This window comes from Synechococcus sp. O70.2, from assembly GCF_047462135.1.
Lineage (GTDB): Bacteria > Cyanobacteriota > Cyanobacteriia > Thermostichales > Thermostichaceae > Thermostichus.
On the sequence record NZ_JANSIS010000001.1, the window covers coordinates 1 to 57,216 of the forward strand.

Sequence of the window (57,216 nt, forward strand, 5' to 3'; positions counted from 1 at the left end):
GGCAGACACCCTGATATTCCGAATGTCCCCAATGACAACGGTCTGGACGCCCCTTGCATACAGCGTCGAGACAAGTCTTGTAGTTTGCTTGTGCAGAATATCTTGGATTTGCCTATTCAACCTGGCCAACTGCTTCCGTTTGGAACGAAGCAACTGCCGATGTCGCCGAGAACCACGCTTCTTTCTATCAATCAGTCTCGATAACTTGGCCTTCAGCTTGTTCTGGTAGCGGCGCTTGGAACGAAGCAGCCTGCCATTGGCGATGTAGGTATTCTCCCCATCATGGGCAACGGCCAGGTGAACCTCGCCCAGATCCACACCGGCAACACCGCCTTTTTCCCTCTCTTCTTTGGGCCGCGCATCACTCAATTTGTAGCAAGCCCGCAACTCATACTGCTTGCCGTCCCAGCCGATTTCTACCCAGACAGGCGTATCCCAAGCCCAAGGAACGACCAACGGCTTGTTGCCTTTTCCGTTGGACAACCGAAGCTTTCCGCTCTCAACTGTGATGGCTGAGGACTTCCACTGCACCTTGTAGTAGTACCGACGGCGTCGAGGTGGGCGAGCGTTGGGATCCGTTTTGCGGCGTTCTCGCCACGACTTTAGGGAGGCAAAGAAACTTTGGACAACAGCATCCGCACTGTGGGCATGAAGTCTGTTTTCAGGATCACTGGGAAACCAACGCATGAGTGTGGCAGGTTTCAACCAAAGACCTTTCTTGCGGACGACCCGCCAAAAACTGACGAGTGTCTGGGAGTACAGCTTGCCTGCGGCTCTGCTCAAAAGTTGCAGTTGGTCTGAAACTCCCAGCTTGAGCTTGCGGACAAAGTACATGCAAAGTTGTCCTTCTGCTATCTAGGGCATCATACAAAAAGCCGCCCTCAAGGGCAGGGCTTGAAACCCAGTTTTCTTGGTCAACGCCGTAGCCAAAAGGCCCGTGGCCGCAAGAGTCAGAGCAGCGCGCTGCATCTTTTCGTCTCCCTACAAAGCCTTTGCAGAAACCTGCTGAACCCCTTGCCCCCTCCCTGCAGCCAGCTTGCCTTTGGACTACCCTTTTCCCGTCCCAGCCATAGAGAGTCTTTGCGCTAAAGCAGCAGCAAGCGCCGCAGGAGCAGGGCTATGACGGCAGCGAAGCTAACCACGATAAGCTGTCCTGGCAGGGTATAGCCGGAGTAGAGCCGAAGCAACTTCAGCAACTCTCCATTCCAGGGCTGGGTAGCCAAGAGATAGATGATCCCGGTCAGGTGAACCAGGGCCAGGGCCACCAAACTGGCGGCGGCCAAATCCTGTAGACGCACCGGCGCAGAGATGCTGGGCAGCAGGTAGGGGTTGCGGCGAGGGAGAAGGGAAGTAGGCAGCAGGTGGGGATCCCTTTGTCGAAAGGCCATCGTCCCGCAGGCCCAGGCCGCAGGCAAAAACCCGAGCAAATAGCCAAAGGCGGGCTGGTACAGGTACTGCCACCCCCCTCCCTGGGCAAACACCTGCAGCCCTGCCAATCCCAAGCCTAGATAGACAAGCTGGGCGCACACTGCCGCCACCGGTCCCGCCAGACAGGCCGTTAGCAGCATGCCGCCGATTTGCAGGGAAAAGCTATATCCTCCCACCCCTGGCCACTGAGGCGGCAAGCTCACCTGGGTTAGGGTGCCCAAAATGGTCAAGATCACTCCAATTGCGGTCCAGAGCCATTCCAGAGGGGTTAACAGTCGGCCAGCACGCATAGCCGAGGGAAAATCTTTCCCTATGCTAGGAGAGAACACCGACGAGGTAGGCAAGAGAGTGGTTAAGCCAGAGTGGATTGCCTTGGCCCAGGCTCTAGCCGACGCAGCCGGAGCGGTGATCCGGCCCCTGTTTCGCGGGGAGCTGCAGGCCGAGTACAAAGAGGCTAGATCCCCTATCGTAACGATAGCCGACCGGGAAGCAGAACGGGCAATGCGGGCGTTGCTGGCCGCCCACGTGCCGGAGCACAACGTCCTTGGCGAGGAGTTTGGCTTCCACCAGACCGGATCCCCTTATACCTGGGTTTTGGATCCCTTGGATGGCACCATCGCCTTTTCCACTGGCAAGCCCACCTTCGCCACCTTGATCGCCCTTTTAGAAGAAGATCGTCCCATCTTGGGCATCATCGATCAGCCGGTGTTGCGCGAGCGCTGGGTGGGGGTGCAGGGACAACCAACCCACTGGATAACCCCTTCCACCCAACAGCTTAGTCGCAGCAAAGCCACCACCGACCTCAGCCGCGCCTCTTTGAGCTGTACCACTCCTGATTTGTTTGCTCAGCCAGACCAGCAGCAGCGCTTTCAGCAGCTCAGCCGTTTGGTTCACATCACCTCCTACGGCGGCGACGGCTACCAGTACGGCCTCTTGGCCAGCGGCTACATCGATCTGGTGATGGAGTGCGGCCTCGCCCTCTACGACTTTGCTGCTCTTGTGCCCGTGATCGAGGGATCCGGCGGCGTGATTACCGATTGGTCGGGGGATCCCTTAACCCGCACTTCTAGAGGAGAAGTGTTGGCGGCGGCCAACCCGACGCTCCATCGACAGGCCTTGGCTGCTATTCAAGAGAGAGGCAAACCTCACCCCTCCCTTAGCTAAGCCCTCAGTCAGGCCTCCCCAACCTAGGGGCTAGGTTGCAGCCTGGATCTCTAAAAGATCTTGAGTACAAGCGGGCGAACGGAATCGAACCGTCAACAGCAGTTTGGAAGACTGCGGTTTTACCATTAAACTACGCCCGCACAGGTGTTTGCTTCTGCCCAACAATAATAGCACCTGGCGAGGGTACCCCCTCAAGAGGCTTCCCTTCAAAGACAAGAGGTGTCTCATCGGCGCTGGAGCTGCTTTTGGCGTTTTTTCTGCCACTGCCGAAACTCTTTTTCGTAGCGTTCCCCTTCCGTCTGGTAGGTGCTCCAGCCCTTGAGGGCAACAGCCAGGCCCCAGCCCATCAGTATAAACAGCGACCAAGACAGCCCTCCGCCGGAGAGCCAATCCAAGCCTACTAGGAAGCTGTTGACAATGGCATACCGCCCCAGCAATTGGTAAAACTGCCGCTGGCGGTAGCGTTGAAACTCACGCCGTTGGTTGGTTAGTTGCTGCCAGGCTCTCCATTCCCGCTCGGCCTCCTCCAGCTCTTGGGGGGAGATCCCCAGCTCGGCGGCCATCTCCTCCAGTTGCGAGCGGGTAAACTCACCAAGGCGCGGCTGGCGAGCGATGGCCCGCTGCAGGATCTGCTGCACGTCCTCTTGGCTGTAGCGGGATCTGGACATTTGACGAGAGGAAACCTGACGACTCTTAGTTTAGGACAGGCAGACTTGGCAGCTCCCCAATCCCAGCCAAGGGTAACTAGGGAGAAGATCCCCCTAGACTTAGGCAGCGCTCCCGAATGGCCTGCAGGTTGAGGGCGAGATCGCGGCGGATGCGCCGTTCTACTAGGCCAACCGGCATGCGGCGCGGCGGTTGCACCTGCAGGTGGTAGGTGAGCAGGGTCTGCTGCTCTAGCCAGTCGGCTAGCTCCCAAAACCCCTCGAAGATGAGGAAATCCCCTTCTACTTCTTGAAAGCGCAGTTGGTGGGGAAACACTTCCTCGATAGCCAGCACCACCGCTGCAGAAAACCGGGCAAACAGAACTTGCTGGGATCCCACTTGACGCACCAGTTTGCGGCCATTCTGGCTGCCAAGGAGGCGACTTTCCACCAAGTTAGGAATAAACTCCGCCAGATGGTCGTAATCGGTTAAAACCTGCCAGACCTGCCGACGCTCTACCGGGATCAAGATGCGGCCTTGCACTTGGCGGCGGCGCTCCCCCAAGTCTTCTACCTCTACCTGGATGTCTGAGAACTCCCTCCCGCTAAGGAGAGCAAGAGCTTCTAAGTGACCTTGTGGATCCTGGTCAAAAGGCATGGCAAGGAAAGGGTTGAAAGCCAAGGCAGAAGCTGCCAGCCCCTCAACAGGCTGAGCTCCCCTGGAGCCTTGTATAAGGGATAACGATCCTAGGAGAGAAGAGCCCGGAACCAACTCAGGATTACCTGCCAAACTTGGTCGAGGAGGGCAAAGGGATCTCGCAGCTCCTGGAGCACCTGCTGCGGGCCGATTCTAAAGACCACGTACAAAACGGCTAGGAGGATCACGATCCCCACCGCTGTCCAGATGGCCTCTCGAACTACCCGCACCCAGAAGACCAGCATAAAAATGGCGATGGCTACAGCGGCAACCAGCGGCAGTGTCTCCAGTACCATCGTGCTTTCCCCCCCTAGCTTAGTTTTGGCCTCTGAGGATCAGCCGAGCCGTCCTTGTTTTCCCAATCAAGAGTACAATCGAGCCATGCAGCGCCTGCAAGCAGCCTGAGTGAGCTGGGGAGAAGAAAGAGTTGGGAGCGTTGCTCCAGTTGCTGGCTAGTTGGAGATGAGTGTGTTGGCTTCAGCAGGATCCCCTCCCGACTTCGCAAGTGTGCCGCACCGCTCACGGCAGCGGATTCACCCCACTGCGGTGATCCATCCCAAGGCTGAGTTGCACGAGACGGTGCAGGTGGGCCCCTATGCCGTTATTGGCGAACATGTGCGCATTGGTGCCAACACCGTGGTGGGGGCCCATGTGGTGATCGAGGGCTGGACCGAGATTGGTGAGGACAACCAGATTTTTCCAGGAGCGGTGCTGGGCACAGAGCCACAAGACCTAAAGTACAACGGCGCACCCTCGCAGCTGGTCATTGGCAGGGGCAATCTCATTCGGGAGTTTGTCACCATTAACCGAGCCACCAACGAGGGGGAGGCGACGATAATTGGCGACTACAACCTATTGATGGCCTATGTCCATGTCGCCCACAACTGCGTCATCGAAAACCAAGTGGTGATCACCAACGCGGTTTCCCTGGCTGGCCACATTCACATCGAGTCCCAGGCGCGCATCGGCGGCATGGTCGGGATCCACCAGTTTACCCGGGTAGGGCGCCTGGCTATGGTGGGGGCGATGAGTCGGGTGGATCGCGATGTTCCACCCTACCTGCTGGTGGAGGGGCATCCAGCCCGCATCCGTGGCCTCAACTTGGTGGGACTGCGGCGGGCCAAGGGGATGGAGGGATCCCTGCCGGCCTTGCGCCAAGCCTACCGGCTGCTCTACCGCTCCGGATTGCCCTTGGAAAAGGCGCTGCAAACGCTGCGGGAGAGCCTGCGAACCGAGAACGGGCAGAGCATCCTCTCCCTAGAGGGGAAAGAGCTGGTGGACGAGACGGGATCCCTGCTACACCTGCTGCAATTTTTGGAAGATTCCCTTTCCCAGCCGCAACGGCGTGGTCCTCTGCCTGCCTTGCGTCGCAGCAAAGAGGATGCCGAGGACGGGGACGACCTGTGAGCCATCTGTTTGTCTGCACCGGCGAAGTCTCCGGGGATCTGCAGGCTGGCCATCTCATCCGCGAGCTGCTGCGCCAGCGTCCGCACCTGCGCATCACGGCAGTTGGGGGAGAGGAGATGGTTGCTGCTGGAGCCCGGCTGCTGCACCGCACAACTGAAATTGGCTCCATCGGTATTCTGGAGGCCCTTCCCTTCGTCCTCCCTGCGCTGTGGGCGGAGTGGAAGATCCGCCGCTTCCTAGAGCAAGATCCACCAGATCTAGCCATCCTGGTAGACTACATCGGCGTCAACAGCCGCGTGGCTTCCCTGTTGCAGCGGCGGCGCATCCCTGCCGTCTACTACATTGCCCCCCAGGAATGGGTGTGGTCGCCCAGCAGCCGCCTCACCTACCGCCTAGCCCAGCAAATGCGACTGATGGTGGCCATTTTCCCCGAAGAGGCCCGCTACTACGCCGCAGCAGGTGCCCGGGTTTGCTATGTCGGCCACCCCCTGCTGGATATTTTGGCGAGTGTCCCCGGTCGTGCGCAGGCCAGGGCGGAGTTGGGGATCCCGGAGGAGGCAACGGTGGTGGCGCTGCTGCCCGCCTCCCGCCGTCAGGAGCTGCGCTCAGTTTTGCCTGTCCTGCTTCAGGCAGCGCGGCTGCTGCGGGCTCGTCTGCCCCAGGTGCAGTTTTGGGCGCCGCTGGCCTCGCCCCATTTTGCTGCCCCAATTGCCCGAGCCGCCCGCCGCTATGGGCTGGAGGATCTCACCCTTTTCCTGCCTCGCCCTTCCCCTCCAAAGGCCCATCACCTGCTTTTGGCGGCTGCTGACCTGGTGTTGGCCAAGTCGGGCACCGTCAACCTGGAGGCAGCCATCTTGGGGATCCCGCAAGTGGTGGTCTACCGCCTCAACCCGCTCACCTTTTGGCTAGCCCGCCATTGGCTAAAGGTGTCGGTGCCCTTTATGGCTCCCCCCAATTTGGTGCTTATGCGTCCCATTGTGCCGGAGCTGCTCCAGGAGGAGGCCCAGCCGGAACGGATTGCCCAACTGGCGCTGGAGCTGCTGACCCGGCCCGAGCGCCGCGCCCAACTGCAGGCTGACTACGCCGCCATGCGGGCAGCTCTGGGGGAGCCGGGAGTTCTGGCCCGTGCGGCCAAGGCTATTTTGGAGGTGCTCGACAGCGAGACCAGCTCCAAGGAAGCTCAGGCTCCGAGCGCTCTAGGCTAGCCTGCCGAGAGAATGGCGTCCAACAAAGGATCGGCCCCAAAGCGCACCACATCGGTACAGGGCCGGCCCGTCTCTGCTTCCACCTGGCGGATCTGGGCCAGGGCCGCTTCCTCTTCCCAACCGAAGGTATTGAGGGCTACCCCCACCACCGGTGCAGGGGCAAAGGCGCCAGCAGCTGCAGCCACTTGTTCGTACAGCTCGATCACCTTAGGCAAGGGAGGAATGGGCACATCGTTCATCCCTTTGATGTGGGTCTGCCCAGCTCGATGCACCAAGATGAGATGGGTGGGCTGGGATCCCCTTAGCAAAGGCAGGGTGGCGGTGGAAGCGGGGTTGAGCAGGGATCCCTGACCTTCAATGTGCAGAATGTCGTGGTCAAAGCCATAGCGCAGCACCAGTTGCTCCACAGCGCCGCTGGCATAGTCCACCCGCACTGCATCCAGAGGCACTCCGTCGCCGCTGATGAGGATCCCCGTCTGGCCGGTGGCCAAGAAACGAGAACGCAGGCCGCGTTTCAGGCTGGCCCGGTGCAGTTCCAGGCTGGTGGACATTTTGCCGACGGCCATGTCGGTGCCCACCGTCAGTACCCGCCGACAGGGGAGAGAGCGAGCTAGGCCCCTCCCTACTCCCAGACCAGGAGGTTCGCGGCGAATGTCCCAGATCCAGGCTCCCGGCTGCAGCCACTGCCGCAACTGGGCATCTTCCGCTAGGGGGGTGTGCAGCCCGTTCACCAAAGACAAGCCGGCTTGCAGGGCTTGGCAGAGCTCCTCCCGCCACTCCGGGGGCAACTGGCCGCCGGAAGGAGCGATCCCAATCACCAACACCTCGGGGCCGTAAACCAGCGCCTCTTGCACCGAGGCTACGATGGGAATGTCTTTGGCAATGCCCGTGAGTTGGGCCAGGGATCTCCCCGCCTGCTCCCGATCGATGACGGCCACCACTGGAAAAGGCCCATAGCGCAATAGCCCCAGCCCTGTTTTGCCGTGCTCCCCCAACAGGCCGCCGTGGAGCAGGATGGCCACCCGAGTTTGACTGGAGAGCATGGTCCTACTCCCGCAACTCCACCCCTAGGCCGGGTCGGTCGGTGGGGATGAGACAGCCCTCCTGCACCGAAGCCCCGGAGAAGGGATCGTCGACGAGATTGAGGTGGCTGTCTAAGTCCACGTAGTCCGCTAGCGGCGCCAAGTGGGCCGCTGCCGTGTTGCCCAAAGCGGTGTTGCTGTAGCAGCCCAGCATCACCTGTAGCCCATGGGCTCTGGCTGTGTGGATCATGCGCCAGGCTTCGCTAAGGCCGCCACACTTCATTAGCTTAATGTTGATGCCATGAACCCGATCCGCTAGGGCAGGAATGTCGCGGCTGTCAAAACAACTCTCATCCACAAAGATGGGCAGCTTCGACTCGTGCCACAGGGTGATTAGCTTCGCCTCCTGGCCCCTCTCCAGGGGCTGCTCCAAGTAGCTCACCCCCTGCCCCGCCAGCCAATTGCTCATGCTCAGGCTTTGCTCCAGTGTCCAAGCCCCATTGGCATCCACCGTAATCAGGGATCCCAGCGGGATCACCTCCTGCACGGCAATGAGCTGGTTTTGATCGGCCATTAGGCCCAGTTCGCTGCCCAGCTTGATCTTAAAGGCCCGCGCCTGTTGGATCTGTTCCATCCAAGCCAGAGCCCGCTGGCGCGCCTCCTGAGGGGTGGAGAGGCCGATGGTTAGGGTCGTGGGCGGAATGCGGGAGCGATCTAGGCCCCACAGCTGCCAGAGGGGCCTCCCCAATCGCTTGCCCATCCAGTCGTGCAGGGCTATGTCCACTGCCGCCCGCACTGCCGAGGGGATCCCGGCCTGCAGCAGTTCCGCCTCAACAGCCTGCCGCTCCCAGGGAGAGTGGCGGCGTAGGATCCCTTTAGCCACCTCCAAACCCGCCAAGATGTCCTCCAAAGACTGGTAGCAGTCCTCGCTCACCGAGAAGGGGCAAGCCTCTCCCCAGCCCTCGATCCCCTCCTCTTCAACGCGCACCCAGGCCAAAGTGGCCTCTGTATAGGTGCCGCGGCTAAGGGCGAGGGCATAGCGCTTGTGAACCGTGAAGGGCTCAACGTAAAGCCGCATGAGCAGTCTAAAGGTGGGTCGACTTTCTCCCTTCTAGATTTCCATCAGGTTGCAGAGTCGGGCCAGTGAGGTCTCCTACCCCTACCGTTGACCTGGGGGGTCAACTACAGTCAATATGGACACATCGTGCGTGCCCCAGCCACTGCTTATGAGCGATCTTCCTCCCCCCTTGACCTCCCGTCGCGGCAGCGTGAGCAAAGCCTTAGCGATTGCCAATGCCAGCATCACCCCCTTTGGACGCAAGCTAAAAGAGCTGGGCTTTGCCGACGATAAGCAAATCCAAGACATTCAAAATGCCCTCAAAGCGGATCGAGAGGGCGGCAGCAAAGTTTTGGCCCTGGCGGTCAAGAACATTGTGGGCAAGGAGCTCACACCTGACCTGGAGCGGGCCTACAAGCGACAGCAGCTTTTTGAGCTCAAAGTTATCTACGGGATCCCCTCTCTCGACACCGACCTGGAGCCGGTGGATCTCGCGGAGATGAGCGAGCTCATTGAGTCGCTCTTGCCCCTTGATATCTGCAACCGCTATAAGTTCTTGCCCATTCGCCGCCAAGACAGCCAGGTCGTGGTGGCAATGGTCAAGCCGGACAACCTGCAGGCGCTAGACGACATTCAGCGGCGCTTCCGCATCCAAGGGCTAAAGCTGCAGCGGCGGGTCTTCACCCAGCAGGACTTCGAGACCCTGATCAACCGCTACATGGATGCACAGGCGGAACTGCTGGCTGTCAAGGGGATCAACGACACAGATGTCGCCAGCCAAGTTGCCCCCCAAGAGGAAGAAGAGGTGGTGGTCAACACTGCCGAGATTGATCTAGACAGCATCGAGGATGTCGCTGTTGATGAGGCCGGCGAGACCTCTCTGGAGCAGCAACTCAAATCGGCAGACGATGCCCCGATCATCAAATTGGCCAACCAAATCCTGGTCAAGGCCCTGCAGGAACGGGCATCTGACATCCACATCGAGCCGCAAGAAGAAAACCTGCGCATTCGCTTCCGCAAGGACGGGGTGCTGCGGCAGGCTTTTGAGAACTTCCCCAAAAAGATCATTCCTGCTCTTACCGCTCGATTCAAGATCATGGCCAACCTGAACATTGCCGAGCGGCGCTTGCCTCAGGACGGGCGCATTCGGCGGATGTTCAAAGGGCGCAAGGTGGACTTTCGCGTTAGCACCCTGCCCTCCCGCTACGGGGAAAAGATTGTCCTGCGCATCCTGGATAACTCCGCCACGCAACTGGGCTTGGATACGCTGATCACCGACCCAGAGACCCTTGCCAGCTTCAAGGACGTTGTGAGGAGACCCTTTGGTCTAATCCTGGTAACCGGGCCCACTGGATCCGGGAAAACCACCACCCTCTACTCGGCCCTGGCGGAGCTAAACGATCCAGGCATCAACATCAGCACCGCCGAGGATCCCATCGAGTACTCTCTGCCGGGGATCACCCAGGTACAGGTTCTCCGGGAGAAGGGCATGGACTTTGCCATGATCCTGCGCGCTTTTCTGCGGCAAGACCCGGATGTCATCCTGGTGGGGGAAACCCGCGACCACGAGACAGCCAAAACCGCCATCGAAGCCTCCCTCACCGGTCACCTGGTGTTGACTACCCTGCACACCAACGATGCCCCCAGTGCCATCGCCCGCCTGACGGAGATGGGGATCGAGCCGTTTATGATCTCCAGTTCCCTACTGGGGGTGCTGGCCCAGCGCCTGCTGCGGCGGGTATGTCCTGAGTGTCGGATCCCGTACCACCCTACCCCCGAGGAACTGGCCCGCTATGGCCTTAGCCTCAGCGGCGACAACGAACAGCTGACCTTCTACAAAGCCAACAAGCTCTCCCCCAAAGAGATAGAACAGCGCAAGGCCACCGGCAAACCCATCTGTGAGAACTGCGGGGGCGTGGGCTACAAAGGCCGGGTGGGGGTGTACGAGTTCATGCGCATGAACGACCGCTTGGCTGAGTTGATCAACAAGGGGGCTCCCACCGAGGTGCTCAGGGAGGCGGCAGTTGAAAGCGGCATGAAGACCCTATTGGCCTACAGTCTGATGCTGGTGAAGCAGGGGCTAACCACGCTGGAGGAGGTGGATCGAGTCATCCTCACCGACAAAGGCTTGGAGACCGAGCTGAAGGCTCGTGCCAAGGCCCTTAGCACCTGCCGCAACTGCGGTGCTGCCCTGCGAGTGGAGTGGATGGATTGTCCGTACTGCTTGACGCCGAAGTTTTAGTTTGACTCTTGTCAGCTTCAACAGAGCAACTCACGCCATTGATTGGAGAGGGAAGTCCTATGAAACAACTGATGATCGAAGACCTGATGGAAGAAATCATCCGGAGGGGCGGTTCCGATATCCACATCTCAGCCGGCTTGCCTCCCTACTTCCGCATCAATGGCGAACTCCAGCCAACAGAGTATGATCCCCTCACGCCTGAGGAGGTGCAGCGGCTCATTTTCAGCATGTTGAACAACACCCAGCGAAAACAATTGGAGCAGAACTGGGAGCTGGACTGCTCTTACGGCGTGCGCGGGATCGGGCGCTTCCGGGTCAACGTCTATCGCGAACGCGGCGCCTATGCCTGCGCCATGCGAGCTCTGGCCTCGGAAATCCCCAGCATTGAAAAGCTGGGCCTGCCCGACATCTGCAAGGAAGTTGCGCGACTGCCGCGGGGCCTGGTGCTGGTAACGGGACCAACGGGATCCGGCAAATCCACCACTTTGGCCGCTATCATCGACTTCATCAACCGCGAGCGAGCTGAGCACATCCTCACCATTGAAGATCCCATTGAGTATATCTACACCCCCATCCGCAGCATCATCCACCAGCGGCAGTTGGGCGAAGACACCAAGAGCTTTGCCAATGCCCTGCGGGCGGCGATGCGGGAAGATCCGGATGTGATTTTGATCGGGGAGATGCGGGATCTGGAGACCATCCAGTTAGCCATCACCGCCGCCGAAACCGGCCACCTCTGCTTTGCCACGGTGCACACCAGCTCGGCTGCCCAGACGGTGGATCGCCTGGTGGACGTGTTCCCGCCGGAGCAACAGCAGCAGATTCGCGTGCAGCTTTCTAACTCTCTCAAGGCCGTCTTCTCGCAAACTTTGGCCCGCCGCCTCAACCCCAAGCCAGGGGAGCCAGGCCGGGTGCTGGTGCAGGAGATCATGGTGGTCACCCCAGCCATCGCCAACCTCATTCGGGAGGGCAAGACGGCCCAGATCTACTCGGCCATCCAGACGGGCGGCAAGCAGGGCATGAAAACCCTGGAGCAGGATCTGGCCAACCTCTACCTGCAGGGCAAGATTGACTTCGAGACGGCCATGTCCAAGACCTCTCGTCCTGAGGAGTTGCAGCGGCTTTTGGGCAACGTTGCCGGGCCTTCCCCAGCCGCGGCAGTTCAACAGCAGCGGCCAGCAGCGGCTGCTGTCCGTCGCTAGAGATCCCTGCCTGGAAGTTCCTCGCCAGCCTTTGGCCGCCGGTCTCATCTGTAGCTAAGCTCTAGCTGGGGGAGAGTGGCGGTTTGGCTGAGGTTGCAAAACTAAGCCAAGGGATCCCACTCCGGAGTTTTAGCAAGCATCCAAGCAGGGGTAAGCCATGCCGCGCTACAAGGTTCGGGGGTTAAAGGCCGGTCAGCCGGTACGCCTGACGGTGGTGGCCAACAACTTGACCGAGGCTCGCGCACGGCTGCGCCGCGAGGGGATTTTCGCCAAACCGGAGGACATTCAGGAGGAGAAGCCCTTTTTCTCCCTGGATACGTCTTTCGATTTCTCAATGCTGCGATCCATCGACATTCGGGACAAGGCGGTGTTCTCCCGGCAATTTGCTGCTCTCATCAACGCCGGCGTGTCGATGGTTCGCTCTCTCACCATCATGGAGGAGCAGACTGGCAACCCCAAGCTCAAAAAATACCTGAGGGCCATCCGTGCGGAGGTGGAGGCGGGGAAAAACCTCTCCGACTCCATCCGCCCCTATCCAGATGCTTTCGACAGCCTCTACTGCAGCATGGTGCAGGCAGGGGAAGTGGGCGGCGTGCTCGATGAGGTGCTCAACCGCCTGGCCAAGCTGCTGGAGGACATGGATCGCCTGCAGAAGCAGATCAAGTCGGCCATGACCTACCCAGTGGTGGTGACGATCTTGGCTGTCTTGATCTTCTTGGGCATGGTGCTCTTCATCTTGCCCACTTTTGAGAGCATCTACAACGACTTGGGGGGGGAGCTGCCTGGCCTTACTCAGTTTTTCATCAACGTCAGCAAGTTCCTACGCACACCCCAGTACAGCTTGGGTCTGGTGGGCTTTCTGGTAATGGTCTTTTTTGCCTTTCGCCGCTTCTACCGCACCCCGGCTGGCAAGGAGACCATCGACGCGCTGGCCCTCAAGCTCCCTCTCTTCGGGGATCTGATCCAGAAATCGGCGGTGGCCCGATTCTGCCGCACCTTTGGCGCTCTCACCCGCTCTGGCGTGCCGGTGCTGACTGCCTTGGAAATTGTGCGGGACACCTCAGGCAACCAGGTGGTGGCCAACGCCATCGACGCCGCTCGCCAATCCATCTCGGAGGGGGGGCAGATCGCCCCTGCCCTAGCTAAGGCCAAGGTGTTTCCCCTGATGGCCATTCAGATGATCAGCGTCGGCGAGGAGACGGGGGAGCTGGATGCCATGCTGATGAAGACAGCCGACTTCTACGAGCTGGAAGTGGAGGAGGCAGTGCGCGCCCTGACCAGCTTGCTTGAGCCTTTGATGATTGTGATCTTGGGTGGTATGGTGGGCTGCATCATTGTGGCCATGTACCTGCCCATGTTCAACGTCTTCGAGCTAGTGAAGTAGCAGGTTCAGGTACCGCTCTGGCCAAGTTCTGCCTCGAGGAACGGGATAGTTTCGCCAGCCTAGGGTATGAGCGTCCGCACGGTCACCACTGCCCCCTTCCCTGACCAAAGACCTGGCACTTCCGGCCTGCGCAAGCCGGTACAGGTGTTCCAGCAGCCCCACTACCTGGAGAACTTTGTCCAATCCATCTTTGACGTCCTCGAGGGATCTGCCGGCCAAACCTTGGTGGTTGGGGGAGATGGCCGCTACTACAACCGAGAGGCTATCCAGATCCTGCTCAAGATGGCGGCAGCCAACGGGATTGGGCGGGTGTTGGTAGGTCAAGGGGGGATCCTCTCCACGCCAGCGGTCTCCTGCCTCATCCGCAAATACGGAGCTTACGGCGGCATCATCCTCTCAGCCAGCCACAACCCCGGCGGTCCGCAAGGAGACTTTGGCATCAAGTACAACATCGGCAACGGCGGCCCCGCCCCGGAGAAGGTGACCGAGGCCATCTACGCCCGCACCCAGCGGATCCGCGAGTACCGCATCCTAGAGGCCCCGGACGTAGATCTGGATCGCCTAGGGGAGCAACGGCTGGGATCCCTGACGGTCTGCGTTATCGACCCTGTGGCCGACTACCTGGATCTAATGCAGTGCCTATTCGATTTTGACGCCATCCGCGACTACCTGGCCTCTGGGGTTCGCATCGCCTTCGACGCCATGCACGCCGTCACTGGCCCCTATGCCCACGCCATCCTGGAGAAAGCTCTAGGAGCGCCCCAGGGCAGTGTCCTCAACGGCCAGCCGCTGCCGGATTTTGGCGGCCTCCACCCAGATCCCAACCTGGTGCATGCCCGCGCCCTGGTGGAGCTGCTGTTTCGGGAGGATGGGCCGGATTTCGGCGCCGCCTCCGACGGGGATGGGGATCGCAACATGATCCTGGGCCGCCAGTTCTACGTAACTCCTAGCGATAGCCTGGCAGTGTTGGCTGCCAACGCCCACTGGGTGCCCGGCTACCGGGAGGGGCTGGCCGGGATCGCCCGCTCCATGCCCACCAGCCAGGCGGCAGACCGAGTGGCGGCCAAGCTGGGGATCCCTTGCTACGAAACCCCTACGGGCTGGAAATTTTTCGGCAACCTCCTGGATGCCGGCAAAGTCACCCTCTGCGGCGAGGAGAGCTTCGGCACCGGCTCCAACCACATCCGCGAAAAAGATGGCCTCTGGGCTGTTCTCTTTTGGCTCAACATCCTCGCCGTGCGGCGGCAGTCGGTGCGGCAGATTGTGGAAGAGCACTGGCGCACCTACGGACGCAACTTCTACTCCCGCCACGACTACGAGGGGCTGCCGGTGGAGGTGGCCGAGGAGCTGATGGAGCACTTGCGGCGCTCCGTGTCCGGCTGGGTGGGACAGCGCTTTGGCGCGCAGACGGTGGCCTATGCCGATGACTTCAGCTACACCGATCCCGTAGACGGCAGCACCAGCCGCCACCAAGGGATCCGCATCGGCTTTGAGGATGGCTCGCGCATCGTCTATCGCCTCTCTGGCACCGGCACCCACGGCGCCACCCTGCGGGTGTACTTGGAGCGGTTTGAGCCAGATCCCAGGCGGCAGGGTTTGGATCCCCAGGCGGCCCTGGCCGACCTGATCCAACTAGCGGATCACTTCGCCCAGATTCGCGCCCGCACTGGTCGGCAGCAGCCGGACGTCGTCACCTAGCTCTCCCCAAGGGCTGTGCTTCTTTTGCTCCCCCAGCCCTTCCTGCGACAGGGAGCACATTTGCCACACCTAGCCTTTCTCGGAGGTTTGGGTAGCTCTTTTGCCCAGGCCCAGCCACCTGCGCACCTTGTCCATCCAAAGCTGAAAGGGCGAAGGCTGGGGTCGGACTGCCACCTGAATAGGTTCGTCCTGAAACTCTTTGTCTTTGAGGCGAAAGCCAAATTCCAGCTCGTCTTTAACTTTGCCAAGACGGGGAAAGAGGCGGACGGCTGCTTTTTTAAGCTCTTCCTCGTTTTGGAAGATGGCCTGGTGGATGGCGCTGGAGCGACTGACCGCCAGGGATCCCACAGGCAGCCAAGGGTTGGGTTTGCCGGGCTCAGCCTGGCGGCGCCGGGCAAAAATGGCAAACTCCGGCATTCCTTTGGCTTTCAGCTCGTCGTAGCGTTTGGCTGCTTCCTTGCGCTTGGCGGCTTTGGTCTTTGCTGCCTGTTTTTCGGGCTGCGAGGGGCTAAAACCCTTGGGCTGAGGCATACCTCGCCTACGGAAAGGTGGGCTCTTGCAGCTTAGCGCAGATTGGCTCAGCGAGGATCGTGCTTGGCTAGTCAGCGTGCTAGAATTGTTGCGCTGTAACTTGGATCACGGGATGTAGCGCAGCTTGGTAGCGCACTTCGTTCGGGACGAAGGGGTCGCAGGTTCGAATCCTGTCATCCCGATGGGGGCTGGGCTAGCCCTCGGTAGCGGCCGGGGGCGGTAGCTGCTGTAGCCAGGCACCGACATTAATGCGAAGCTGTTGTCCCAGCTGAAGCAAGCGGCGTAGGGTTTCGGCAGGGATCCGGCCACGGGCGCGCTCTAGGGCGCTGCGGAGCAGTCCTGATTGCTGGCGCTCTAACCCTAGTAAGTAAAGCTCTTGGAGGCGATCCAAGCGGATGGGCAGGCCCAGATCGGCAGCCAGTTGCAGCCACTCTTCCAAGTTGTGGAGCTGCTCGCTGAGGGTTTCCGGGTCGGCTGCCTGGGCCAGCTGCCACATCCCCCGCTGCAAGAGCCGATCCAAGACCCGGGCTGCCTCTTCCTGCCGCAACTGACACCCCAACTGCTCTGCCTCGCGGGCAATTGCTCGCAACTCCAGCAGGTGATCCCGCTTGCCCTCTTCTATTTCCATGGCCCGTAAGCTGCTCAATAGGCGCTGGTTGAGGGTAATCTGGGCGGCGGCCAACAGCTCTTCCGGGATCGGCAGGCCATCGGCCCGAAAAGCCATCAAAACCCCGTAATTCTCCAGGTAGGTTTGGCGATAGAGCTGGGCCAAGCGCTCCAACGTGTCCTGGGTAAGCCAGCGCAGCATCTGCTGCCGGTCTTCCTCCGTTAGGGCGTTGAGGTCGAAGGTTTCCGGTCCCAGCAGCTCTTGCAGGGTTAGGACGAGCTGGATGCGGCTGCGGGAGCTAGACAGCAGACTGGCTTTCAACTGCTCGTAGCCGCGCTGCCCTGGAAACGGCTTGACGCCACATTGAAAGTCCCAGCCGCCCAGGTGGAGTAGAGCGTAGGTGAGGTCGTGCTCTTCAGAGGTGGTGGGAAAAGAGAGCTTCACCCTCCCCACCAGCAGCGTGGATCCTCCTATAGCTAGGCGCTCCTGATCCACCGGCTCCAGCACATACCCAGAGGAGCGAGGTACGCCGTTGACCAGGGAAAGCATGGCGTGCTGGGCCACGAGCCGCTGCGGGCTAACCCGGCGGGGGCGCACCAAAGCTTGGTAAACTCCTCGGCCGTCTTTGTAGAGTTCGAGGTTGCTGGGGGCCTTGCTTAGGCGAAGCAGAAACTCCTCCTCCAGATCCACCTTGGTGGCAGCCGCTGCCAACTCAATGGCCCGCGCCGCATAGCGCAGGATTTGCACCCCCTCAGGGCGAGCGAGTTCTTCAAAGAACCAGCCGCAACTGGTGAACATCAGTTGGCTGTAGCGCTGCATCTCCAACAGGCGCAGCACCTGCACCCGGTCTTCGGCAGTGAGGCGGTGGCTTTGGTGCTCCTGCAAAAATGCCTCCCTGCGCTCCCGATCCAAGATCACCTCGATGTAGCGATCCCGAGCCAGCCAGGGATCCCGCAGGTAGGCCTTAGCCTCCGTCTCGTAGATCTCGGCCAACTGATCCCGCAGCCAGTTGAGGGCCTCCCGCAGCGGTTGCCGCCAGCGTTGGTGCCAGCCAGGCACTGCCCCACAGCCACAGTCCTGTGACCACCGCCCCACCCCATGGGCACAGCTCCAGGCAGTAACTGGCTTTAGTTGCACCTCCCAGGTGGGAGGGTGGTGGCTGAGGAAATGGGCGTAGTTGCCCACTTGCCAGCCTCGGCGGGGAAACTCCTCGCAGAAGGCATAGGCCAGGGTACGCTCGGTTCCGCGTTTGTGGTGGCCAAAGGTCTCGCCATCCGTGGCACAGTTGATGAGTTGGACTTCTCGGTCAGGGCGAATGGCCAACTGGAGCCGCTCCGCCAGCGCCTGGGTGCTGTAGGCAATATCGCCAAAGCCAAGGTCGCGGGAGATGGGGCCGTCAAAGAAAAAAACGTCTAGGTAGCCGCCTCGGTCGGGGGTAAAGCAGCGATAGGGCCGGCTGGGATCGATCTGGCCCTGGCTGACATCGATCCATTCCGTTTGCCCCAAAGGGCGAATGCGCTGCGCCTGGCTGGGGGCTAGGATGACAAAGCGGATCCCGCAGTCGACCAAGGCCTTAACCGTTGCTGCATCGATAGCAGTTTCCGCCAGCCACATGCCTTCGGGGAAGCGGCCAAAGCGATGCTGGAAATCGGCGATTCCCCAGCGGATCTGCGTGTACTTGTCCCGCTCATTGGCTAGGGGCAGGATGACGTGGTTGTAGACCTGGGCAATGGCATTGCCCTTTCCCTCCAGCCGCTCGGCGCTGAGACGGTCGGCAGCCAGGATGCGCTGGTAGACCTCAACGTCGTGCTCCTCCAGCCAGGCAAGGAGGGTGGGGCCGAAGTTAAAACTCATGAACTCATAGTTATTGACAATGCGCACCACCTGCCCTTGCTCATCAAGGATGCGGGCAAAGGCGTTGGGCCGATAGCACTCCGCCAGAATGCGCTCGTTCCAGTCGTGGAAGGGGTGGGCGCTGGGCTGGCGCTCAATGCGGTTCAGCCAGGGATCCTCGCGCGGTGGCTGGTAGAAATGGCCATGCAACACCACGTAGGGAGCTGTGGTCCGCGGGCCTGGGGACTCAACTTCTTGCCCAGACTGGGCCGCTGGCTGGGCGGGGTTTTTGGAGCCACTCGGCAGCATGAGACCGCACTCTTTGCTTGCCCTTGGAGCCTCTAGGCTCCTATCCCCACGTTACCGCGATCCCCAGCAGCGACTATGTATGATTTGGACAGAAACTCAGCGCCTAGGGGGTTAAGGGCGGTTTTGCCTTCCTGCCCTCCTCCCTCAAGGGGCTGCAAGTTTGGCTTGAGCTGTATGGTTGAACTCATCTTGCCCCGTCGTCGCTTGCTGGAGCAATTGCTAGCTCGCCTAGGGTTCAAAGATCCCACCTGGCTGGAGCAATTGCGCTGGGACTTACTGGATCAGGCTTTGATTCACCCTTCCCGGGATGGCCAGCGCAACAACGACCGGCTAGAGTTTCTGGGGGATTCCGTCCTACGGATTTTGGCCACTGAGTTCTTGTTCCAGTCCTATCCTCACCTGTCAGTAGGAGAACTAACAGCAATTCGCTCCGATCTCATCAGCGATGCTCACCTAGCGGAACTGGCGGATCTGCATGGCCTGGAGCGTTACCTCGAGCTGGGATCTAGCTGCCAAAACGACTTGGCGGGTCGGGCACGACGCCTGGCGGATGCTTTTGAGGCCCTGCTGGGATCCCTGTACCTCAGCTGGGGCATCCACACCCTGTCCCGGCTGCACCCCTGGCTGGATCCCTACTTTCGCCAACGGGTAGAGCAGTGGTTCCAGGATCCCACTCGTCGCAACCCCAAGGCTGCGCTGCAGGAGCTAACCCAGCGCTGGTGGGGCATTTTGCCAGAGTATCGCCTCGTGGCTGCCCAGGAGCACCCGCCCCGTTTCACCATGGAAGTTTGGGGCCAAGGCCAATGCTGGGGCCGCGGCGAGGGGCGCTCCAAAAAGGCGGCGGAAATGGCCGCTGCCGCCCAAGCCTACCAATACCTGCAGGAGCAAAAATTGGCAGATACGCCTCCCCAAGGCTGCTAGAACAAGCGTAGTGCTCCCCTAGGGGCTAGCTGGATACGACGGTATGGATCCCAAACTGGAAGAACGCGCCCGTGAGCTGCGCGCCCTGCTGCAAAAAGCCAGCATCGCCTACTACGTCCACAATGCCCCCATCCTGGAAGACAGCGTTTACGACCGCCTCTACCGCGAGCTGCAGGAGCTAGAGCAGGCCCATCCCGAGCTGATTACCCCCGACAGCCCCACCCAGCGGGTAGGGGAAAAACCCGCCGAGCAGTTTCCTACGGTTTCCCACCGCGTTCCCCTCTACAGCTTGGAAAATGCCTTCAACCTGGAAGAGCTTAAAGGATGGCAGGAGCGCCTGCTGCGGCTGCTGGGGCGGACTCCTGAAGAAGGGGAGCTGGAGTACGTGTGCGAGCTGAAAATCGATGGCGCGGCCCTGGCGCTGACCTACGTGGATGGGCTGCTCCAGCGGGGGGCCACCCGCGGCGATGGCCAAGTGGGCGAAGACATCACCCCCAATGTCCGTGCCATCCCTTCCATTCCCCTGCGCTTGGCAACCGCCAATCCCCCGCCAGTCCTGGAGGTGCGAGGAGAGGCCTATCTTCCCCTTGCCGAGTTCGAGCGCATCAACCGCGAGCGCTGCTCCGCTGGGGATCCTCCCTTTGCCAACCCGCGCAACTGCGCCGCCGGCACCTTGCGCCAATTGGATAGCCGCGTGGTTGCCGCCCGCAAGCTTAGCTTCTTTGCCTACGCTCTCCACTGGCCGGAGGGGTGGCCCGCCGGGGATCCTCCCCAAACCCAGTGGGAGTGTCTGCAGCGGCTGAAAGAACTGGGATTGCCTGTCAATCCTCTTTCCCAGGTCTGTCGGAACCTCCAAGAGGTGGCCCAGTTCTACGAGCGGTGGCGGCAGGCCCAGCTTCCCTATGCCTGCGATGGGGTGGTGGTTAAACTCAACTCCCTGCGGCTGCAAGAGGAGGCCGGCTTTACGCAAAAATTCCCCCGCTGGGCCATTGCCCTCAAATACCCTGCCCAGGAAGTCCCCACCCGCATCCGCGCCATCGTGGCCAGCGTGGGCCGCACCGGAGCCGTCACGCCGGTGGCGGAGCTGGAGCCGGTGCTGCTAGCCGGCACCACCGTCAGCCGTGCCAGCCTGCACAACGCCGATCGCCTCGAGGAGCTGGATGTCCACATTGGCGACACCGCCATCGTGCGCAAGGCAGGCGAGATCATCCCTGAGGTGGTGGGGATCCTCAAGGAGCTGCGCCCCCCCGATGCCGTTCGCTATCGCCTGCCCAGCCACTGTCCCGAGTGCGGCACCCCTTTGGTTCGCCCTGCTGGCGAGGCGATAACCCGCTGCCCTAATCCCGACTGTCCCGCCCAGATCAGGGGTCAACTACAGCACTGGGCTAGCCGCGACGCTCTGGATATCGAAGGCTTAGGGGAAAAGCGAGTAGCCCAGTTGGTGGAAAAGCTAGGAGTGCGCACCGTAAGCGATCTCTACCGCCTCACCCCGGAACAGTTGGAAAGCTTGGAGGGAATGGGATCCCGCTCCAGCCAGAAGCTGGTACAAGCCATCCAGCGCTCCCGCCAACAGCCCTGGGAGCGTGTGCTCTACGGCTTGGGGATCCCCCATGTGGGAGTGGTCACTGCCCAAACTTTGGCCCAGCACTTCCCCACCCCTGAACTCTTGGCCCAGGCCAGCATCGAGGACATCGCCCAAATCTACGGGATAGGAAGAGAAATTGCCGAGGCAGTGGTGTCCTGGTTTGCCGATCCAGCCCACCAGCAGCTCCTGCAGGAGCTGCGCGAGTTAGGGATCCCTGCCCTGCCTCCGCAAAAGTCCCCTATAGCTGCTCAGGTGCTGGCTGGGAAGAAGTTTGTGATTACCGGCACCCTGCCTACCCTGTCTCGCCAGGAGGCCAAGGCTTGGATTGAAAGCCGCGGCGGCAAGGTAACCGCCAGTGTTAGCCGCCAAACAGACTACGTGGTGGTGGGTTCAGACCCTGGCTCCAAGCTCAAAAAGGCTCAAGAATTGGGGATCCCCCTGCTGAGCGAAGCGGAGCTGTTGGCTTTGGATCCTGGCAATCCCCATTCTTAAGTGGAGCCTCAGGGAAAAATTTAGGCGGCCCAGCTTGTCCTGGCCTTGGAGATGGTTTATATTCAACTCTGTGAGGAGTGAACGCCGGAAGGGGAAGCGGACGAAACAAGGAAAGTCCCTTCCCCTTTTGGATGCAATAGACACGTGTCAAGACCTGCCTTGGCCTTGCTCAGGAACAGTGCAGAGCCCTCTTCTTCCCCGCCAGTCCCCTTGGCAGCAGCCGGCGATATTCTCCTATCATAGAAGTAGCGGAGACGCATGTTTCCGTTCACTCCTCACACCATCCGCCGCTCGGCGTTAAGTCGAGCGGTTTTCCTATGGGCTTTTCCCCCTCTAAGGTAAGCTCAAGCCAGGCAGCGCTAGGAGGGATCCCTGGCAATGGAAGTGTTAGACTAGGAATACTTGGCTCACCAGGTTATTTGCCTTTCTAGCCAATTCATCTCACCCTGCGGCGAGGGAAGGCAAGCCGCTTTTTCGGGTACCTACTTCAACAGCCAACAGCGACGAGGATCCCATGGCCAAGCATGACTCCCAATTGCGGTGTTCCTTCTGCAACAAGTCTCAGGATCAGGTACGCAAGCTGATTGCAGGGCCAGGGGTCTACATCTGCGACGAATGTGTGGAGCTGTGCAACGAAATTCTGGAGGAGGAGCTCTACAACGGCAACAGCTCGCCAGCCTCAGCTCCTGCTGCCAGACGGCGGGAAGCTCCTAAAAAGCCCCCGCGCGGCTTGCCTTCTTTGGCTCAGTTGCCTAAGCCGCGGGAGATTGTGCGCTATCTCGACCAGTACGTGATTGGCCAGGAAAAGGCCAAGAAGATCTTATCGGTAGCAGTCTACAACCACTACAAGCGGCTAGCTGCCAAAGCCAATCCTGGCAGCGCTGGGTTGGCAGAGCTGGAGGAGGTGGAGCTGCAAAAGTCCAATATCCTTCTCATTGGTCCTACTGGATCTGGCAAGACCCTCTTGGCTGAGACCCTGGCCCGCCTGCTGGATGTGCCTTTTGCCGTTGCCGATGCCACAACCCTCACAGAAGCTGGCTATGTGGGGGAGGATGTGGAAAACATCCTACTGCGCCTGCTGCAGGTGGCCGACATGGATGTGGAGCAAGCCCAGCGCGGCATTGTCTACATCGATGAAATCGACAAGATTGCCCGCAAGAGCGAAAACCCCTCCATTACTCGCGACGTTTCCGGGGAAGGCGTCCAGCAGGCCCTGCTGAAGATGCTTGAGGGGACTATTGCCAACGTGCCTCCGCAGGGAGGTCGCAAGCACCCCTACCAAGATTGCATTCAAGTGGATACCTCCAACATTCTCTTCATCTGTGGAGGGGCTTTTGTCGGCCTAGAGAAGATCATCGAGCAGCGCATTGGCAAAAGATCGGTGGGGTTCATCAAGCCAGGGGATCAACCAGCGGTTACTCGCGAGCAACGCCTAGCCGATGCTCTCAAGGCGCTGGAGCCGGAGGATTTGATCAAGTACGGCATGATCCCAGAGTTCATCGGGCGGCTGCCAGTGGTGGCTACGCTGGATCCCCTGGACGAGAAGGCCCTCGAGGCCATCTTGACGCAGCCTAAAAATGCCATCCTCAAGCAGGCCCAGAAGCTGTTGCGCATGGACGGAGTGGAGCTGGAGTTTGAGCCAGCTGCCATTTCTGCCATTGCCAAGGAGGCCTACCGCCGCAAAACCGGGGCACGGGCGCTGCGGGCGATTGTGGAAGAGCTGATGCTGGATGTGATGTACGAGGTTCCCTCGCGGCGCGACATCAAGCACGTGCGTATTACCGCCGAGATGGTGGAGCGTCGCTCTACGGGCGAGTTGATCCCCCACCCCTCCACCTTGCCCAAGCCGGAGTCTGCCTAAGATGACAGCTCTGCCGAGCCCGGCTGCATGGCTTATGATCGATGGCTGGTTTTGGCAGAAAGGCTCAGGGGGTGGATGGGGCGGGCAGAGCGAGAGTATGCGGTAATTGGGCTGGGGCGCTTTGGCACAAGTTTGGCCCTCACGCTGATGGAGCGAGGGCATAACGTTTTGGGGATTGACCGCAGCCGCGAGATCGTGCAGCGCCTGGCGGACCAGCTGACGCAGGTGGTGGCGCTGGATTCCACCGATGAAGACGCCCTGCGGGCGGTGGATATTCCCTCCTTTGACACGGTGGTGGTGGCCATTGGTAGCGATTTCGAGAGCAATTTGCTGACGACGGTAGCCCTCAAGAGTCTGGGGGTACGCAATGTTATCTGCAAGGCTTCCACGGAGCGGCAGCGCTCGATTCTCCTGCGAGTAGGGGCAGATCGGGTGGTGCTGCCGGAGCAGGAGGCAGGGCGGCGCTTGGCGCAGGTGCTAACAGCACCAGGGATCCTGGATCAACTGGAGCTGGAGCCCGGCTACGGCATTACTGAGCTGGAGGTGCCGGAGGCCCTGGTGGGTCATACGCTGGCGGAGTCGGACTTGCGCCGCCGCTTTGGCATCACGGTTCTAGTCGTGAAGCGAAAACAGTCGCTGGTGGTCTCGCCGCCAGCAGACTATGTTCTGGAGAAGGGAGATCTGCTGGTGGTGCTGGGGGCCAACACCAACATCTCGCGGCTGAATGAGATGTAGGGGTAAAGGTTCGATGAGAGAGGGCCGCGTCCCGCCGTTGCAACCGGAGGGGGCTGAGCGCTGGAGTTCCCCCCGCTTTTCTTCTCAGTCTCGGCTACTGGCCAACCCCTTACAGCGGCTCTTTTTTGGAGACAGGCGTCGCCCGCTGCCACCGCCATCACGGTTGGTGGCCGGACTGGGCCTGTTGGTAGTGGTGGGGACTTTGCTGCTTAAGCTGCCGGGGGTCGGCCGGGGGGATCCCTTGAGCTGGAATGAGGCCCTATTCACGGCCACATCGGCCCTGAGCGTGACGGGGCTCTCGACGATTGTGGCGGCAGAGGATCTCACTTTCCTAGGCCAGATCCTGCTGCTGCTCCTCATCCAAATTGGCGGGGTAGGCTTCATGGTGGTGGCGGTGGTGGTGTTTCAGCTGCTTGGGCGGCGCATTTCCCTGCTCAATCGCCTGGCCCTCTGCAACTCCCTGGGCCTGATCGATCCGGGGGCAATCCTGGAATTGACGCGGCGGGTGCTGATCGGGGTTACCCTCATTGAGCTGGGGGGGGCCTTGCTGCTCTGGGTGCACTGGCGGGATCTCTATGGCCCGGGTCGGGCGGTTTTTCTGGCAATTTTTCACGCCGTCTCTGCTTTTTGCAATGCTGGGTTTGACCTATTTGGGCAAGAGGGGATCCCCACCGATGGACTGTCGCTGGCGATCTTGGGCACTCTCATTTTTATCGGCGGCCTGGGCATCCCGGTTTTGTCGGATTTGTTGACCTGGCCGCGGGGCCACCGCCCCTCTTTGCACACCCGCATCACTCTGGTTGTGGTGGTGGTTCTGCTCTGCACAGGCGGCTTGGGGATGTTCTTGGCCGAGAGTTTGCCTGGCGGCTCCCTGCGCGAGCTGAGTTGGCCTCGCCGCCTGGGCCTGGCGTTTTTTCAGTCGGTTTCGGCCCGCACTGCTGGGTTTGCCGGGATCCCGATTGAGGACTTGACACCAGCAAGCCAGTTGCTGCTGATGACGCTGATGTTTATCGGCGCGGCACCGGCCTCGATGGGAGGCGGCACCACCACTGGCACCCTAGCGGTATTGGTGCTGGCCTTGTGGGGCTACGCCCGCGGCTTGCCCAGCGCTCAGATTGCCGGGCGCAGTTTGGATCCCTCGATGGTGCGTAAGGCAGCAGCAGTGCTGACGGTCTCCCTGTTCGTGGTGCTATTGGCAACTTGGCTGATCTTAATTACCCACCACAACAGCAGGCTGGAGCCGGTGCTCTTCGAGGTTATTTCTGCTTTTGCTACCTGTGGCCTCTCGACGGGGTTCACGGGAGAGCTCAACCTCTTCGGCCAACTGCTCATCGTCTTGGTGATGTTCTGGGGCCGGCTGGGGGCGCTGACCATTGTCTTGGCTCTGGCCCAACAGCAGCCCCGTCCGCTGGTGACCTACCCCGAAGAGGCGATCTTAATTGGCTGATCTCTTGCTCTCGGCCCTGGGGAACTTGAAGGAAGAGGAGGCGTCTTAGCTTGTAGTTGGGATGGGAAGCAGCCCTGAAGCAAGCTTTTCCCCAAGCCGTTTCCGTTAGACTGAGTAACAAAACAAGTGGCTTCAGCCACACCCTTGGTGTCCCTGACCTCTCAGGAGCTCTGCGTGTCTAAGTTCCTCCTTATCGGATCGACGGAGCCTTGCAGCGGCAAGTCATCAGCCATCTTGGGTTTGGCTAAGCATCTGCAGCAGCAGGGGGCGAAAGTTGCCTATGGGAAGCCGCTCGGAACAGGCGACAGAGGAATGGATCCGGATGTGCGCTTTATAGCAGAAACCCTGCGGCTGAGCCAGATGCCCCCCATGCTCCTTCAGCTCGACGAAGCAGCTTTGCTGGCTCACCTGCGGCAGTCTCCTCCGGATTCAGCTCGCTCGGTTGCCTCTCTGCTGGAGTTTGTCAAGGCATCCCCTGCGGATTTGGTTCTGCTAGAGGGCCCAGCCGATCTCTACGAGGGAGAGGTGTTCGGCCTCTCCTTGGCCAAAATGGCCCAAGCTCTGAATGCCCCAGTGCTGCTGGTCAGCCGCTACCGTTCCCCTTCGGCGGTCGATGCTCTTCTCTTTGCCCACCGCCAACTGGGATCCCACCTGTGCGGCGTGTTGCTCAACGATGTGCCGCCCGACCAAATGGGGCCAGCCCAGGTCGTCGTCCGACCTTTTCTGGAAGCGCGAGGGATCCCGGTTCTGGGCATTTTGCCCTCCCATCGCATTTTGCGCAGCGTCAGCGTCGGCAAGCTGGCGTGGCAACTGGAAGCGGAGGTGCTCTGCTGTCCGGATCGGATGGATTTGATGGTAGAAAACATCGCCGTGGGAGCGATGAACGTCAACGCTGCCCTAAAATATTTCCGCAACCTGGAACACAAGGCAGTCATCACCGGCGGCGATCGCACCGACATTCAACTGGCTGCCCTGGAGACTTCTACCCTCTGCCTGATCTTGACCGGTAAGCTACCTCTTGATCCCCGCGTTCGCTCGCGGGCAGAGGAGTTGGAAGTGCCGATCCTCTCGGTAGATCTGGATACCTTCACTACCATTAACCGCATCGAACGGCTTTTCGGCCAAATCCCCCTGCACGAGGAGGTGCAAGTCCGCTGTATCCAGGAACTCATGTCAGCAAACTTTGACTTTTCTCGCCTTTACGCTCGCTTGGGCTTGACACAACCCTTAGCGTCGGTGTCGGGCGCCTAGAAAAGCTGTCCTGCGCTTTTCCACTTATGGCTAAGAGCTCCCAGCCAGGCAAGGCCTCAGTAGCTCAGCCTCCTCAGCTAGTTGCGTGTCCCCACAGCGGCATCTTTACCGATGGGGGCTGTTCTCCCAACCCAGGACCAGGGGGATGGGCGGTAGTGGTGGTTCGAGACAACCAGGTTGTGGAAGAGTTTTGGGGAGGGGATCCCGCCAGCACCAACAACCGCATGGAATTGACCGGCCTCATTCGGGCCTTGCAATACTGCCGGGATACGCCGGGCAACGCGGTAGAGACCATCTACAGCGACTCCCACCTTTGCGTGCAGACTTACAACAATTGGATGGAGCGCTGGGCAGCCCAGGGATGGCGGCGGCGCACAGGGCCAGTGGAAAACTTGGATCTGGTTGAGGAGTTATATCAACTCAAGCAGGAGTGCCCTCAGGTGCGGGTGGTCTGGATCCCAGCCCATCGGGGTCTGCGCTGGAACGAGTATGTGGATAAGCTGGTCGCCCGCGCCCGACCCAAGTAATTCATCGCCTCACAGCAGAGTGCAAGACTTCCTGAACCGTTCTGGCCATGCGCTCCCAGGTAAAAGACTTGACCCACTCCAAGCCTTTGCTGATTTTTTCAGCGCGCAGCTTCGGATCCAAAACCTGAGCCATGGTATCTGCCAGGGAATCTTCTACGTAGAACGCAGCATCTCCTCCCGCTTCCACCAAGGCAGAGTTGGGATAGATGATGACAGGGGTTCCACAGGCCATGGCCTCCAATACCGGTAGCCCAAATCCTTCATAGGCACTTGGGTAAACCAGAGCTACAGCATTCTGGTAGGCATGAACCATGCCCTGTAGATCTAGGCGAGCGCTGAAGACAGGCTGAGGAGCTGCAGCTTGCCGGTAGGTCTCTGGAACAAACGACCCATAGGTGCAAAGGACAGGAAAGGGCTTGTAAGACCACTGCTGATAAGCCTCGAAGAACAACTCGTGTCGTTTGTAGGTTCCTTGCGAGCATTGAATGAGTAGCCAGTGTTTGGGGGTAGCCGAGGGATCCGGCTTGAACACACTGGTGTCAACTCCGGGGTGAGCTACCACCGCCTCTTTCCCAGTTAGGCGAAGGAGGTCACGGGCCGTGTTTTGGCTAACTGCTATGATGCGAGTGGCTACTTCAAGGGCGGCGTGCTTTTGGCGCCACATGGGGTCTGACAGATCCCAACCCAGTAGCTCTGGGATCATGTCATGCAGCAGGAGCACCTGAGGAACGTCAGGAGCTAGATAGGTATAGTAAGTGCTCATAAAAACGTCCGCCCCCGACCAAGCAAAGGCTTGCCGCAACTCAGGATCATCCCAGTAGGCGTAGCTAAAGGGATGCCCCTGCATTCTCTCCACACCTTGGGGTAGCTCTCCTATGCCGCCCCGATCGTAGAAAGTAACGCGAATCCCAAAGCGGGGCAATTCTCGCAGTAGGTTGCGCCAAACCGTGGCAATACCACTTTGGGCAAATTGGAAGAACACTCCATCCACAAACAAGTGAAGGCGCTCCCGCACCTCTACCACTAAGGGATCCCCGTATGCCCAGGGGAAAAAGGGCTGCAGCGAGCAGGGCTTTTCCGCTTTTTGCAGCTCTTCCCAGGCTTTTACGGCCCCTTGATAGCCGTAGTAGGACTCCTTAAACTCCACCTGTTTTCGCAACGCATAGGCATAGTGGTCAAACACTAAGCCCTCTGCTTCTGCTTGGTCTGCAGTCAAAACCTTCTTAGGAACCTGTCCATTTCGGGTTAATATGGGCGGCTCGTGAGTTTGCCACTCACACTCGGTGGGATCCCACCTCCAAACTCGCCACCACTCCATCTGAGGGTTGTTGCCCCACTTGCCTTTGTTGTCCAACACAAGATTGGGGCCCACAAAGTAGCGACAGTAGAACTGAGCTGCCTCTAAACTGGGGTCTGCTTCAAATCGTCGATGCACCCGTCGGATTTGTTCAGCTGTCCAAATCTCATCAGCATCCAACTGCCACAGCAAGCAGGGATAATCAGGCTGAGCTGCCCTGACCATTTCGATTTTGCCATCCCAAAACTGGCCATCAGGCTTCTGAACCAGCCGAACACGGGTATCCTTGGCCGCCAAGTCTCTCAAGTATTCAACTGTGCCATCTAAGCTGTGCCCTTGAGCATACTCCTCAGGGATCCGGCCACCGTTGGCCAAACTCCACCCTGTGTCATGCCGCAAGGCAGCAACGCCCTCAACCACCACCCATTGCCAGGGGATCCCTAACCTATCCAACTGACAGAGGACAGAGTAGTGGCGCTCAATGTAGGGTTGTCCATCCAATACAATGGTGAAGAAATGAATAGGAAGGGTAGCTTTAATATCCTTAAAGATGGCAAAGCCGTTGCGGGCATTTCCCCAGCGAATGAGTCGGTAGCCACAGCTAGGAAGCTCCCTCAAGGCGCGGCTATTCTTAAAAGCAAGGATATCATCCAAGGCAATATACTTGGGACGAGCACCCCGCTCTAAAAAAGCTTGCAGGTCGTACCAGCCTGTAAACTCGCCACCGTCGATGAGAAGAAGATCGGGATTGGGAACTTGGCTTGCCCCATCTGTGGGAACAGACTTGAGTAAATCTTCATCCCTCTGACGCCACTGTAAAGCCTGCTCTCGGCCATAGGGAGTCCAAATGCTAGAGCCAGATTCCAACCATTCTTCCACCTCCTCCACTGTAGCAATCCTAGGTTGGGCAGCAGCGTGAATGGGAATGCAGCGGGGATCCTCGCTTACCCTCTTAGCCAGCTCCCTGTAGCGCTCAGGATGAGCTTCTATGCTGTAAATACGAGCAGATTTGGGAAGAGCATATCGCAAAACATCTGTCGATCCCTCGCCACTACTTGCTCCTATCTCGACTACCACTTGCAGAGAAGAATCCCTGCAGATTTCTGCAAGAGCTGTCCCGAAAGGTTCATCCAGTCGAATCTCTGGTGGGATGTACCACTCTGGCTGAGCAGAGTCATTTTTTCGTTGTTGACCGACCCAATGACTATAAGCAACAGCAGCTTCTCGATGGTAGAAATGATAGAGGGAACTAACTTGAGATGAAAAGGCATCAGGTTCGTCTTGAAAGAGGTCGTAAAGATATCGAGTAATCTGGAATAGCCACAGGCGCGCCACCTCCTCTCCCATTTGAGGATTGTAAAGAGAGTTGACAAAAGTATCTGGTGGCCAATCTGCTAGGATTTGTTTTAACACCAGCCACACAGAATCCTCTTCCCCAGCTTTGGCGAAGTAGTCAAGGCTGTGTCCCAGGAGCTGGAGTCGCTGGTAGTCGCGTGCAGGCAGTTTCAAGGCTTCCTGCCGCATGCGTTCTGCAACAGGCTGATAGACAATCGAAAGAACCTGCAAAAATCGCCTTGCCTGTGGCCACAGCAATCCTTCCGGAGATCCACCCCCATACCTTTCCGCAAACTCAGGGGCAATGGATAGAGCAATGGTCTCCAGGAGAATTGAAGGGATACCTTCTTGCTCAGCTTGGGCAAAAAAGTCAGAGTAAGATCCTTGCCAAAATAAAGCTCCTAACTGCTCGAAGTTCTTGGCTTGTGTCACAGCTAGTAACCTCTAGTGCTCTTCCCTACAGGCGGAGAAAGTGACTCTGCCCAAGCATAGCAAGGGTTTCAACTTTTGGAAAAGGGAGGACTCCTAGGGAAGGTAGAACTACCTCTTCGGATACTCACTATTCCAATCTCGTCGGTAGCGCACGGGGCAAGTATTCCATGCGCTTCGGTTTGCTAAGGCTAAAGGGAAGATGGTGCTAGGCGCAACTTCTACTTAAGAACTTGGCTTCGTGGGCCTCTGCCCAAGTGCTGCGATTGGCTACAACCACTAGCTGCCTGAGTAGCTATCACGCAGCCTCAGCTTCGTCTCCAGTTTCGTCCCCAAACTCTCCCCCTCTCTTGATTGTGGTTGGAAGCTCTTGGCTTCTGGGATCCTGTCAGCTCAGGCTTCCTGACGATGTTCTGCCAGAGACAGCGCTGGTTCCTCCGTCGGCGCCCCTGGCGCTGGCCTTTTCCACCAAACCGGAAGAGGCGAAGGAGCTGCAAGCCTGGGCTGGGGATCGGCTGGTTCAGGAGGCGGGAGCGCAAGTAACGGAAGCGGACTACAACCGGATCAGGCCGTAGGTGAGGGCGTAGCGCACCAGCTCCGTGCGGCTGCTGGTGCCCGTCTTGTTCAAGAGGCGGGTGACGTATTTTTCCACATTGCGCACGCTGGTCTGCAGTTGCTTGGCGATCTCCTTGTTCATCAACCCCTCCGCCACCTTCTCCAGCACCTGCTGTTCTCGTGGCGTCAGCTCTACCTTGATGGGTGGAGGCAAGGAGGTAGGGGCAGAGGGCTGGGGAGGAGGAGCGGCAGCCAGGGTACGCTCCGACAACAGGGCGCGAATCGAGGCCAGCTCGCGGGCCACCACTTCCGAGAGGCTAGCCGCGCGGGAGCGCTCAATGAGATTGGAGACAATGGCCACCAGCTCTTCTGGATCGAAGGGCTTGGGCAAGTAGGCATCGACGCCGGCCCGGTAGCCCTGGATGCGGTCGGCGGTCATCCCTTTGGCGGTGAGGAATACCACCGGCAGATGGCTGTAGGGCTCGAGTTTTCGCAATTGCGCCAAAAATTGGTAGCCATCCATGCCCGGCATCATGATGTCAGAGATGATTAGCTGGGGCTGGGCCGTGCTGAGCAGTTGCAGAGCCTGTTGGGCGTTGGCAGCCGGGATCACCTCGAAGCCGCTGTCCTCGAGGTAGGCTTGCACCGCTTCCCGCAGACCCGGCTCGTCATCCACCAGCAGGATGCGGGCCGATTTGCCGGTGGCGGTTTCGGGTTTGGCGTGGTCAGAAGGGGCCATTGTACAACTCCTGGCTAGCTTTCAAGGTTTTGCAGAGGTTTAACCTCTAGGAGGCTTGGGGCAAGCGGAGGCGGAAGCAGGAGCCCTGGGGGGAACTTTCCACCTGGAGATCTCCTCCCATTTGGGTAGCCAAGTCGCGGCTGATGGCCAACCCCAGACCCTGCCCGGGCTTGGTGAGATCGGCGCGAAAAAACGGATCGAAGATCCGCTCCAGGTTTTCGGGATGGATGCCGGGGCCGCTGTCACAGACGGCAATCCACACCTCCTGCTGAGCGGGGCCGTTGGCCTCTTCCTCTGCAGGCCTAACCTCCACCCTAAGCTGGATGGTGCCTGGCGGAGGGGTATATTTGCAGGCGTTGTCGATGAGGTTGTCCAACACCTGGCGCAGAGCCCGGGGATCCACCTGAACTGGGGGCAGCGAGGAGGGCAAAACGGCTTGGAAGCGATGCCCCTGGGTCTCTGCCAGGGCTTGGTAGAGAGGGATCCACTCCTGGAGCAAGTCAGTTAGGGCGAGGGGTCGGAGCTGCAGGGGGCCTGGAACTCCATCCAGGCGCTCGAACTCGCCCAGCAGGTCTTGCAGGCGCTTACACTCTTTTTCGATACTGAGCCCAATCCAGTGGTTGCGATCTTCAGGGGGCAAGTGCTTTTGCAGCAGCTTGGCCAGCATGTTCAAGGTCGTGATTGGGTTGCGCATCTGGTGGATGAGGGTGGAAAGCTGCTGAACAGGCAGCGTGATCCTTTCCCCTGGGCTGGCAGCCCTGGCCTTGTAGGCAGGCTCAGGCTCTGGCTGGGGCTGGGCAACTTTTTTTCTTGCTGGCATGGATCCCCCCTCTCGGCTCTCCTGGGGCACATAAACGGATCCTAGCCCTATCTCCTCGAGCCTGGGATCCGGACTAGAGCTGGCGGGGTAAGTAGATGTTGAGAATTTCCCCTTGCCGAGCCCGGTGGCGCACAGTGAGATAGCCCCCCAAGGCCCGGAACAGGGTTTGGGCCACTGGCAGGCTGAGGCTAATGGCCCCAGTGTCTGGCTGCACCACCAGCAACTGGCCAATTGCTTGAGGGGACTTGAGTTCCAAGCTAGAGGTGTCACTCCCCTCGGGGGTGTTTACCTGAAACTGCAGCTTCACCAGCTCGCCAGCGCTGAGCAATTGGGCGCGGATGTGGCTGCCAGCGGGGGTACTGCGGGCCAGGCGGTCGATGATTCCAAATAGCACCGCTTCCAGGGCCTTGGGATCGCTGACCACATCGGGCAGCTCGGCAGGGATCTCCAACTCCAAGCGGGATCCCCGCCGCTCTACCTGGTCTTGCCAGCGCGGCAGGTTTTGCCGCACCAGATCCACCAGCGCAATCGGCTCCAGTTGCAGTCGGCGCCCCTCCCCTTTCCCAGCAGGGGGCATCACTGTCTCAGTGGCTTGGAAAAAGAGGCTGAAGCGGTTGATTTGCTCGGTACATTCGCGGTCAATCTTTTCCACGTATTCCCGCACCCGCGGTGGCAGGTCCTGCTGCTTCAGGATGAGACTGGCCAGGGTGCGGATGGTGCTGAGGGGAGTCTGGATCTCGTGGATGAGAGCTCGCAATAGCTCCGCCTCCGAGAGGCTGCTCTGGGAGCTTGGCGCGGTAGGGATGCGGGCGTCTGCTTCCACAGCGGAAGGGGGCTTCTGCGACTTTTCTTTGGGTCGGGCTGCCCGGCTTTCCCCTCCGGTTCTGGCGGGAGGCAGGCGGGCAGGCGGGGATCCCGCCTCAGCGAGTGAACCCAGCAGGAGAAAGCTGCTAAAGCGAGCCAGCACCCGCCCAGGAGGCTTGGTCAGGGGGTAGTGGAGAGCCAGCTCCCGCCAAGCGGCTAGCTGCTCGGGTTTGCTCTGCTGCACCCGTTCCTCCAAGTTCTGCCAGGCCCGCCGCACCACTTCCGGCTCGAAAGAGAGCATCATTCCCCTTTGGCGGGTGTGGGGGTGGTACCCCTGGACGGCTATCACGGCAAAAGCAGGCGTAAGCAGCAGCAGAAATGGCTCCTCCACCAGTGGATCCTGGGGCAAGAGAGGGATCACGGTGTGGCCAGGAGCTGGGATAGACTCCGGCGGCAAATTCGGCGTAAACAGCCAGGGGGTCTCCCGCGCAAGCTCTCCGGGGCGGCATGGCAACGCCTCTAGGGAGGGCGGATCCCCTATCATCCAAAAAGGCCACCAGGGTACCGGCCCGCCGATAACCACGCCAAATTGACCCACCTCCTGCCATAGCCGCAGCAGCGCAGCCACCGCCTGCTGCCAGACGCGCCCCCCTGCCCCCGGCAACCATTCTGGCAGGGGCAGCTCAGCCCAAAGGGCCTCCAGCAGGGACAGAAATCGGCGGCTGTTCACGGATCCCTCTGCTCCCACCCCTCCCCTGGTAGAGTAGCGGTTGCCATGCCCCTCAGACAGCGGAAAACCTCACCTTTAGCGGGGCGGATCCCCGCCTTAGCCAGTTCGCCCATCGGGAAGCGTGGCTCCACGCAAGTTGGCCCCCTTGAGGTTGGCCGTGCTCAGATCGGCGCGCGTGAGGAGGGCGTTGCTGAGATCAGCATTTTCTAGGTTGGTGCGACCCAAGTAGGCGTCCACAAGGTTGGCAGACCGCAGATCAGCTCCAGCCAGATTGGCTCGACTCAGATCCGCCCGCGCCAGCTTGGCCGAGCACAGACAGGCAGCAGAAAGATCGGCCCCCTCTAGAGTTGCCTCGCTAAGGTTGGCTTCTGCCAAGTTGGCCTGGCTAAGCTTCGCCTCCTTCAAATTGGCCTTTCCCATCTGCGCCCCTTGCAAGTTTGCGCCCAAACAGCAAACCTCCCTTAGATCAGCGTTGCTGAGGATGGCTCCCTGCAAGCAGGCTTGGTGCAGGTTGGCCCCCTGCAAGTGCGCCCCAACTAGACTAGCCTCTTTGAGGTTGGCCCTGCTGAGATTGGCCCGCGTCAGATCTGCTCCCGATAGGTTGGCCCCCCTAAGATCAGCGCGGCTGAGGTTGGCGCTGCGCAACACCGCCCCTCGGCGGCTCTCGTAGCGGAAATTGGCTCCACGCAGGCAAGCCCCCTCCAGGTTGGCGCTGGTCAAGTCGGCCCAGCGGAGATCGGCATCGATGAGGTTGGCGTCAATCAACAGGGCCAGCCTCAGGTTGGCTCGGTGCAAGTCCGCCCCTTGCAAGGTGGCACCGTGCAGTTGAGCGTCCCTGAGATCTGCCTCGCTCAAGTCGGCCTGGTTGAGGTTGGCTCCACTGAGGTCGGCTCCCACCAGGTTGGCTTTGCTTAGCTTGGCTCGCCCCAAGTAGGCAAAGATGAAGCTGGCTCTCTGCAGGTTGGCCTGGGAGAGGTCTATCCCAATTAAATCGGCTCGGCTGAGGTCAAGGGCGGCCAGGTTCTCGCCTACGAAGGAAGTGCGACCCCCTCGGTACAGCCGGAGCAGATCTTTAGCATCCATAGCAGGCTGGTCCGCTCCTAGCAGCCATTTTAAGAGGTCCGACTCTCAGGCCAGGCCAAACAGACGGCGCTCCGCCTCCTCCATGCGCGCTAGGAAGGTGGTGAACTTGGTCGAGATTGCCTCGATTTCCTGCAAAAAGGCGCGCAAGGTCTGGTACTTGAGAACTAGGGCCTCCTCGAGAGGATGGCTCTGCAACTGCTCCTCTAAGGCTTGTCCCAACCCGCTCAGAGCATTTTCAATGGCGGCTTTGAGCGTGCCACTGCTGCGCCGCACCAAGCGCATGACCTCTTGCTGCAAGTGAGGCTTCTGCTGGGCCAGATCGCTATTGGCCAGCACCTGCCGCAGGGCCGCATAGGGATCTCCTGGCTGAGGTGGCGTCTCGACCCCTTCTTCTGTCGGCCTTAACAAGCGCCACTCGGATTGCTCCAGTTTTTCAAGGATCCCTCTAAACAAGGCGGCGGATCCCTCAAAGTCTTTGAGAAAGCCGCGCAGCACCTGGTGCTTGAGGGTGAGGTATTGGGCTGGATCCTCGTCCTGCAGGATCTCGTCCAGGGCATTGCCCAAGTCGCTTAGGGTGTTCTCGAGGGTAACCATCAGGGATCCGGCGCTGCGCTGCAGCAGTTGGCGGCAGGGCTCTGGGAGCTCTTGGGCTGCGATGGCAGGAGGGCCAGCTAGGGAAAGTTCCGGCTCCAGCCAGCTCATGCCACTGGACTCCACCCCCCCAGCCGCACTTTCCCCTTTTAGCCAGTCGAGATCAGCAGTGGGGGTTTCGGCAGCCAGCCCCCCGCCGGCAACCGTTTCTAGGGGCACATAAGCGTAGAGGGGCTGCAACATCTGCAGCAGGGCATTGGCTGCCTGGGCATCTTGCTCAGGTTCCTGGAGTTGCCGCACCGCCTGCTGCAGCTGCGCCTCTAGCTCCTGGGGGGAGTTGCAGGCTTCGTAGAGGGCCTTGAGCAATTCGTCGAGGCTATAGCGCCTCAGGGTCGCCAACCCTTGCCCTGTGGGCTCTAGCTTGTGGTACAGAGCTGTAAACAGAACCAGCTTGGCCCGCAGAGGACTGGTCTGCTGCATCAGCCCAGCCCGCAGCTCAAACGGATCGTAGGCCTGCTTGTGCAGGTGTAGGCCGCCGTACTCCAGCGGAGGATCCTCCCTGGCTGAGCTGCTGGGATCCCTTTGGGGTAGCTGAGAAGGCTGGTAGAGGGGCTGGAGCTTGCTCAGCAGCAGTTTGGCGACGCGGGCGTACTCGGCCTTTTTGTTAAGGCAATGGATGGCGTCGCGAAAACGCTGGCCCAGGTCCTCAAGGGTCGCATGCTCGCGGCAGAGCTGCTCCAACAGGGCCCTCAGCTCCTCCTCGCTCAGCTTGCTGGCGTCGTTGGTCCAAGTGCGGGTGCAAGTGAAGTAAACCAGCTTTTTCACCCGGTCTGCATACCCGCCCTGCTGCACCGCCTGCACAACAAGGCCAAGGGGATCCGAGAGAGCCATAAGAGCTGCTACGCGAGAGCTTTAGGCTTAGGCTGTTTCTGGAGGAGCATGGCCCAAGAGGTACCACCATCATCACATCATGAAGCCAGCGGCGGAGACAATAACCTTGGCTGCGGCAGAGGCTGCCTCAATCCTCCTGCCAGTCGAGTTCGGGATTGGTTAGGATCTGACGGCTCTGCTTGCGGCAGGGAAAGTGATGTCTTTCCCCGCTTGGCTTGAAACTTGCCGCTTGCGCTTCCTGGAGTTCGTGTAAAAGCTGCAGGTAGAACGCTCGCCGCTCCCAGTCCAGCTCCCGCAGCCCACAACCCGGCTCCCGATCGTGCAGGCAATCGCGAAACTGGCAGGTGCCCAGTCGCTCCCGCACCTCCGGAAAGCAGTGGATTAGCTGCTGAGGCGAAACCGGCGGGATCCCTTCGCCAGCATTGAACCCCGGCGAATCGGCAATCCAACCGCCTTCTGGCAGAGGGAACAGCTCCACGTGGCGAGTGGTGTGCCGCCCCTGGCGCAGCTTCTCTGACACCGCTTGGGTGGCCAGCTGAACACCTGGCAGCAGCCGGTTGAGCAAGCTGGACTTGCCTACCCCCGAGGGGCCGGCTACCACGGAGATCTGATCCCGACAACGACGGCGGAGCTCGGGGATCCCGGCCTCAGTCAGGGCACTGACCAACAGCGGCTCATACCCCCACCGCTGCGAACGCTGCCGCCACTCCTCGGCTACCGCCGCTTCGACACAGTCACACTTGTTGAACACCACCTGAATCCGCAGGTGGCTGGCCTCTGCTTGCACCAGCAGACGGCTGAGGGCGTCGGGGTCAGGCTCCGGATCCGCCAGAGCCACCACCACCAGGACCTGGGTCACGTTGGCAATGGCCGGCCGCGACAGCTGAGTTCGCCGCGGCAGAATGGCCTCAATCGCCCCCCGCTCTGGCCAAAGAGGAGCAGCTGCTGGGGGCAGGCTAACCTCCACCCAGTCTCCCACCATCACCTGCTGTCCCCCTTTTTTGAGCTTGGCCCGCGCTGTGCAGAGGAGCTCTGCCGGCAGCGGCTTTTGGGCGGGGAAATGCCCCTCGATCTCGGGAAAGAGGGCAGCCAGCTCGGGATCGATGCGCACGCGATAAAAGTTGGCCTGGGCAGCTCGCACCCAGCCGGTGCAAGTGGATCCCTGCCCCTCCCTCTGGTGGCTCATGCCAAGTCCCCACGGCGTACCCAGAGGATGTAATATCCCTCGGGCGCCGCTTGTTGCCCTTCAATGGAATGGCCCGCCATCGTCAAGCTCTTGGGCACCTGCTCCAGGGGCTCCCCTGCATCCAGCCACAGCTCCAGCAGCTCCCCTGGGGCCATGCGTTCTAGGCGCAACTTAGCGCGCACGTAGTTGAGCGGACAGGGGATCCCGCGCTGATCCAGAACCAGCTTTACGTCTTGGGGGGGAACTGCCTCTGCCATCATTCCTCCTCCCGCTCCCGATGGCCAGGCATTTGGGCTAGCCCACGCAACAGCCCGCTCAAGAAGCCATCCCGCTTGTTGGTGCGTTCTCCATGCAGCTCAGCCAAGCGTAGGAGCAACTCTCGCTCTTCTGCGCTGAGGCGGGTGGGGATCTCCACCACCAGCGTGACTTTGTGGTCACCCCGCACCGCTGGGTTGCCAAGACGCGGCACCCCCTTGCCCTCCAAAACCAGCACCGTGCCTGGCTGGGATCCAGGGGGGATGACTAGCTCCGTTTCTTCCTCTAGGCCGGCTTTTGAGTCTACCGTGGGCACTGAGACTTTGGCTCCCAAGATAGCTTGCAGGTAGCTCACCCGCACCTCGGAGAGAATGGTGAGGCCATCCCGCTGAAAGTCGGGATCCGGCTCGACCGACAGGTAGACATAGAGATCTCCTGGCGGGCCGCCACGCCGACCGGCGTCTCCTTCGCCTGCAACCCGCAAACGGGTGCCGCTGTCCACGCCGGCAGGGATGTTGATGCGCAGCTTCTTGGTAGTCTGGATCACTCCCTCTCCGTTGCAGTGGGAGCAGGGCTCCTCCAGCACCTGGCCGCTTCCTCCGCAGGTGGGACAAGTGGAGACCTGGGTAAAACTGCCAAAGGGCGTTCGGGTGGCCCGTCGCACCTGGCCAATGCCGCCACAAGTGGGACAGGCTTTCATACCCCTGCCCGGTTTAGCGCCGCTGCCCCCGCAGACAGGACAGGTTTCCAGGTGGCTGATGCGGATTTGCTTTTCGCCCCCGAAGATGGCTTCAAGAAACTCCAGCTTCAGGTCAAAACGCAAATCATCCCCCCGCACCGGCCCTTGGCGGCTACGGGCATAGCCGATCCCTGCTCCGGCAAAATTGGTGAAAAAGCTCTCAAACAGGTCAGCAAAACTGCCAATGCCACCGAAATCCTGGAACCCACTGGCTGCTGCTCCGCTTAGCCCTGCCTCGCCATAGCGATCGTAGCGGGCCCTTAGCTCGTCATCGGAGAGCACCTCATAGGCGCGGTTGATCTCCTTGAAGCGATCCTCAGCCCCTGGCTCCTTGTTGACATCGGGGTGGTACTTGCGAGCTAGCCGGCGATAGGCGCGCTTAATCTCCTCCTTGGAGCTACCACGGCTAACCCCCAAGATTTCGTAGTAGTCGCGGGCCATAGAAACGCTTCAGAAAAAGAAAGCTCAAACTCGCTGAAGACACAACTGGCTAGACGACCTAACGGCAACTTTGCTCAGCAAGGGCCATAAATCTCGCTCCCCATCTCCAGCAGCGCTGCCCTCAGCTCTTCCATTGCCTTCTGCAAAGTCGCTAAGTCTACGTTATCATCTGACAGCAGTGCCCTCAATGTGCCCGCTGCCTGGGCCCCCCGCTGGCGGCAGGCCTCACTGAGGCGGCTAGCATGGTCCTGCAGTGTCTTTTCGTAGTTGTAGAGCAGGCTGTCTGACTGGTTGCGGGCTTCCGCCAACTGGCGCCGGCGGCGATCTTCTTCCGCGTAGAGTTCCGCTTCCCGGCGCATCCGCTCAATCTCACTGCTGCTGAGGCCGCCGTGGTTGGTGATCGTGATGCTTTGCTCAAGCCCTGTTCTCTTCTCGCGGGCTGAGACTTTGAGGATACCGTTGGCATCGATATCAAACGAGACTTCAATCTGGGGCACTCCGCGAGGGGCTGGCGGGATCCCAGTTAGCTGAAAACGGCCCAAGGTCTTGTTATCCTTAGCCATGGCCCGCTCCCCCTGCAGGACGTGAATTTCCACCATTGTCTGGCCGTCAGTGGCTGTGGAGAAGATCTGGGTTTTGCTGGTGGGAATGGTGGTGTTGCGCTCGATGATGCGGGTGAACACCCCCCCCAAGGTTTCCACGCCAATGGAGAGGGGGATCACGTCCAGCAGGAGCAGGTCTTTGACCTCTCCGCCCAACACGCCTGCCTGGATGGCTGCGCCAAGGGCCACTGCCTCGTCGGGGTTGACAGAGCGATCTGGATTTTTTTTGAAGATTTGCCGAATTTTCTCCTGAACAGCCGGGATCCGCGTCGATCCTCCCACCAGCAGCACGCGGTCGATGTCCTCCGGGGAGAGGCCCGCATCCTGCAGGGCCTGGAAAGTAGGCTCGACGGTGGCCTCTACCAGATCTCGCACCAGCTCTTCGAACTTGGCGCGGGTTAGCTCCACTTCCAGGTGCTTGGGCCCAGAGTCGTCGGCGGCGATAAAAGGCAAATTGATCAAGGTAACCTGGGTGCTGGAGAGCTCGATTTTGGCTTTCTCCGCCGCCTCCCGCATCCGCTGTAGGGCCATGCGATCTTGAGAAAGGTCGATCCCTTCCGTCTCGAGAAACTGACGGATGAGCCAATCCACAATTCGCCGGTCGAAGTCATCCCCGCCCAAGTGGTTGTTGCCAGCAGTCGCTTTTACCTCGAACACGCCGCCGCCCACCTGCAACACAGAGACATCGAAGGTACCCCCACCCAGGTCGAAGACCAAGATGCGCAGATCCTGATCCTGCTTGTCTAGCCCGTAGGCGAGAGCTGCCGCTGTCGGCTCGTTGATGATGCGCAGCACCTCCAGCCCCGCGATAGTACCGGCATCTTTGGTAGCCTGGCGCTGGGCATCCGTGAAGTAGGCAGGGACGGTAATCACGGCCTGGGTCACTGGCTCCCCTAGGTAGGCCTCCGCGTCGGCCTTTAGCTTTTGCAGGATCATGGCGGAGATCTCCTGGGGGGTGTAGGCGCGATCCTGTGCCACCACCTCCACCATGTTGTCCCGGCCAGGGATCACCTTGTAGGGAACCCGCCTCCGCTCTTCTTCGGTCTCAGCAAAGGTGCGGCCAATAAAGCGTTTGATGCTGTAGATGGTGTTTTCTGCATTGGTGACGGCCTGGCGCTTGGCCAGTTGTCCCACCAAGCGGACATTGTTCTTGGCAAAGCCGACGATGCTAGGGGTGGTGCGCCCTCCCTCAGCATTGGTAATCACCACGGGCTGACCCCCCTCCAAGACTGCCACACAGCTGTTGGTAGTCCCCAGGTCAATCCCGACAACTCTCCCCATAGCCCCTTTTCCCGCGCATCAAACGCCATCCCACCGAATCATTCTGCCCAGAGTCCCCCAGAAACCTTCAGGTGGTGCTTTCACCTTCACTGTAGCTCTCTGAAGGAGGTTAGGCTCTACTGGTCAAGGTTCATGGAAGCAGTTTTGCTAAGGACTGGGAGCAGTTTGGGAAGCATCAGGGGTGTCTTCAGCCCTGGGTTGAGGGTTGGCCCCCTCGCTTGGCGAAGAAGGCTCAGGGCTAGGACTGCCCGCAGAGACAGCTACCATGGCATGGCGAATCACCACATCGCCCAGCTTGTAGCCTGGCCGATATTCGGCAACTATCACATCTTCGGGGTACTCACTGCTGGGTTGGCGGGCTATGGCTTCGTGCAGGCTGGGATCGAAGGGCTGGCCCACTGATTTCATGCGGGATACGCCCATTTTTTTCAAAGACTCCACCAGTAGGCGATAGACGCTCTGGTAACTGTTGTGCAGTTCCCGCTCGCGCTCAGTCTCGATCCTTAACTGCTGCTGGGCCCGCTCAAAGCTATCTACAACCGGCAGGATCTCCAGCACAAATCGCCGTCGTTCCCTTTGGCTAAGCTCCTCCTGTTCTCGCTGAGTACGCTTCCGGTAGTTCTCAAAGTCAGCGTAAAGGCGTATGTAGGAGTCTTCTTTCTCTTTCAGTTTCTGGCGCGTTATTTCCAACTCCTGCTGGAGCTGCCTGACGGTCTCGTTGAGATCTGGAGAAGCCTCGCTAGGGGAGGTGCCGACCTCTGCTTCACGGTCTTCCAAAATGAGCTTCTCCAGCTCTGCTTCCACGTTGATTTCTTCTTCCTGGATCTCAGGATAGGTCTCTTCTGGGGGCATCGGTTGCTTTTCTTCAGCAGTCATAAGGACAAGCACCAAGCAGTAGCCACAACTGCCAAGTTTGGCGCCTCAGAACCACTGCGGTACTCAGCCAAACCAGGCTCTATGCTGATCGTATTCTACCGGCTGCTCTAGCGGCCAGTTGTGGCGTTAGTGGCTCTAGCCCACCAGCAGACTCTCCTGGGATCGATTCAAGCTCTGGGGAAAGTAGATCTCGGCCAAGTTAGGGATGAGGTGCCAGTTGTGGCTGTAGATGGGCTGGAGGGGGGAATGGGTGCGGATGTGGCGAGCGAGAAAATCGCGGATGCTCTCGGCAGAGATCCAGAGCATTTGGGCTTCCTGGAACATGCTGTAGCCACCGCCCCCACCGGCGCGGTAGTGGTTGATGGCTAGGCGAAAGGTTTGCTCCGGCTGCACCGGCTGGCCGCGAAATTGCAAGCTGACCAGGCGCTCGCCCACGGGCCGAGTGAGGTCAAAGCAATAGTGGATACCGTGGTAGAGGTCGAAGGTGTAGCCGCGAGCCTCGGGGGCGACGACAGCCTTGGGATCGGCTGGCAGGTGCTTGGGATCCAACTGGCGAAAATACCCAGCCGTCTGCTCAAGAGCGCGCCGCAGAATGTCGCCGGTGATCTCCAGAAGGCAGAGGGTGTTGTCGTAGACGGTGAGGCTGTAGGCGTCTTGCAGGAAGATGGGGCCTGCCGCCAACCCCGCATCGCTACAGATGTTAACCAGAGAGAGCTCCGCCGAGAGGCCGGCCTCCCGCACCGCCTGCAGTTGGGCCTGATGCAGCAGCTCCGCTAGAGGATTGGCTCCCAAACGGGCTGCCAGCCCGCCGCGATAGGCACAGCAGGCATAGCCAATAGGCTGGCGGATGTAGCGCAAGGTAGCTTGGTGGTAGGGCTCGGTGAGGGCTAGGAATTGGGGATCGGCCGGGATCCCTTCCGAAGCTAGCAACTGGGCGGTTTTGCGAACCACTTTCCAGCCACTGCCGTGGCGCTCCAGCTCTAGGGAAACTTGGGAAAGGTGGCTACCCCAGTAGCCGGGCTGGACAACCAGGGCCTTAGCTCCCCCTAAGCCCGCAATGGTCTGATGGGTATGGCCGGAAAGGATGACATCGATGCCCTCAAGCTGTGCCAAAGCCAGCAGCTCGTTTTCCCCTGCCAGACTCTTGTTGCTCACCCAGCCGGAGCGCTCCAGGCTAAGCCAGGCCTCGGGGGTGCGCAGAGGGGGCAACCGGTCAGGGCCGCTGTGCAAAATCAGCGCCAGCACGTCCACCTGAGGCCGCAGCAGCGACAGGTAGTGCTGGGTCGTTTCCAGCAGGGGGGCAAAGCGCAGCCCTGCGATGTAGTCGGGACGCTCCCAGGTGTCGATGCGGGGAGTGGTCAGCCCCAACAGGCCAACGCGGATCCCGCCCACTTCCCGGATGACGTAGGGTTGGAAGAGGGGATCCCCGTTGTGGCGGAGAATATTGGCGCAGAGGGTGGGACAGCGGAGGTCGGCGGCGAAATCCTGCAGCACCTGCAGCCCAAAGTTGAAGTCGTGATTGCCCGGCGTGAAGGCATCGTAGCCAAGGGCGTTGAGAGCCTGGGCTATGGGGTGAGGAGAGGCCCGCTCCACCTGGGCGTAGTAGGTGCCTAAGGGGGATCCCTGAATGGTGTCGCCGCTATCAATGAGCAACACCGGGTCTTGGCTGCTAGCCCGCACCTCCTTGATCAGGGTGGCTACCTTAGCTAGGCCGTGCTCTGCAGGGCTCCCGGTAAAGTAGTTCCAGGGATGCAGGTTGGCGTGGAGATCGGAGGTGTGGAGAATTGTTAACCTCATTCCACTATCCTAACGGCAGCCAACAGCTCACCTCAGCAAAAACAGCACTTGTACGCAGCCAACCAGAAATCCCAGCAGCCCTCCTAAGTTGACGATGGCCTGCAGTTCCTGACGCACAATTTGCTGAACGGCCTGCTCCAGCTCAGCAGGGGAAGTGGCGTTAACTTTGTCAGCAATCACCTGATCCAAGTTCAACACGGGGATCACCTGCATCATGAGAGATTCTAAGTCGCGCTCCAAGTGGCGCTCCAGGATCAAGGCGAGATCAGCACTGATCTGGTCAATGGAGGCCATCACAGCCTTGGAGCTGCGCAGCCGCCCCAACACCAAGCTGGCTACCTTTTCCCAGTCAATACTCTCTCCCAAGCTGCGAATGGCATCGGCTCCCTGGGAGCGCAGGTAGTCTTGGATCCCGTCGCGCAGGGTGCGGCGCAACTGGCGCACAGCAGAAAGGGGCAGGTTTTGCAGCGAGAGGTTCTGCAAGAGCTCTGTCAGGCGGCGCGAAGCGTTGAGGTCTTTGAGCAGATCCGCCAAGAGGGCTTCTGCACCTTCCGGATCTTCCAGGCAATAGGCGCGCAGACGCAGCAGGGCGTTTTTGAGGCCAAACAAGTTGGCTACCACCCAGTAGGAGCCGGTGGCCCGCTCGCGAAACTCTTCATCCAAGGCTTCGATGTTGCGATCGGTAAGAAAGTCCACTAGGTTCTGCCGCAGCACCTTTGGGGGCAGCGCCTGGTTCAGGATCCACTCCGAAAGCTGCCGGGCCTGCTCCGCATTGAGGCGCAGTTCCAGCAGCACCTGGTCAAACAGTTGGTTAATTGGCCCCTCCAAAAAGGTTTCCTGACGGGCAAGCACCTTCACCAGGCGAGGCAGCGACTCGTTAAACAGATCCGCCAGGATGCGAGCTAGCACTTGCGCCGTTTGCTGTTGGTGCTGGGGATCCTGCAGCCGATCCAAAGCCACCCCTAGCAGCCAGCGGATCCCTGCTTGCATGCGCTCGGTTTGCAGCAGCTTGCGAGCCAAGTTGTGCAGCTCCTCCGGCGTAAGCAGGGATCCCATAATGGTCTTGGCAATCTGCTTGGCCAGGCGGGGCTGATTCTGCGGGATCAGGCCGGGGGTAAAGGGAATGCGCCAGCCGAAGACCCGGTAGGGGCGATAGGGCCGGAAGAGCATCTTGATGGCGATGTCGTTGGTGAAGTAGCCGATCACCAGCCCGGCCAAGGGGGGCACAACGTAGGTCCAGACGGCCATGGGGCAAACTAGGGGCTCTTCTCTACTCTACCGACCTGCCGCTGACTGCTCCGGCCTTAGCAAGCCGGGGTAACACTGCCCACGCTATTGGATGATCAGGCTGTCCGTGAGTTCCAGCTCCACCAGGGTATTGGGCTGCAGCGTCACCACCCGGTCAATGTTGGTAGCGCTGGCAGCTGCGCCCACGAGACTGCCGGCCAAGATGGGCAAGAAACCCCATCCCCCGGTAAGCACCCCTAAGGCCAACCCGCCCGCTGCCCCGTAGCCCGCTCCCCGCGCGACGGTGGTGCCCATATCGGTGTTGCGATCCAGCCCAACCGGCAGCAGAGAAGACTGACCTCTGACGAGATAAGTGGAAAAGCCAATGGTGAGGCGATGAGCCACAAAGCGGCTGCCGACAACCCGCTCTTGGGAACTGGCGCCCTCCACCTCCCGGCTAGAAAGCTTCAGTTCTTGGTAGACCGGCTCGAAGGTGCCCCACACCACACTCCCTGGCGGGATCACCACCTGGCCAAAGCGATCCACCACCGGCTCAGCAACCTCCAGATGGGCACTGATGGCCTGGTAGGGCTGGAAGGTAATGGGGCGGTAGACTGTGAGGAGAAGGCGGGTACCGGCTGGCAGCTCGCCCCGCGTGGCTCCGGCCCGGTTTCCCCCTGGGCTAAGGTCGGGCCGCCGCTGGTAGGAATAAGCTTCGCCTGGAGAAGCTTGCTCACCTGGGGCTGTTTGAGCGGGCACCACCGGGATTGGATCCAAAACCGGGGTCGTGGAATCCAGCGGCATTTGCGGCACCTGAGGCACCGGCGGCAGGGCTTGCGGAGCCGTGGAACCGGGCGGGTCGCTGAGCAGAGGGAGGGTGGGGACGGGACTGGGCTGAGGAGCTTGGGGAGTAAACTCAAACTGCTGGGCAGCAACTGCAGTAGCCGCAGCAGCCCCCAGCACTCCGCCCACCAGCCACCCCAAGCCAACCCTTTGCCACGACAGCGAAAATGGCCGCAACGCTGAGCTCATGGATCCCATCCAGTCACACCTGGCAGTAGCTTAGCATCCTGACTGGCCTCACCCCCCTAGATGTAGGGGTGGCAAGGGCCAAGAAGCACTATTAAGGCCTATTGGCCGGGCACGTCCGCTAGTTTTCCTGAACCGCTGTTGCGATGGGGGCAGGGGCGAAGTTGGGAACCAGGTTGACGTCTTCGAAGCCGGCCAAGATAGCGTCAATTTGGCCGGGATCCTCAAGGAGCTTGCCGTTAGTGGCAGCGCAGGTCAAGACAGTGATGGCCTGGGCGCGGCTGGGGACATCGTTGGGGCGAAAGGTGCCGTCCGGGAAGCCGCCGATAATCTGCCGTCCATTGAGCCCGGCAATGCACTAAGCACCCCATTAGGTGCTGATATCAGAAGAGTTGAAGAAGACGAGCCAAACTGCGCACTCAGACAGGGAAACCTTCCAAAAAGTTCTATCCGGCTGCCGGTTTTGCCAGCCGTTTTAGGGGGCAGGATTGGGGTAGCGCTGATGCACTGCCTCGATCTCCACCAGGATCTCAGGCGATAGCTCCACCTCCAGGCAACTGAGGTTTTCCTTGAGCTGGGCGAGATTGGTGGCCCCGATGATGGTGCTAGTGACAAACCAACGGCTGCGCACAAAGGCCAAAGCCAACTGGGCAGGGGTCAGGCCGTGCCGGCGGGCAATCTGGACATAGGCGGTTACGGCCTCTTCCACATTGGGCTTGCGGTAGCGCTGGCCAAAGCTCTCAAACAAAACCAAGCGGGATCCCGGCGGCTTGGCGCCCCCTAGGTACTTGCCCGTCAGCACTCCAAAAGCTAAGGGACTGTAGGCTAGCAAGCTCACCTGCTCGTGGCGGCAGACTTCCGCCAAGCCCATTTCAAACGTGCGGTTGAGGAGGCTGTAGGCATTCTGAATCGAGACCACCTTGGGCAAGCCCAATTGCTCGGCCACGTGGCAGAACTCGCAGAGTCCCCAGGGGGTTTCATTGCTCAGGCCGATGTAGCGCACTAGGCCCTCCTGCACCAGTTCCGCCAGCCCCTGCAGTTGCTCAGCAATGGGAACTGTGGGCCGCTCTTGAGAAGGGTCGTAGGCCACGCCCCCAAACAGCGGCACATAGCGATCCGGCCAGTGGATTTGGTAGAGGTCGATGTAGTCGGTTTTTAGGCGTTTGAGGCTACCGGCCACTGCCTGTTTGAGGTTGTCGCGGGTGATCGACAAAGACCCGCCGCGGATCCAGTGCCAGGGCCGACCGGGGCCGGTGATCTTGGTGGCTATGATGAGGCGATCCCGGGGTTGGTGCCGCAGCCACTCGCCGATGTAGCGTTCTGTAGCTCCCTGGGTCTCCGCCCGCGCCGGCACCGGGTACATCTCCGCCGTATCGATGAAGTTGATCCCGTGCTCCACTGCGTAGTCGAGCTGCTCCCAAGCCTCGGCCTGGGTATTCTGCTCACCAAACGTCATGGTGCCCAGGCAGATCTCTGAAACCTGGAGAGGGCTGTGGCCAAGCTGGCGGTAGCGCATAGGGACTCTCGATCGCCTAACCCGAGACGTAGCCCTATTCTGAGGCCAGTTGCCTGCCTGTGGGATCCCTCGCCTACTGCAGGACAGGGACGTACTCGCGGTAGATCTGGTTTAAGATTTCCAGGCCAATGCGGCTGCGACTGTCGGGGGGGCGAGCTTCAATGGCCGCTTTGACCTGTAAAATCGTGCCCACCGGATAGGGCGAGCGCAACTCCTCCTGCTTGCCCAAAAACACATCGGTAAAGTAGTCGATCAGCCGCCGCACTTCCCCCATATCTTTGCGGGAGATCTCCATATCCAAAACGGTGGTCAATTTGGCTCGCATCGCCTGAAAGCTTTGCTGGCTGGTGTTAAGGGCCACCCGCTTGGCCAGGCTATCCACCAGAATTTGGCTGATCTTCTCCACATTTTGAGTCACGATCTCGCGGTGGCGGGCAGCAAAGCGCAGTTGCACTTCATGCAAAAATTGTTCTCGCTCCAGGATTTGGATGCCCTGCTGCTCCAGATCCACTCCGTAGCTTTGCAACTGCTTGTACTGGTTCAAAATCCATTGGCTGTAGAACGAATCGGCCAAAACCCGCCAGTAGCCGATGATGGTTGACTCGGCAAAGGGGATGCTCAGCAAATAGGCCTCGCTGGTGATCCAGTGCAAATGCTCGGTCAGGTTGTCCCGGTCTTTCTCGTCCAAGTAGGAGGTGCGCGGTACCCAAGCTGACCCGTACTCGCTTTTCACCTCTACGGGTAGGGAGACCAAGAGGGTGTCGAAAAATTGATGGAGGCTGAAAAGGAGAAACTTCTTCGGATCCTGGAGGCGGTTGAGCAGCTCTTGTTTTTTCTCTTCCTGATATTGAGCTACCAACTGCTGGGCCGCGGCGGCCTGGCTGCGCGCTGCCTCTACATCTTGCCGTAGCTTTTCGATTTCTTCCGTACTCGGCACCTCGCTAGCAGCAGGCTCCCACTCTCCGCTGAAATAACTGCCGCCCGGCCCTGGACTCCCGAGGCTTGCCAGCGGTTCGTCGCTGTCGTTGTCCAGAGTCAGCAAGTGAGAAAGAGCCCGCAGCCGAGCTCGTCGATTGGAAGAGCACAGGGATCCCACCTCCACCGGATCCCGACTTTCCCAGCCGTCCAGCCCACCGATGCGGTAGAGCGTATAGAAATACTTGCTAAGCAGCAGGGCGAGGAGATGGTGGTTTTTGACGTCGTTGTACTCCAAGTAGGCCCGCAGACACAGTTGAAAAGCGATGTTGGGCAGGCTGCGACACACCCCCATGATGTGGGAGTACACCCTTTGCAGGTGGGGCCGAAAGCGGCGTGGGATCGCCTCCGGCCGCAGGCCGCGCAGCAAAAACTCCGGCTGGCGCAGATCTTGGGGGGTGAAGTAAAGGCTTTCTTGCCAGAGCAGTTCGTCCAAGTCGCGGGCAAAAATCGGCCTTAGCTGATCCACGATTTGCACGACGACCGACTCGCTAAAAACCGGTATGACTTTTTCAATACGCAGTTGCTCGTAAACGGAGTACAGCCGCTCGCTGCGAAAGGACTCGATCGAGATCAGCCCCTTCATGGTTCCAATCCGACCGTCGCGCGTAAGAAACTTGTACACAATCTCGGCGGTGGCGTTGGGAGAGAGGATGAGAGTTCCTGTTAGATCAGGGGAAATTTGCAAAGGTCGCAGCAGGCGGCTGGTTTCGCTAAGGCTGAAGCAGCTCCAAGCTGCAGGGTTAAGCACCACCGACGATAAGCTGGCCAGCCATTGCTTCTCGTCCAGGTCTTCCAGACGAATCTCCCCCTCGAGGGCTCCAGTTGGCATGGGCGGCGGGGCGGTGCGTCCATCCTCAAGTGGAGAAGCAGATGGCCATCGTGGAGATGCACTCATGGGACACCACCCCAACGCGAGGGAGAAGGGACTGTTAGACGCTCTCGAATCTGCAGGTAGACTATAGAAGAAAGTATTCCCAGGTAGGTGTGATCTGCATCTCCCAAGGGACTTGGCGACTCTCCCTGGCGGCAAAGGGAAAGGGCATCCTGGAAGGTCTTTACCCCCATTCTTCAGTATCCTGAGAAAGTTAGTTTCTGGGTAGCGGGCAATTACGGTTTGGGAGCGTCAGAGAGAGATAAAGGAGATTGCGGAAGCAACCTCTACTACTGCTAGCGGGCTAACTGGCGGCAACTCCCTCCTTGCGGGTTAGCGACCGGATAAAGCGAGTGAGGAGAGGGGCGTTCTGGCAGAGCGCCTGAACGCGGTTTCAGCTTCGGGGATAGGAGGGCAGGGATGACGACTATTCTGATTGTTGACGACGATCCCACCATTTGCTTGCTGTTGAAGCGATCCCTGGAGCAGCAAGGCTACACCGTCGAGATAGCCAGCAATGGTTCGGAAGGGCTGGAGAAGGCCCATCTCCTAGTCCCAGGGCTGATTATCTGCGACTGGATGATGCCTGATATGGATGGGCTGGAAGTCTGCCGGCGCATCAAGGCTGATCCCAAGTTTTCCACCACCTTCTTCATTTTGCTTACCGCCCGCACCGAAGTCGAAGACCGCATTCAGGGCCTAGATGCTGGGGCAGACGAGTTCCTCAGCAAGCCCATCGATCCCAATGAATTGCGAGCGCGGGTGCGGGCTGGGCTACGCTTGCACCAGCTCAGCCATGACCTGCAGCAGCAAACTGCTCGACTGCGGGCGGAGTTGGCCGAAGCAGCTAGCTATGTGCGCTCGCTTTTGCCCAAACCGGCTCACTTCCCCCTTCACCAGATAGCGATTGAGTGGTGCTTTTTGCCCTCCCAGGAGCTGGGGGGCGATTCGTTTAACTACCAGTGGCTGGACGAGGATCACCTAGCCATTTACCTTCTGGATGTCTCAGGGCACGGGGTGGGATCCGCCCTCTTGTCCGTGTCGGTGGTGAACCAGCTGCGCTCCCAGAGCCTGCCCGACACCGACCTGCGGCAGCCAGATGCGGTGTTGCGCGCCCTCAACCAGTCCTTCCAAATGGGATCCCACCATGACATGTACTTCACCCTCTGGTATGGGGTTTACCAGCCGGGATCTCGCTTGCTTTCTTTTGCCAGCGCTGGCCACCCCCCCGCTCTGTTGGTTGCTCAATCGGATCCCATCCCCCTAGAGCTGAAGACACCCAATTTGCCCATTGGCGTTTTGCCCGAGCAGGACTTTGTCAGGGACGAAGTGCGGATCCCGGCGAACAGTTGTCTCTACGTGTTCAGCGACGGGGTTTACGAAGTGTCCAGCTCGGAAGGGATCTGGGGGATAGAGAACTGGAAGTCGTTCCTAGGCGCCCATGCCTGCATTGGCGTCGATCACGTTCTGCAACACATCCAATCTTTCCGCGGCAGGGCAGCTCTTGAAGATGACTTTTCTCTGCTCCGTATCAGCTTTGGCTAGTAGCTCAAGAAGGAGGGAATGGGGATGATTGAAGAGCTGAACCGGGATCCGCTCCCTGAAGCTCCTCCCACTGGCTAGGAGTAAAGGTACGGAGAGCTAGGGCATGGAGACGGCCATCCTGAAGGTAGGGCTTCAAGGCCTCGTTCACCAGCCGGTGCTGTTGGATGAGGGACAGGCCCTGGAACTGCTCAGCTACAACAACAGCCTGAAAATGGTTGCCATCGCCCACTGTATCTTCTACGTGCACTTTGGCGCCGGGTAGGGCAGCCTGTATCAACGCCTCGATTTCCCGCGAATCCATGCGCCGTCTTCCTGGCTTCGGCCCAAGAAACGTAAAGAAGCTCTCCTCCTATTTGCAGATATTATAGCGGGGACTGGATTTGAACCAGTGACCTTCGGGTTATGAGCCCGACGAGCTACCAGGCTGCTCTACCCCGCGTCGTTCTTCTACTCTAGCCTGCTTCTTCCAGGGTCGGCAAGTCCTCGGCTACCGACCAAAAAAAATCCCCCTGGCAACCAGGGGGAAGGGCAAGAGCAGAACCTCTAGGGCAGCAGTTCCTCAAGGGCCTCCTCTTTGGTGTTGGTGCGGCGAGAGAGGGTGCGGCGATCGAAGGTCATGTGGATCTCGCGGGTTTGCTCGCCGTCGGCAGCTACAGCAAAGATGGGAAAATCGATGTTGCCGTCGGGGAAAGCCATGTGGAAGCGGAAAGTGCCATCAGGGTTGAGCTGGATCTTGCGCCCCCCGATGGTGACGGTGGCATCGGGCTCCGTGGCTCCATAGACGATGAGTTCGGCATCGGCCACCAGCCAGAACTTACGGGAGCGCCGCGGTAGCACTTCGGAAGCGCCCGAGAACAGCCCCAACCCCGAGCCAGAGGCCATCCAAGGAGCAGCAGGCACTTCTGCCATGCCCATCATGCCCACCCCGGACGGAACGATGAACGAGCTGATGGCCTGCTCCGGCACCAGTTGGTGGCTGCCAAACAAGGATCCCGCTACTCGCATCGCCTCGAAAGCCCCCACCATGTCCAGGAAGGGATCCGCTGTCCTCTCCCGCTGCGGCTCGTCGCCTTTGTAGGCCACCACGCCCATGCCGGTAGCGCTGCGCTTGTAGGGCTCGGTGAGCTGGTAGAGGGTGCGGCCCTGGAGGGGCATGTCAAAGGGCACTGTCAGGAAGTGCTCTTCAAACCAGTCAGAAGGGAAGACTGGCGGCACCATCACCGCCGCCGAGCGGGCCAACACGAGCCAGCGACCATCCGCCGTCCGGTAGCCAATCTCCACCAGGTAGGAGCGATCGCTCACCGGGATCGGCAGGTACCATTCCCGCGCCAACTCGTCGCAGGGGTACTCCTGCATGCTGTGGGCCGGCTGGCGGTCGAAATCGATATCCGTTACGTCATAGAGGCGCAGCGCCAACTGCTGACCTCCCTCGCGGCGCTTGCTCTCTTTGGCCTCGTTGGGCACATCCCAATAGGCGTAGGCCCACTGGGGATCCCGCGGCAGCAGAACAATGCGGCTTTCGCCATAGCCACCTGGCAGATCCCCTAACCCTTTATCCACATCGGCCAGATCCGGCTTGCTGGCAACCTCTGGACCCACAAACTTCGTTTGGGTAACCGATTCTTGCCCGCTGGGCGCTGGCATGGTATCGACAGGGCGCCCAGACTTAGCTTTGGCCTCCCGAATGGCCTCGATAAGCTGGTCTTTGGTCATGCGGCTGTACTTGGGGATCTGATAGCGAGCCGCTTCTTCCCGCAACTGCCGGATGGTCATTTCTTCTAAGGGGATCCGCTCTGGTGGCATGGTCGGGGCCTCCTCTCCTCAACAAATCGGGCTTGTGCGCACACTCAACTGGCTAACCGATAAGGCTGATCCCAGCTTGCGGCTAAGCGCAACCCCTGACCTACTGGGGTGACAGCCGGCTTTGCGTCTTCCAACCGCTGATGACTACAGGTTGGGATCAGCGGGGATCAGTAATGATGACCCTATGTTCACGTATTTCTTCCTATTGGTCAAGAGCTTGGGGATCGCTGGGGATCAGAAAGAAAGGAGGACTGCGCGCGATCCCCTGCCAAACCACCCCTACCTGGATAGCATGGGGGAACGAGCGGCTGCGGATTTTCAGGCCAAGAGGTGTGGGCATGAGAACTCAAGGCGCAGGGATCCGGATCAAGGCGGCAGCCCTGGGACTCCTGGCAGGGGGACTTGTCTTGCCGGGGGAAGCGGTCGAGGCGCAGACACTGTTTCCTCCCCTCCACCGCCTGCAGGGGGGATCCCCTACCCCAACCCTTGAGAAACAAGAAGCGCCCTGGCGTTCGGTCACTCCCGACCAGCTATTTCCTGACGAGAACGCAGGATCAGAAGGGCCGATTTTCGATTTGGACTTGTTGCGCCAGTTTGGCCCCAGCGCCGGCGGCGGTGGCTTGGGGTCTGGGCAAGGGGGAGTAATCGGGCCTGGCAGCGGCCAGAGCGGAGTGCGCGGCTCCAGTCCTGGCTCAGGGGTGGGCACAGGCCAAGGGTCAGGGGGTGGAACTGGCCTGGAGGCGGGATCCCAGCGGCCCCAGTCCCAGGTAACAGGGCTGCTGGTCGATGCCCGCGGCCTGGATTTTCTGCCCAGCCAGTCGATGCGCCTTTTGGATCCCGATGGCAACCCTGTTTACCCGCCCATCAACCTTGGCCAGGATCTCAACGCCGCCTTTGTGGGCAGCGAGGGCACAGCCGCCTACGCCACCTCGGAAGAGCAGGCCCGCTGGTTAGTCAACCGCATTGGGGAGCGGCCCCACCGCATCCGCGCCCTGCGCACCTTGGGCTATGACCTGGTGATCTCTGCCGAAGATGCCTTCAACTTGCGCCGGATGAACGCCGCCGATGGCTTTCTGGATCGCTTTGCCGTGGTGGTCATCTGGGATGGCAGCCAAGCCAGCTTGCCCTAAGTCTAGCCCCTCCCCAAAACCTGGCTGGGAGGCTGACCTGGGGATGCTAGCCTAGCGAGAGGGCTCTACACCACTGACCCAGACGGCATAGCCTTATGCAACGGTTTGCCAACCAACCCCTGCGGGAACGGCCACATCTAGCGGTATTTTCTTCCAGCAAGGTGGGCAACTTTGTGGTCACCATCCCCCTCTTGCGTGGCCTCAAGGAAAAATACCCCGGCTGTGTGCTGGATTTTTTTGGCAGCGAAATTACCCGCGACTTTGAGCTCCACTGCCCCTACATCGACTTCAGTTTCCCCCTCTACAGCCGCCGCCCCGATTACCTCGAGGCCCTAGCGGCCGCTGTGCGGGATCGCGTGGCCCAAGCTGGTCCCTACGATCTGGCCATCAATTGCGACGAGTTTAGCGAGCTCAACCTGGTAGCGGTAACGGCCCTGCGACCCCAGTACATTGCCGGGGCTGGCCTGACCTTGGATTTTCGCCGCAAGTTGGATCCCGGCTCCGACCCGGTGCAGCGCATGCTCCAGGACGACGACTGGAACAGCCTGGAGTTTTTGCAGCGCTACAGAGATATCCTCACCAGCAACTACATTGCCGAGATCTTCTGCCGCCTGGCCTACGTAGAGACGGATTTCTTCCGCCTAGAGCTCCCCAGCCGGGATCCCGATTTTCCGGTGCCGGAGGTTCTCGTACACATCACCACCACCCGCCGCGCCAAGATGTGGCCGCTTGAATACTGGCGCCAGGTAATCCAGTGGTGCCAGGGCCAGGGCTTGCAGGTGGGGCTAGTGGGCAGCGCCCCCGAGCTGCAGCGATCCCTCTACCACGGCGACGGCGAGGAGCAACTGCTGGCTGAAACGGGGATGATTGACTTGCGGGGCAAAACCACCCTCCTCGAGCTGGCGGGGGCCCTGAAGCGGGCGCGGGTCTGTATCTCCGTGGATGCGGGGCCAATGCACATTGCGGCAGCTGTAGGCTGTCCCACCATTGCTCTATTTGGCAACGATGCCGACGGCGATGGAGCTAGCCCCGTGCGACTGTGGGCACCTCGCTTGCCCCATGTTTACGTTACCCAGACTCCCTATAAATGTCGGGTCTGCGCAGAAAACAAGTTCAAAAACGAAGCCTGCCTAGTGGAAGGCCACCCCTGTATGGTTCACCTCAAGCCGGAAACGGTCATTGGCTACCTCAAGGAGATTCTCAAGAAAAGCTAGGGGTCCCGTTTTGCCCTGCCCCTTGGAGCAGTCCGGTGGACAGCAGGGAGTGCCCAGGTGGGCAGGCTGGATCCCCGAAAGTCTGGCTGAGCTGAGAGTTTGAGGCCGAAAACTCTGTCCCTAAACCATTTGGGTGTAAGCTGTGACTCCAAGGAGGAGGTACAGCCATCAAGGGAGCCGCCTTGCTGAGCAAAGAAACAAGAGGGCTTGGCAAGGAGTTGCCCTAAAGCTGCTAGCCACCTTTTGCTTTGCCTGCTTGGGGGTAATCATCCGGCTCAACACTCCCGCCCTGCACCCTTTTGAGATTGTGTTTCTGCGCAACCTCTTCGGGTTTCTTGCCCTGGTACCGCTGCTTCTGCGAGCAGGGATCCACTCTCTGCACACTGCCAAGATGAGCTTTTACCTCCTGCGCTCGGCAATTAGCACCCTGGGAATGCTGCTTTCCTTCTGGGCGGCCAGCCTGTTGCCTTTGGCAGAGGCCACGGCCCTGAGCTTTGTCCAGCTTTTGTTTGCTGGCATGATGGCGGTTTGGGTGCTGGGAGAACAGATGCGCCCCTCGCGCTGGCTGGGTTTGGGCTTAGGAGTTGTCGGGACTTTGGTGATGCTGAGGCCGGGCTTTCGCGAATTCTCTTTGGGCACAGGGCTAGCCTTAGCGGCGGCGCTTCTTTTTGGCTGGGTGATCATCGTGCTTAAGATCCTCGCCCGCACCGAGTCCAGCCTCACGATCACTGCCTACATGGGCCTGTTGCAGACTCCCCTTTCCTTCTTGGCTGCCGTTTGGGTTTGGACCTGGCCTTCGCCGGAGCAGTGGCTGTGGATGGTGGCGATGGGACTGTTGGGCAGCCTTGGCCAGGTGGCCCTTGCCCAAGCCTACAAGCTAGCCGACGTAACGATGCTCCTGCCTTTGGATTTCTCCCGCCTCCTCTGGGCTAGCCTGCTCGGGTTCTGGGTGTTTGCCGAGATCCCGGATGGGTGGACTTGGGTAGGCGGAACCCTGATTTTAGCAGGCGTCACCTCCGCGGCATACAGCGAGGCCCGCCAAGCCCATAGTAGGGGAGTCTGCCAAGGACAATGACTTACACCCGTGGCAGGACGGGGCTGGAGCTGGTCACGTCAGTGGTGGTGAGGGCCACCAGCAGGGCTTCGGGGCTAACAGGGAAGGGCAGGTGGTGGATATCCGATCCCGGCTGGCAGGCCACTTGGGCAGCGTGCAGCAGCTCGGCGGATCCCAGGTGGCCTAGGTGCAGATCCCGCAGGTTCAGGGGCAGTCCCACCTGGCGGTAGAACTCCAGCAACTGAGTGCGGGCCGCTAGCGCCAACTGGCTTCCCTGCAAGATCTCCTCCAGGCGGAGCTGGGCCAAGATGCCAAAAGCCACTTTCTCCCCGTGCAGGGTGGCCCGGTGCCCCCTCAGATGAGTAAGGCCATTGTGGACAGCGTGGGCGGCCACGGTGCGACATTTAGCCCCTCCCAAGCCGCCGACGATCCCCGCTAGGCAAATGCAGGCATCCACCACTTGCTTCCAAGCAGTTCCGCCCGGCTCCCTCAAGGCCGCCAAGGATTGCTGGAACAGCAGATCCCGCAGGACACGGGCTTGTTGCACAGCAGCAATCACCAAGGCATCTTCCGAGTTGCCACTGCTTACAGAAGACTCGTACCACTTGGCCAAGGCGTCTCCGATCCCGGCCACTAGCGTGCGCGCTGGGGCTTGCAGAATGAGCTCATAGTCCAGGATCAGGGCAGCGGGAGCTTGATCCAAGGCCACATCCCGCTGAAAGGCGCCTGCATCGGAGTAGATGTTGGACAGGGCACTCCAGGCAGCACAGGTGGCGGCAGAGGTGGGCACCGTTACCACTGGGATCCTCAAACGATGGGCCACCAGCTTGGCCGTGTCCAGCGCCTTGCCGCCTCCTACCCCCAAAATGCCGGTTACCGATTCTGCTGTGGCCAGTGCCTGCAGGCGAGCCAGCTCCGACTCACTGCAGTCAACCCCGTAGGTAGTCCAGTAAACCTGGACGGCGGGATCCCGAGCAAAATTGCGCTTCAGGGGCAGCTCTGCCACGGCCAGGGATCGCTCCCCCCCAATGACCAGCACGCGGGATCCCAGAACCGTCAGAGGTACAGTCCCCAAGATGCCCCTGCCCCGGTACAGGCGGGCCGGCGCCGGGATGGCTAGGTCAAATTCACAAGTTCTCATTCCCAAAA

The 57,216-nt window shown here is 60.0% G+C and carries 48 protein-coding genes, 3 tRNA genes and 1 pseudogene; 19 read left to right on the forward strand and 33 right to left on the reverse strand.

The window, feature by feature from the left end:
- Window positions 1-834, reverse strand: an 834-nt coding sequence (locus tag NW812_RS00005; RefSeq protein WP_414392937.1) for a transposase, incomplete at its 3' end; no start/stop codon positions are given.
- A 251-nt stretch (window positions 835-1,085) separates the two neighbouring features.
- Complete coding sequence (locus tag NW812_RS00010; protein ID WP_414392939.1) at window positions 1,086-1,664, reverse strand: biotin transporter BioY; 579 nt, start codon at window positions 1,662-1,664, stop codon at window positions 1,086-1,088.
- Between the two features lie 76 nt (window positions 1,665-1,740).
- On the opposite strand from NW812_RS00010, the gene hisN reads away from it, so the two are divergent.
- Window positions 1,741-2,592 (forward strand): histidinol-phosphatase, encoded by an 852-nt coding sequence (gene hisN / locus NW812_RS00015; protein ID WP_414392941.1) that lies wholly within the window; start codon window positions 1,741-1,743, stop codon window positions 2,590-2,592.
- A 69-nt stretch (window positions 2,593-2,661) separates the two neighbouring features.
- Here the strand turns inward: hisN and NW812_RS00020 are convergent.
- The 4 genes from NW812_RS00020 to NW812_RS00035 all read right to left on the reverse strand — a co-directional run bounded on the left by NW812_RS00020 (window position 2,662) and on the right by NW812_RS00035 (window position 4,229).
- Window positions 2,662-2,732, reverse strand: a tRNA-Gly gene (locus NW812_RS00020).
- Window positions 2,733-2,816: 84 nt separating this feature from the next.
- On the reverse strand, window positions 2,817-3,260 hold the full coding sequence (locus NW812_RS00025) for a 2TM domain-containing protein (protein WP_414392943.1): 444 nt from the start codon (window positions 3,258-3,260) through the stop codon (window positions 2,817-2,819).
- Window positions 3,261-3,336: 76 nt separating this feature from the next.
- A complete protein-coding gene (locus tag NW812_RS00030) occupies window positions 3,337-3,894 on the reverse strand; it encodes an SRPBCC family protein (protein ID WP_414392945.1) in 558 nt (185 codons plus the stop codon).
- Window positions 3,895-3,983: 89 nt separating this feature from the next.
- A complete protein-coding gene (locus NW812_RS00035; RefSeq protein ID WP_414392946.1) occupies window positions 3,984-4,229 on the reverse strand; it encodes a hypothetical protein in 246 nt (81 codons plus the stop codon).
- A gap of 166 nt (window positions 4,230-4,395) precedes the next feature.
- Between NW812_RS00035 and lpxA the strand changes: the two genes are divergently transcribed.
- Both lpxA and lpxB read left to right on the forward strand, forming a co-directional pair.
- Window positions 4,396-5,340 carry an acyl-ACP--UDP-N-acetylglucosamine O-acyltransferase gene (gene lpxA / locus NW812_RS00040; protein ID WP_414392948.1) on the forward strand — a complete coding sequence of 315 codons (945 nt, stop codon included), beginning with the start codon at window positions 4,396-4,398 and terminating at the stop codon, window positions 5,338-5,340.
- Window positions 5,337-6,545 (forward strand): lipid-A-disaccharide synthase, encoded by a 1,209-nt coding sequence (lpxB, locus tag NW812_RS00045; RefSeq protein WP_414392950.1) that lies wholly within the window; start codon window positions 5,337-5,339, stop codon window positions 6,543-6,545. The genes lpxA and lpxB overlap by 4 nt, the downstream gene beginning before the upstream one ends.
- On the opposite strand, the gene NW812_RS00050 is transcribed toward lpxB, so the two are convergent.
- Together NW812_RS00050 and NW812_RS00055 are read right to left on the reverse strand one after the other, a co-directional pair.
- Window positions 6,542-7,588 (reverse strand): DUF1611 domain-containing protein, encoded by a 1,047-nt coding sequence (locus NW812_RS00050; protein WP_414392952.1) that lies wholly within the window; start codon window positions 7,586-7,588, stop codon window positions 6,542-6,544. The genes lpxB and NW812_RS00050 overlap by 4 nt on opposite strands.
- Before the next feature lie 4 nt (window positions 7,589-7,592).
- Complete coding sequence (locus NW812_RS00055) at window positions 7,593-8,645, reverse strand: dipeptide epimerase (protein ID WP_414392954.1); 1,053 nt, start codon at window positions 8,643-8,645, stop codon at window positions 7,593-7,595.
- Between the two features lie 148 nt (window positions 8,646-8,793).
- On the opposite strand from NW812_RS00055, the gene NW812_RS00060 reads away from it, so the two are divergent.
- From NW812_RS00060 to NW812_RS00075, 4 genes are all read left to right on the forward strand, one after another.
- Window positions 8,794-10,866 (forward strand): GspE/PulE family protein, encoded by a 2,073-nt coding sequence (locus tag NW812_RS00060; protein ID WP_414392956.1) that lies wholly within the window; start codon window positions 8,794-8,796, stop codon window positions 10,864-10,866.
- A gap of 59 nt (window positions 10,867-10,925) precedes the next feature.
- Window positions 10,926-12,068, forward strand: coding sequence for a type IV pilus twitching motility protein PilT (locus tag NW812_RS00065; RefSeq protein ID WP_414392958.1), 1,143 nt, complete (start codon window positions 10,926-10,928; stop codon window positions 12,066-12,068).
- A gap of 157 nt (window positions 12,069-12,225) precedes the next feature.
- The gene (locus NW812_RS00070; protein WP_414392959.1) at window positions 12,226-13,452 is read left to right on the forward strand and encodes a type II secretion system F family protein; all 1,227 of its coding nucleotides are present in this window, start codon (window positions 12,226-12,228) and stop codon (window positions 13,450-13,452) included.
- A 66-nt stretch (window positions 13,453-13,518) separates the two neighbouring features.
- The gene (locus NW812_RS00075) at window positions 13,519-15,150 is read left to right on the forward strand and encodes an alpha-D-glucose phosphate-specific phosphoglucomutase (RefSeq protein WP_414392961.1); all 1,632 of its coding nucleotides are present in this window, start codon (window positions 13,519-13,521) and stop codon (window positions 15,148-15,150) included.
- Window positions 15,151-15,219: 69 nt separating this feature from the next.
- On the opposite strand, the gene NW812_RS00080 is transcribed toward NW812_RS00075, so the two are convergent.
- Entirely contained in the window at window positions 15,220-15,681 is a 462-nt protein-coding gene (locus NW812_RS00080; RefSeq protein ID WP_414392963.1) for an HHL1-like protein, read from the reverse strand.
- A gap of 108 nt (window positions 15,682-15,789) precedes the next feature.
- On the opposite strand from NW812_RS00080, the gene NW812_RS00085 reads away from it, so the two are divergent.
- Window positions 15,790-15,863, forward strand: a tRNA-Pro gene (locus NW812_RS00085).
- 11 nt (window positions 15,864-15,874) lie between these two features.
- Here the strand turns inward: NW812_RS00085 and NW812_RS00090 are convergent.
- Window positions 15,875-18,430, reverse strand: coding sequence for a DUF3536 domain-containing protein (locus tag NW812_RS00090; protein ID WP_414392965.1), 2,556 nt, complete (start codon window positions 18,428-18,430; stop codon window positions 15,875-15,877).
- Between the two features lie 174 nt (window positions 18,431-18,604).
- Here NW812_RS00090 and rnc point away from each other — a divergent pair, with 174 nt between their 5' ends.
- The 7 genes from rnc to NW812_RS00125 all read left to right on the forward strand — a co-directional run bounded on the left by rnc (window position 18,605) and on the right by NW812_RS00125 (window position 27,249).
- On the forward strand, window positions 18,605-19,351 hold the full coding sequence (gene rnc, locus NW812_RS00095; RefSeq protein WP_414392967.1) for a ribonuclease III: 747 nt from the start codon (window positions 18,605-18,607) through the stop codon (window positions 19,349-19,351).
- 43 nt (window positions 19,352-19,394) lie between these two features.
- Window positions 19,395-21,428: an NAD-dependent DNA ligase LigA gene (gene ligA / locus NW812_RS00100; RefSeq protein ID WP_414392969.1), complete on the forward strand. Its 2,034-nt coding sequence runs from the start codon at window positions 19,395-19,397 to the stop codon at window positions 21,426-21,428.
- 514 nt (window positions 21,429-21,942) lie between these two features.
- On the forward strand, window positions 21,943-23,289 hold the full coding sequence (clpX, locus tag NW812_RS00105) for an ATP-dependent protease ATP-binding subunit ClpX (RefSeq protein ID WP_414392971.1): 1,347 nt from the start codon (window positions 21,943-21,945) through the stop codon (window positions 23,287-23,289).
- Window positions 23,290-23,316: 27 nt separating this feature from the next.
- A complete protein-coding gene (locus NW812_RS00110; RefSeq protein ID WP_414392973.1) occupies window positions 23,317-24,024 on the forward strand; it encodes a potassium channel family protein in 708 nt (235 codons plus the stop codon).
- Window positions 24,025-24,037: 13 nt separating this feature from the next.
- Complete coding sequence (locus tag NW812_RS00115) at window positions 24,038-25,471, forward strand: TrkH family potassium uptake protein (RefSeq protein ID WP_414392975.1); 1,434 nt, start codon at window positions 24,038-24,040, stop codon at window positions 25,469-25,471.
- 174 nt (window positions 25,472-25,645) lie between these two features.
- On the forward strand, window positions 25,646-26,722 hold the full coding sequence (locus NW812_RS00120) for a phosphotransacetylase family protein (RefSeq protein ID WP_414392976.1): 1,077 nt from the start codon (window positions 25,646-25,648) through the stop codon (window positions 26,720-26,722).
- Between the two features lie 26 nt (window positions 26,723-26,748).
- Entirely contained in the window at window positions 26,749-27,249 is a 501-nt protein-coding gene (locus tag NW812_RS00125; RefSeq protein WP_414392978.1) for a ribonuclease H family protein, read from the forward strand.
- 1 nt (window position 27,250) lies between these two features.
- Here the strand turns inward: NW812_RS00125 and NW812_RS00130 are convergent, their stop codons facing one another.
- From NW812_RS00130 to NW812_RS00215, 18 genes and pseudogenes are all read right to left on the reverse strand, one after another.
- On the reverse strand, window positions 27,251-30,313 hold the full coding sequence (locus tag NW812_RS00130) for a glycosyltransferase (protein WP_414392979.1): 3,063 nt from the start codon (window positions 30,311-30,313) through the stop codon (window positions 27,251-27,253).
- Between the two features lie 550 nt (window positions 30,314-30,863).
- Window positions 30,864-31,604 carry a response regulator gene (locus tag NW812_RS00135; RefSeq protein WP_414392981.1) on the reverse strand — a complete coding sequence of 247 codons (741 nt, stop codon included), beginning with the start codon at window positions 31,602-31,604 and terminating at the stop codon, window positions 30,864-30,866.
- 46 nt (window positions 31,605-31,650) lie between these two features.
- Window positions 31,651-32,424, reverse strand: coding sequence for a sensor histidine kinase (locus NW812_RS00140; RefSeq protein ID WP_414392983.1), 774 nt, complete (start codon window positions 32,422-32,424; stop codon window positions 31,651-31,653).
- Window positions 32,425-32,497: 73 nt separating this feature from the next.
- On the reverse strand, window positions 32,498-33,958 hold the full coding sequence (locus NW812_RS00145) for a sensor histidine kinase (protein WP_414392985.1): 1,461 nt from the start codon (window positions 33,956-33,958) through the stop codon (window positions 32,498-32,500).
- A gap of 96 nt (window positions 33,959-34,054) precedes the next feature.
- Window positions 34,055-35,041 carry a pentapeptide repeat-containing protein gene (locus NW812_RS00150; RefSeq protein WP_414392987.1) on the reverse strand — a complete coding sequence of 329 codons (987 nt, stop codon included), beginning with the start codon at window positions 35,039-35,041 and terminating at the stop codon, window positions 34,055-34,057.
- A 45-nt stretch (window positions 35,042-35,086) separates the two neighbouring features.
- On the reverse strand, window positions 35,087-36,523 hold the full coding sequence (locus NW812_RS00155) for a hypothetical protein (RefSeq protein WP_414392988.1): 1,437 nt from the start codon (window positions 36,521-36,523) through the stop codon (window positions 35,087-35,089).
- 127 nt (window positions 36,524-36,650) lie between these two features.
- Window positions 36,651-37,709: a ribosome small subunit-dependent GTPase A gene (gene rsgA, locus NW812_RS00160; RefSeq protein ID WP_414392990.1), complete on the reverse strand. Its 1,059-nt coding sequence runs from the start codon at window positions 37,707-37,709 to the stop codon at window positions 36,651-36,653.
- A complete protein-coding gene (locus NW812_RS00165; RefSeq protein ID WP_414392992.1) occupies window positions 37,706-37,969 on the reverse strand; it encodes a sulfurtransferase TusA family protein in 264 nt (87 codons plus the stop codon). The genes rsgA and NW812_RS00165 overlap by 4 nt, the downstream gene beginning before the upstream one ends.
- A complete protein-coding gene (dnaJ, locus tag NW812_RS00170; protein WP_414392994.1) occupies window positions 37,966-39,144 on the reverse strand; it encodes a molecular chaperone DnaJ in 1,179 nt (392 codons plus the stop codon). Before dnaJ ends, NW812_RS00165 begins: the two co-directional genes overlap by 4 nt.
- A 74-nt stretch (window positions 39,145-39,218) precedes the next feature.
- Window positions 39,219-41,027 (reverse strand): molecular chaperone DnaK, encoded by a 1,809-nt coding sequence (dnaK, locus tag NW812_RS00175; RefSeq protein ID WP_414392996.1) that lies wholly within the window; start codon window positions 41,025-41,027, stop codon window positions 39,219-39,221.
- 147 nt (window positions 41,028-41,174) lie between these two features.
- The gene (grpE, locus tag NW812_RS00180; protein ID WP_414392998.1) at window positions 41,175-41,903 is read right to left on the reverse strand and encodes a nucleotide exchange factor GrpE; all 729 of its coding nucleotides are present in this window, start codon (window positions 41,901-41,903) and stop codon (window positions 41,175-41,177) included.
- A gap of 135 nt (window positions 41,904-42,038) precedes the next feature.
- Window positions 42,039-43,700 carry a bifunctional metallophosphatase/5'-nucleotidase gene (locus NW812_RS00185; protein WP_414393000.1) on the reverse strand — a complete coding sequence of 554 codons (1,662 nt, stop codon included), beginning with the start codon at window positions 43,698-43,700 and terminating at the stop codon, window positions 42,039-42,041.
- Window positions 43,701-43,727: 27 nt separating this feature from the next.
- Complete coding sequence (locus NW812_RS00190; protein ID WP_414393002.1) at window positions 43,728-44,948, reverse strand: DUF445 domain-containing protein; 1,221 nt, start codon at window positions 44,946-44,948, stop codon at window positions 43,728-43,730.
- A gap of 84 nt (window positions 44,949-45,032) precedes the next feature.
- Window positions 45,033-45,959, reverse strand: coding sequence for a hypothetical protein (locus NW812_RS00195; protein ID WP_414393004.1), 927 nt, complete (start codon window positions 45,957-45,959; stop codon window positions 45,033-45,035).
- 118 nt (window positions 45,960-46,077) lie between these two features.
- A complete protein-coding gene (locus tag NW812_RS00200; RefSeq protein ID WP_414393006.1) occupies window positions 46,078-46,215 on the reverse strand; it encodes a hypothetical protein in 138 nt (45 codons plus the stop codon).
- Between the two features lie 18 nt (window positions 46,216-46,233).
- Window positions 46,234-46,311: pseudogene (locus tag NW812_RS00205) on the reverse strand (S-layer homology domain-containing protein); the annotation flags it as partial.
- Window positions 46,312-46,431: 120 nt separating this feature from the next.
- Complete coding sequence (locus NW812_RS00210) at window positions 46,432-47,472, reverse strand: NADP(H)-dependent aldo-keto reductase (protein ID WP_414393008.1); 1,041 nt, start codon at window positions 47,470-47,472, stop codon at window positions 46,432-46,434.
- Window positions 47,473-47,545: 73 nt separating this feature from the next.
- Entirely contained in the window at window positions 47,546-49,279 is a 1,734-nt protein-coding gene (locus tag NW812_RS00215) for a hypothetical protein (RefSeq protein ID WP_414393010.1), read from the reverse strand.
- 462 nt (window positions 49,280-49,741) lie between these two features.
- Between NW812_RS00215 and NW812_RS00220 the strand changes: the two genes are divergently transcribed.
- Window positions 49,742-50,866: a PP2C family protein-serine/threonine phosphatase gene (locus NW812_RS00220; RefSeq protein WP_414393012.1), complete on the forward strand. Its 1,125-nt coding sequence runs from the start codon at window positions 49,742-49,744 to the stop codon at window positions 50,864-50,866.
- A 4-nt stretch (window positions 50,867-50,870) separates the two neighbouring features.
- On the opposite strand, the gene NW812_RS00225 is transcribed toward NW812_RS00220, so the two are convergent.
- From NW812_RS00225 to NW812_RS00240, 4 genes are all read right to left on the reverse strand, one after another.
- Complete coding sequence (locus NW812_RS00225; protein WP_414393014.1) at window positions 50,871-51,167, reverse strand: BolA family protein; 297 nt, start codon at window positions 51,165-51,167, stop codon at window positions 50,871-50,873.
- 64 nt (window positions 51,168-51,231) lie between these two features.
- Window positions 51,232-51,305 (reverse strand) — tRNA-Met (locus NW812_RS00230).
- Between the two features lie 104 nt (window positions 51,306-51,409).
- Window positions 51,410-52,669 carry a DUF4912 domain-containing protein gene (locus NW812_RS00235; protein ID WP_414393016.1) on the reverse strand — a complete coding sequence of 420 codons (1,260 nt, stop codon included), beginning with the start codon at window positions 52,667-52,669 and terminating at the stop codon, window positions 51,410-51,412.
- A gap of 202 nt (window positions 52,670-52,871) precedes the next feature.
- Window positions 52,872-53,009, reverse strand: coding sequence for a hypothetical protein (locus NW812_RS00240; protein WP_414393018.1), 138 nt, complete (start codon window positions 53,007-53,009; stop codon window positions 52,872-52,874).
- On the opposite strand from NW812_RS00240, the gene NW812_RS00245 reads away from it, so the two are divergent.
- From NW812_RS00245 to NW812_RS00255, 3 genes are all read left to right on the forward strand, one after another.
- Window positions 53,008-53,799, forward strand: coding sequence for a hypothetical protein (locus NW812_RS00245; RefSeq protein ID WP_414393020.1), 792 nt, complete (start codon window positions 53,008-53,010; stop codon window positions 53,797-53,799). The two genes, NW812_RS00240 and NW812_RS00245, sit on opposite strands and share 2 nt — an antisense overlap.
- 95 nt (window positions 53,800-53,894) lie before the next feature.
- A complete protein-coding gene (locus NW812_RS00250) occupies window positions 53,895-55,013 on the forward strand; it encodes a glycosyltransferase family 9 protein (RefSeq protein WP_414393022.1) in 1,119 nt (372 codons plus the stop codon).
- Between the two features lie 142 nt (window positions 55,014-55,155).
- Window positions 55,156-56,088 carry a DMT family transporter gene (locus NW812_RS00255; RefSeq protein WP_414393024.1) on the forward strand — a complete coding sequence of 311 codons (933 nt, stop codon included), beginning with the start codon at window positions 55,156-55,158 and terminating at the stop codon, window positions 56,086-56,088.
- Between the two features lies 1 nt (window position 56,089).
- Here NW812_RS00255 and NW812_RS00260 read toward each other — a convergent pair whose 3' ends face one another.
- Window positions 56,090-57,208, reverse strand: a complete 1,119-nt coding sequence (locus NW812_RS00260) for an iron-containing alcohol dehydrogenase family protein (RefSeq protein ID WP_414393025.1) — start codon at window positions 57,206-57,208, stop codon at window positions 56,090-56,092.
- Window positions 57,209-57,216: the final 8 nt, after the last annotated feature.

Coding starts and splice junctions, on each gene's coding strand:
- hisN (WP_414392941.1), top strand. CDS start 1,741: ATGCTAGGAGAGAACACCGACGAGGTAGGCAAGAGAGTGGTTAAGCCA.
- NW812_RS00025 (WP_414392943.1), bottom strand. CDS start 3,260: ATGTCCAGATCCCGCTACAGCCAAGAGGACGTGCAGCAGATCCTGCAG.
- NW812_RS00030 (WP_414392945.1), bottom strand. CDS start 3,894: ATGCCTTTTGACCAGGATCCACAAGGTCACTTAGAAGCTCTTGCTCTC.
- NW812_RS00035 (WP_414392946.1), bottom strand. CDS start 4,229: ATGGTACTGGAGACACTGCCGCTGGTTGCCGCTGTAGCCATCGCCATT.
- lpxA (WP_414392948.1), top strand. CDS start 4,396: ATGAGTGTGTTGGCTTCAGCAGGATCCCCTCCCGACTTCGCAAGTGTG.
- NW812_RS00050 (WP_414392952.1), bottom strand. CDS start 7,588: ATGCTCTCCAGTCAAACTCGGGTGGCCATCCTGCTCCACGGCGGCCTG.
- NW812_RS00055 (WP_414392954.1), bottom strand. CDS start 8,645: ATGCGGCTTTACGTTGAGCCCTTCACGGTTCACAAGCGCTATGCCCTC.
- NW812_RS00060 (WP_414392956.1), top strand. CDS start 8,794: ATGAGCGATCTTCCTCCCCCCTTGACCTCCCGTCGCGGCAGCGTGAGC.
- NW812_RS00065 (WP_414392958.1), top strand. CDS start 10,926: ATGAAACAACTGATGATCGAAGACCTGATGGAAGAAATCATCCGGAGG.
- NW812_RS00070 (WP_414392959.1), top strand. CDS start 12,226: ATGCCGCGCTACAAGGTTCGGGGGTTAAAGGCCGGTCAGCCGGTACGC.
- NW812_RS00075 (WP_414392961.1), top strand. CDS start 13,519: ATGAGCGTCCGCACGGTCACCACTGCCCCCTTCCCTGACCAAAGACCT.
- NW812_RS00080 (WP_414392963.1), bottom strand. CDS start 15,681: ATGCCTCAGCCCAAGGGTTTTAGCCCCTCGCAGCCCGAAAAACAGGCA.
- NW812_RS00090 (WP_414392965.1), bottom strand. CDS start 18,430: ATGCTGCCGAGTGGCTCCAAAAACCCCGCCCAGCCAGCGGCCCAGTCT.
- rnc (WP_414392967.1), top strand. CDS start 18,605: ATGGTTGAACTCATCTTGCCCCGTCGTCGCTTGCTGGAGCAATTGCTA.
- ligA (WP_414392969.1), top strand. CDS start 19,395: ATGGATCCCAAACTGGAAGAACGCGCCCGTGAGCTGCGCGCCCTGCTG.
- clpX (WP_414392971.1), top strand. CDS start 21,943: ATGGCCAAGCATGACTCCCAATTGCGGTGTTCCTTCTGCAACAAGTCT.
- NW812_RS00110 (WP_414392973.1), top strand. CDS start 23,317: ATGGCTTATGATCGATGGCTGGTTTTGGCAGAAAGGCTCAGGGGGTGG.
- NW812_RS00115 (WP_414392975.1), top strand. CDS start 24,038: ATGAGAGAGGGCCGCGTCCCGCCGTTGCAACCGGAGGGGGCTGAGCGC.
- NW812_RS00125 (WP_414392978.1), top strand. CDS start 26,749: ATGGCTAAGAGCTCCCAGCCAGGCAAGGCCTCAGTAGCTCAGCCTCCT.
- NW812_RS00135 (WP_414392981.1), bottom strand. CDS start 31,604: ATGGCCCCTTCTGACCACGCCAAACCCGAAACCGCCACCGGCAAATCG.
- NW812_RS00140 (WP_414392983.1), bottom strand. CDS start 32,424: ATGCCAGCAAGAAAAAAAGTTGCCCAGCCCCAGCCAGAGCCTGAGCCT.
- NW812_RS00150 (WP_414392987.1), bottom strand. CDS start 35,041: ATGGATGCTAAAGATCTGCTCCGGCTGTACCGAGGGGGTCGCACTTCC.
- NW812_RS00155 (WP_414392988.1), bottom strand. CDS start 36,523: ATGGCTCTCTCGGATCCCCTTGGCCTTGTTGTGCAGGCGGTGCAGCAG.
- rsgA (WP_414392990.1), bottom strand. CDS start 37,709: ATGAGCCACCAGAGGGAGGGGCAGGGATCCACTTGCACCGGCTGGGTG.
- NW812_RS00165 (WP_414392992.1), bottom strand. CDS start 37,969: ATGATGGCAGAGGCAGTTCCCCCCCAAGACGTAAAGCTGGTTCTGGAT.
- dnaJ (WP_414392994.1), bottom strand. CDS start 39,144: ATGGCCCGCGACTACTACGAAATCTTGGGGGTTAGCCGTGGTAGCTCC.
- dnaK (WP_414392996.1), bottom strand. CDS start 41,027: ATGGGGAGAGTTGTCGGGATTGACCTGGGGACTACCAACAGCTGTGTG.
- grpE (WP_414392998.1), bottom strand. CDS start 41,903: ATGACTGCTGAAGAAAAGCAACCGATGCCCCCAGAAGAGACCTATCCT.
- NW812_RS00185 (WP_414393000.1), bottom strand. CDS start 43,700: ATGAGGTTAACAATTCTCCACACCTCCGATCTCCACGCCAACCTGCAT.
- NW812_RS00190 (WP_414393002.1), bottom strand. CDS start 44,948: ATGGCCGTCTGGACCTACGTTGTGCCCCCCTTGGCCGGGCTGGTGATC.
- NW812_RS00195 (WP_414393004.1), bottom strand. CDS start 45,959: ATGAGCTCAGCGTTGCGGCCATTTTCGCTGTCGTGGCAAAGGGTTGGC.
- NW812_RS00210 (WP_414393008.1), bottom strand. CDS start 47,472: ATGCGCTACCGCCAGCTTGGCCACAGCCCTCTCCAGGTTTCAGAGATC.
- NW812_RS00215 (WP_414393010.1), bottom strand. CDS start 49,279: ATGCCAACTGGAGCCCTCGAGGGGGAGATTCGTCTGGAAGACCTGGAC.
- NW812_RS00220 (WP_414393012.1), top strand. CDS start 49,742: ATGACGACTATTCTGATTGTTGACGACGATCCCACCATTTGCTTGCTG.
- NW812_RS00225 (WP_414393014.1), bottom strand. CDS start 51,167: ATGGATTCGCGGGAAATCGAGGCGTTGATACAGGCTGCCCTACCCGGC.
- NW812_RS00235 (WP_414393016.1), bottom strand. CDS start 52,669: ATGCCACCAGAGCGGATCCCCTTAGAAGAAATGACCATCCGGCAGTTG.
- NW812_RS00245 (WP_414393020.1), top strand. CDS start 53,008: ATGAGAACTCAAGGCGCAGGGATCCGGATCAAGGCGGCAGCCCTGGGA.
- NW812_RS00240 (WP_414393018.1), bottom strand. CDS start 53,009: ATGCCCACACCTCTTGGCCTGAAAATCCGCAGCCGCTCGTTCCCCCAT.
- NW812_RS00250 (WP_414393022.1), top strand. CDS start 53,895: ATGCAACGGTTTGCCAACCAACCCCTGCGGGAACGGCCACATCTAGCG.
- NW812_RS00260 (WP_414393025.1), bottom strand. CDS start 57,208: ATGAGAACTTGTGAATTTGACCTAGCCATCCCGGCGCCGGCCCGCCTG.